This is a genomic window from Luteimonas sp. A482, assembly GCF_054072655.1.
The window spans coordinates 795,072-849,706 of record NZ_JBSVRO010000001.1 but is presented as its reverse complement, the minus strand read 5'-3'; the positions used below and the strand labels follow the sequence as shown (position 1 = coordinate 849,706).

Here is a 54,635-nt window from a genome sequence, read left to right as displayed (position 1 = left end):
CCATCGCGCTCGATGGTCGCCATGGGTGAACCCAGCTCGATCGCCGAAGCGTTGCCCACGCCGTGGAAGCGCAGCGCCCAGCTCATCCGGGCGCGCCCCTGCGGCGCGGGTCAACGCGTGGCGCGCCGCGCAAGCAACGCCCGTCCATGCTCAATTGCCCCGCGCCCAGCGCGCGTCATAGGTCTCGCGCAGCCGCGCGAAGCCGGCATCCACCGCGGCGCTGTTGCCCGCGCCGGCGATCTTGTGCAGCGAGCGCAGCAGCCGCTGCAGGTTGCGCTCGCGCCAGGCGGTGGCCGGGATAAGCATGCGGCTGCGGTCGAGGTCGATCAGCCAGCCCTTGCCGCGCGCATCGAACAGCACGTTGTGGGCGTTGAGGTCGGCATGGTCCAGGCCTTCGCGATGGAATCGCGCGATCAGCACCCCGGTCTCCTCCCAGGGCGCACCGGCGGCGGATTCCCGCACCAGGTCTGCCAGCGAACGCACGTCCATCAGCCGTTCGATGATGATCCAGGCACGATAGCTGAAGCGGCCGCGCAGGTAGCAGGCCGCGACCGGCTCGGGTACCGGGCACTTGCGCCGCCGAAGTTCGCGCAGCAGGCGGTATTCGACGAAGCTGCGGGTCGCGTTGGCGTCGCGCCAGACGTAGCGGTCGCGGCTGATGTTCGCCGCCATGCCACCACGCAGGTACTGGCGCAGCACGCAGGGGCCGTGGCTGGCCTCGATGAACCAGGCGCCGCCGCGACCGCTGCCCGTCACCGCCTGCGCGCGCGCGCCCCACTCCTGGGCATCGAACCAGCGCGGGTCGACTTGCCGCAACTGCGCGGCGTCGAACAGAATCGCGCCATACTCCCCGCTGCCGCGAGGGTCGCGGAAGGGCGTCAGGCTCTCAGTGGCATCGAACGCGACCATCCAGCGAGTCTAACAAGCCGTGCCCCATCTCCACCCTGCTCCGCGCTCGATCTGCCTGCTGCGCCTGTCCGCGCTCGGCGACGTCACCCACGTGCTGCCGCTGGTGCGGACCCTGCGCGAGGCCTGGCCGGGTGTCGAACTGACCTGGATCATCGGCCGCGGCGAGCACCGGCTGCTGGAAGGCGTGCCCGGCGTGGAGTTCATCGTCTACGACAAGAAGACCGGATTGGCCGGCATGCGCGCGCTGCGGCGCGAGCTGCAGGGCCGGCGATTCGACGCGCTGCTGCAGATGCAGGTGGCTGCGCGCGCGAACCTGCTGTCGGCCTTCATCCCGGCCACGTGCCGGATCGGCTACGACCGTGCGCGCTCCAAGGACCTGCATGGGCTGTTCATCAACCAGCGCATCCCCGACCGGCCCGGCATCCACGTGCTCGACGCCATCGGCAGCTTCTGCGAGCCGCTGGGCCTGCGCCAGGACGACGTGCGCTGGACGATGCCGGTTCCCGACGAAGCCCGCGACTGGGCCCGCGCGCAGTGGCCCGACGACGGCACCCCGACCCTGCTGATCTCACCCTGCTCCAGCCACGTGCGCCGCAACTGGTTCGCCGACCGCCATGCCGCCGTTGCCGACCACGCGGCCGCCCAAGGCTGGCGCATCGTCCTGTGCGGCGGCCGCAGCCAGCTCGAGCGCGACACCAGCGACGCGATCCTCGCCGCGATGGCCGCGCCCGCCCTCGACCTGGTCGGCAAGGACACGCTCAAACAACTGCCAGCCCTGCTCGAACGCGCCGACCTGGTGATGACCCCCGATTCGGGCCCCATGCACATCGCCAACGCCATGGGCACCAAGGTCCTGGGCCTGCACGCGGCCAGCAATCCCGCGCGCAGCGGGCCGTATTCGGACCTGCGCTACTGCGTCGACCGCTACGACGCCGCCGCCCGTCGCTATCTGGGCAAACCGGCGGCCGCACTCAAATGGGGCACCAAGATCGAGTTCGACGCGGTGATGGACCTGGTGACGGTGGACGACGCCATCGCCGCGTTCGAGCGCTATCGCGCCGACCGCAGCTGACCGTTCGCCTCAGGCGCCAGTCCCGCTGCCGTAGTCCTGGTACGACTTCTCCTCGACGTAGGCCGAGCCCAGGCCGAGGTTGATGTCCTTCTTGACCCGCGCGCGGACGTCGTTCTCGAAGTAGACGCTGCGCGCCAGGCGGATGAATTCCTCGTCGAAGGCCTGCGCCTTTTCCTTCAGGCGGATGTCGTCCTCGATCACCCACAGCCGCTCGTTCACGGCCTTGAGCTCGGCGCGCAGGCGCGCGATGTCGTTGCCGGCGACCGGGTGCGCCATCCAGGTGTTTTCCAGCGCCGTCAGCTCGTTGCGGACATTGGCCAACTTGGCCTCGTCGGTCATGCGCTCGGACTTGATCTGCAGGATCGAGATCTTGTCCAGCAGCTCGCCGAACGACACGGGCACGGAAATCTCGGACATGGACGCGGTTCCTGCGGAAAAGTCGGGCCGGGAAGTCTAGCGCGCGCCTTGTCCACGGGCAGCCCGCCCCGTATGATTGCGCCCCCGGCGTTCAGCGCCGGGACCGCGCAACACCCGCATCCAGGGGAGGTGGCAGAGCGGTTGAATGTACCTGACTCGAAATCAGGCAGGCGTTTATAGCGCCTCGGGGGTTCGAATCCCCCCCTCCCCGCCAGATCCGCCGAAGCCCCCGCAAGGGGGCTTTTGCGTATCCGGGCGAGACGTTCCGGGAGCCGAAGACGTATTGCCGACGCCCGGTGGCGAGTCGCAACGGCACAACCCGCCCGCCGCCACGCAGCAGACTGCCGGCCAGCGTCAGCTTCTGCGCGAAAAAGTGCGCCGCCCGTCTCAGTTCCCGCAGGCACGACTCCTGCTTGCCGTCCCGGTGCCGTCAACAGAAGCGACGGACCGACAGGCGACCGCAGCCATGAACCTCTCCGACCTTCCCTTCCGCAAGCTGAGCGAGCAAGCCGGCATCGTGCTGCTGCGCGCCGCGCTGGTGCTTGCGGTGGCATTCGCCCTGGTCAACTCGCTGCAGGGTTGAGACGGCCGCCGCTCCAGCGGCCGGTCCCAGGCTGTCGGCTACGGCTGCGAAAGCAGCTCCTGCGCCGCGTGCACCAGGTAGATGTAGCTGGCGCCCAGGTTGATCACGTATTCGTTCTGGCCCCAGAAGAACGGCCAGTCCTCCTTGTTCTCGGGGAAATCGGGCTTGAGCACGAGCACGCCCGGCACGATGCCGCCGGCGATGAAGCTGAAGTCCGCGCGGTTCATGCCGTAGGCCACCTGCTTGGACTTCGCGCCGACTGCGGAAACGAACGAGATGTTCGAGTCCGGATGCGTGCCGTACAGGTAGTTCAGGCCCTGCAGGGTCGGCTCGATGTCGAACAGGTCGGGGAAGGCCTTGTGCAGCCGGTAGTTGGTGCTGGCCATGCCGATGACGGCGCCGTTGCCGGCCCAACCGCCGCGGGTGATCAGGACCCCGTAGGGGTTCTCGGCCACCATCTCCGAACGCTCCACCTTGAAGGCTTCCGCGCGGGCGCGCAGCTTGGCCGCGAATGCCGCGTCCATCTTCGGCAGCGCGGCAATGGCAAGGCCGGCATTGAAGCCGAAGCGCGTGTCGATCGCCGGCCACAGCGCCTCGATGCGCGCGCCGTACTTCGCGTCGGCTGTGCTCAGCAACAGCTGCACCGCCGCGCGCAGTTCCTCGTCCTCCGGATCGCCGCCGGTGGTGTTGCCGACGCGGAACAGGTTGGGCTCGCGCGCGTGCTCGAAGTCCCACACCTTCTGCGCGGTGGCCAGGCACTCGTCGGCCAGTGCGTCGTTGTAGCCGCGCAGCGCGCGGCTGGCGGCGGCCAGCGCCGCGGCCGAGCCGTAGTTGAGCGCGGTGGTGTTGGTGGTGAAAGCCAGGCGGTCGTCGTTGGGCGAATCGGGATCGTTGGGATCGTCGACCCTGCCGTCGGTCTTGCTGGCCGCGTCGCCCAGGTGGGTGTACTGGCCGAGGTCGGGCTCGACGATGCCGGGGATCGCATGGCCGAACACGCGGTGCTGGGCGATCAGCGCCAGGGTGCCATGCTCGATCTGCTGCAGCATGTCGGGCACGCCGTCGGGGCGATGAATCTCGACATGCTGCTTCTTCTGGTCGATCGAGGTCTCGTCCCGCTCGGGGCGGAACTGCTCCCAGGTGTCGACCAGCGACATCACCGTGGCGTAGTGGGTCTGGGTGCGGATGTCGTAGTCACCCGCATCGAACCAGCCGCCGTAGTTCAGGCCCGGGATGTGCTCGCCCGGCTGGAACGGCGAATCCAGGTCTGGTCCCTGCCCGAACAGGTCGAAATGCTCCTTGTTCGGCGGCACCTGGCGCGCGTCGTCCATGTGCGAGCGGCCGTGCCAGACGCGGTAGGCCTCGTTGACGAACATGTGGTCCATCTGCACCGGGAAGAACACGTCGAGCGTGGGATGCCAGGCATTGGCGTAGGCGTCGGCTGCGATGCGGAAGGCGCTGGTGCGCTGGCCGGCCGCCTCGATCACGTAGATGCCCGGCTCGCGCACGTCGGAGAAGTCGAAGGTGTAATAGTCGTAGCGCAGGTACGGGCCCCAGCGCTCGGCATCGGCGGCGTGCGCTTCATGCTCGCGGCCATCGGCGTCGATGCGCAGCAGGCGCGCGGCGCCAGGCGCGGCGGCGCGGCGATCGGTCTCGAGCACGGCGACCTTGCGCTGCGCGGGGTGGTAGCCCACCTGCGAGTGGCCGATCACGGTCTGCCGCGTCCAGCCCGGGACGGTATTGCCCTCGAGCGTCCACTCCAGCACCACGCCGGTCTTCCCTGCCGGCAGCAGTCCGCGCACCACGTACCAGCCGTTCTGGGCCTGGTTGCGGCCGTCGAAGATGCCCAGGTCACCGCTGTTGGAGTTGATCGTGACGCGGCGCTGCGGATCCTCCGGCGCCAGGGTCAGGCTGCGCCCGGATGCCATCGGCAGCCGCACCGGCTTGCCGTCGCCTCCGCGCGTGGTCGGGCCGGCCGGATACAGCGGCAACTGGCCGCTGCCGGCCTCGGTCAGCCAGGTCTTGCCCCAGTAGGCCGAGGGCAGGAACTCGAGGTTGAAACCGGCCTTGCCTTCCAGCGCGCGCGGCAGCGGCTTGTCGAACACTACCTGCAGCTTCACGCCCTCGCCCGCGGGCGAGACGCGGATGTCGTATTCGAAGCCGTGCTCGGCATAGCCCAGCCGGGTGGTGACGGTGCTTGTGCGCGCGTCGACCTTGCGATCGACCAGCAGCGCCACCGCATCCCACTGCTCGGGCGTGGGGCTCAGGCGTACGTCGCCGTTGGTCGCGGTGCGCACGCCGTGATGGATCAGCTCGACGCCCGCGTGCTTGGAGTCGCTGAACAGCCCGTCGTAGTAGTTGTTGAAGGCCAGCACGTCGAGGCCCGGCTTGCTGAAGTACTCGAGCTCGTTGAGAACAGGCGGCGCAGCGAACGCCGATCCGGACGCCGCGAGGGTGAGGGTGACGGCGAGCAGACGACGGCGAACTGGATGCGGCATGGTGGACGACTTCCCCTGGAGACGAGTGTTAACGCTAACATTCGGGCTGGAGATTGCTTGCGGCGGTGCAACAATGCTGTGGCGTGGAGTCCGTGTTGCAGTTGTGCAGAGGGCAGCCAACGCGCTTTTGCGGCTCCTCGCCAATTCGGGGGGTCAGCCGGATTGCTGGCGACTGGACCAGGCCTGCGGCCGGGAGTCGTCCCGGGGCGGGGGTTGCTCCCCGGCTCGGTCAGCCATCCATGGCTGACTCGCCGCCGCAGCGCATCCATGCGCTGCTTTCCGCAACCCCCGCCCCGGAACGACCGTCGCCAGTCACTGGCGTGGCCTCGAAGGAGTGCCCACCGAAACATCGCAGCGCCCGTCGCAGTGAGCCGTGTCCTGGCGACCGGGGGTCGCGGAAAGCAAAACATGGATGTTTTGCGCGCGAGTCAGGACAGGATGTCCTGACCGAGCGAAAAGCGACCCCCGGTCGACAGGGCGCGGCGTCCAATCGAGGCCGCGCGGACTTCGCAACGGTGCCCACCCTTCTTTCGATCGGGAGAAGAACTTTTTTTCTCCCGCTGCGCGCGAGGCCGCGCAGTCATCCGCGCGGATGATGTTTGGCGTGCAGTTGCTTGAGCTTCTCGCGCGCCACCAGCGTGTAGATCTGGGTGGTCGACAGCGAACTGTGGCCCAGCAGCATCTGCAGTGCGCGCAGGTCGGCGCCGTGGTTGAGCAGGTGGGTGGCGAAGCTGTGGCGCAGGCCGTGCGGGCTGATCTTCGACGGATCCATGCCGGCGACCGCGGCCGACTTCTTCACCGTCGCCCAGAACTGCTGCCGGCTGGGTGGTTCACCTGAGGCCGCGAGGAACAGCGACGCCAGCACGCGCCTTCCGGCCAGCGCCGGCCGCGCCTCGGCGAGGTAGCGCTCCAGCCAGTGCTGCGCTTCTTCGCCCAGCGGCACCAGCCGTTCCCGCCCGCCCTTGCCGGTGACCCGCAGCACGCCCTGGCGCAGATTGACCGCGGTCGCCGGCAGGTTGACCAGTTCGCTCACGCGCAGGCCGCAGGCGTACATCAGTTCGAGCATGGCCCGATCGCGCAGGCCGGCGGGCGTCGACACGTCGGGCGCGGCGAGCAGCGCCTCGATTTCGCCTTCACCCACGGCCTTGGGCAGCAGGCGCGGCAGGCGCGGCGAGTCGATCAGCGCAACCGGATCGTCGTCGCGCACGCCGCGCCTGCGCAGATGGACGAAGAACGCGCGCAGCGCTGTCAGCAGGCGCGCGTTGCTGCGAGCGGAATAGCCGTCGCGCGTGCGTGCGGCGAGATAGTCGAACAGCGCGCCCCGGTCGACCATGGCCAGGCCACCCGCGCGACCGTCCAGCCAGCGGGCGAGCCCTTCGAGATCGCGCCGGTAGCTGTCCAGCGTTTGCCGGGCCACGCCGCTCTCGGCCCACAGCGCGTCGAGGAAGGCACTGACCGCATCGCCATCGGCATCGCGCAGCGGCGGCAGCTGCTGCGCGCGCTGGCGGCGTTCGGCGGGCGTGGTACTGGGCATCGGTGCAGCTTAGCCGACGCTCCGAACGCTATCCTGTGCCGATGCACGCCCACGACGCAGATACCAGCACGCAGCGCCCTTCCGCCTTCGTCGGCCGCCGGCTGCTGGCACTGCTGTACGACCTGTTTCCGGCGCTCGCCCTGTGGTTCCTGGTGGCGGTGCCGTTCGTGCTGCTGGATGTGGCGGTGACTGGCGATGTCCGCCACAACATCGGGTCGCTCAGCGTATTGCAGTGGCTGCTGTGGGCGGTGTGCTGGATGGTGACCGGCCTCTACGCGACGCTGAGCTGGCATCGCGGCGGGCAGACGCTGGGCATGCGGCCGTGGCGGCTGCGGGTCGTGTCCCTGCAGGGCGGCCCGCCGTCGCGGGGCGCCGTCTGGCGGCGCTATGCAGTCGGCACCCTGTCGCTGCTGGCGGGCGGACTCGGGCTCTGGTGGGCGTGGCTGGATCGCGACCGGCTTGCCTGGCACGACCGGGCCAGCGGAACGCGCGTGGTGCGGGTGCCGAAGCGGGAGCGGTGATTCGTGGCTTGCGGGCAGGTGCGCGTCGATGGCGCGTTCTTCGCCGCTCTACGTTCCCTCAGGCCGATCGCATTGCGGATCTGTAGGAGCGGCTTCAGCCGCGATGGGCAACGACGTCCGGCCCGGCGCAGCGCGCCGGGCGTTCGGAGCGGGCGCGTGAACCACTTCGAGCCTGCGGCGCGCAGATGTTGTTTTACGTCCGGGCCCGCGCAGCGCGCGGGGCGTTCGGAGCGGGTGCGTGAACCACTTCGAGCTTGAGGCGCGCAGATGTGGTTTTACGTCCGGCCCCGCGCAGCGCGCGGGGCGTTCGGAGCGGGCGCGTGAACCACTTCGAGTCTGCGGCGAGCAGATGTTGTTCTACATCCGGCCCCGCGCAGCGCGCGGGGCGTTCGGAGCGGGCGCGAGGCAATGCCTCGCCAGCGCCCGCTCCTCACCCACTCCGACGTCGGAACAGTAGCCAGGAGACGGTGAGCATGAGCAGCGGGGGCACCGAATAGGCGATGCGATAGTCGAACTGGTAGACCGCGGCGAGTTTCACCACCTGGGTCTGCAGCAGCCAGAAGCCCAGCGCAAAGACCACGCCGATGAACAGGCGCCGGCCGAGGCCGCCGCTGCGCAGGCTGCCGAACGCGAAGGGGATGGCCGCCAGGCACAGGGCCAGCACATTGAGCGGATAGAACCAGTGCCCCCAGTAGTATTCCTCGAACTCGCTGGCGTCGAGCTGGTTGCGCTTGCGGTACTCGATGCCCTGGCTGAGCTCGGCCGAAGTCATGTAACGCGGTCGCCAGATGTTGCCGGCGTTTGCGGCCAGGGCGGCGGAATCCAGGTTCGACTCCCAGCGCTCCTCGGTCGACTCGGTCTGGCTGACCGCACGCTCCTCGAACCAGGTGCGCGTGACGTCATGCAGCAGCCAGCCGCTGCTGCGGTGCTCGGCGACGCGTGCGTGGGCGATGGAGGTCAGGCGCCCGTTTTCGTCGAACTCGAACAGGCGCACGTCGTCGAGCTCGAGCCAGTGCTCGCCGCCCTCCTCACGCTCGCGGCCGGCCTGGGCGTTGAGGAAGGTGTCGCCTTCGCGCGCCCACAGGCCCGAGTACTGGGCCACGATCATGTCGTTGGAGCGCGCGGCGGACTTCATCATGTCGGCGCTGCGCTGCGCCCAGGGGCCGACCGTCTCGGCATTGACCATCATCAGGCCGGTCAGCAGCAGCAGCGGCAGCGCCACCGACAGGCTCAGCCGCTGGCGTGAGATGCCCAGCGCCCGCAGTGCGGTCAGCTCGGAGCTGGCCGCCAGTTGGCCCAGGCCCATCAGCGAGCCGATGACCGCAGCGGTGGGGAACATCATGTAGGCGCGCCGCGGCGCGGTGTGCGCGACGTAGTTGACCGCCTTGATGAAGTCGTAGCTGCCCTGGCCGACGCTGCGCAGTTCATCCACCATCGCCAGCACCAGGTCCAGGCCGGTGAGGACCGCCCAGGTCAGCAGCACCGTGCCGATGACCACGCGCGCGACCAGCAGGTCGTGGCGCCTGGGGAACGCCATCATTCCCTCCTCCCCGGCAGGCGCGGGCGCACACGCGTGACGCGGCCATCGGTGAAGTACATCCACAGGCCCAGGGCAAGCAGCGGAAGCACCAGCCACCACAGGCCCAGCGGCGCGGGCAGCTTGCCCGACGCCAGCGCATTGGTCCCGAGCAGCATCAGGTTGAGCCCGAACACGTAGGCCAGCAGGCCGACCAGGATCCGCCCCCAGCGCGCCTGCCGCGGCGGGCTGCGTGCGAGCGGCACCGCCATCAGTGCGAATGCCAGCGCCAGCAGCGGCGGCGCCAGCCGGAAATGCAGCTGCGCACGCGCCTCCGGGCGCCCGTCGGGCAGCAATGCCAGGGTCGACATCATTTCCGGATCGTTGGCGATGTCGGTGCTGTCCGCATCGGGCAGGCGCACCTCGTTGGAGCCATAGCGCATCAGCCGGTAGTCCTTGCCCCCATCCATCGGGCCCTCGACGCGGAACCCCTCGTCCAGCCGCAGGTAGCGGGTCGTTCCGTCCACGGCCAGCGCGCCGGTGCGCGCCGAGGTGACGTCCATCCGGCCCTCCTCCTGGCGGTAGATGAACACGCGTCCCAGCTGCGTGCCGTCGTTCGACATCGCGTTGGCATACACCACCCCGCCGCCGCCCGGCAGCTCGACGAAGCGCCCGGCCTCCAGTCCGGACACGAGCAGCGTGCGCTGCCCGGCTTCGATCATCTGCTGCGAATAGCTGCGCGCCCACGGTCCCAGCCACAGCGAGCAGGCGCCAACCACCAGCACGAACGGCACCACCAGCATCAGCAGCGGACGCAGCAGCCGTCGCGGGCCGACGCCGATCGAGGCCAGCACCGGCGCCTCGCTGTCGCGGTAGAGCCGGCCCACGGCCAGCAGCAGCCCCAGCATCAGCCCCAGCGGCAGGATCAGCGGCAGGTAGTTGAGCAACTGCAGGCCCAGCTGGGCCAGCATGATGCCGGCCGGCACCTTGCCGCCGACGATATCCTTGAGCACGTCGGCAAACACACCGCCCAGGCTCACCACCATCAGCACCACCAGCGCCGCGAACGTGGTCTGCGCGAATTCGCGGAACAGGTAGCTGTCGAGCTTCGGCATCGGATGGGGGGTTCGATTAGACTAGGGCATTGCCTGCGGCCCGCAAATGCGGCCCTGATCGCCGCGGCTCCGGCGTCCAGGCGCTGCGTGGCCGGCGATTGTACGAAATAGCCTCTGGAATCTGATTGATGACCCTCGAATTCACCCTGAACCGCTCGACTGCGGGCGCCACCGGCACCGATTGCGTCGTGGTAGGCGCCTTCTCCGACGGCTCGCTGAGCCCCGCCGCCCAGGCCCTCGACGGCGAAGGCCGGCTGGCCGCGCTGGTCACGCGCGGCGACATTTCCGGCGCTACCGGCCGCAGCCTGACCGTGCATGACCTGCCTGGCGTGTCCGCGCCGCGCGTTCTGGTGATCGGGCTGGGCGAAAAGGCCAAGTTCGGCGTGGCCCAGTACCTCAAGGCGGTCGCCGACGCGGTGCGCGCCCTGCGCACCGGCCCGGTGAAGTCGGCGCTGTTCACCCTGTCCGAGCTCGAGGTCAAGGACCGCGACGCGGCCTGGAACATCCGCCAGGCGGTCATCGCCGCAGACCATGCCGCCTACCGCTACACCAGCACCCTCGGTGCGAAGAACAAGAAGCGCAGCGAAACCGGCCTGGCCGCCTTCGCGGTGCAGGGTGAGGACGAGACTGCGCTGGCGCAGGGCAAGGCGATCGCGGCCGGCGTGAAGTTCGCCCGCGAGCTCGGCAACCTGCCGCCCAACATCTGCAACCCAGCCTATGTCGCCCAGCAGGCGCAGGAATTCGCGGCGCGCTTCGACAAGGCCGAGGCCGAGATCCTCGACGAGGCGCAGATGGAGCAGCTGGGCATGGGCGCCCTGCTCGCGGTCGCGCGCGGTTCGGCCAACCGCCCGCACCTGGTGGTGCTGAAGTGGAACAACGGCGGCGACGCCAGGCCCTACGTGCTGGTCGGCAAGGGCATCACCTTCGATACCGGCGGCGTCAACCTCAAGACGCAGGGCGGCATCGAGGAAATGAAGTTCGACATGTGCGGCGCGGCCGGCGTGCTCGGCACCTTCGTCGCCGCGGTCGGCATGCAGCTGCCGATCAACCTGGTGGTGATCGTGCCGGCGGTCGAGAACGCGATCGACGGCAACAGCTACCGCCCGTCCGACGTGATCACCAGCATGGCCGGCAAGACCATCGAGGTCGGCAACACCGACGCCGAGGGTCGCCTGATCCTGTGCGATGCGCTGACCTACGCCGAGCGCTTCAAGCCCGAGGCACTGGTCGACGTGGCCACCCTCACCGGCGCCTGCATGGTCGCGCTGGGCCGCTACGCCTCGGGCCTGATGAGCAAGCACGACGACCTGTCGTCCGAACTTCTGGCCGCGGGCGAGGACGTGTTCGACCGCGCCTGGCGCCTGCCGCTGTGGGACGAATACCAGACCCTGCTCGAATCCAACTTCGCCGACGTCTACAACATCGGCGGCCGCTGGGGCGGCGCGATCACGGCGGGCTGCTTCCTGTCGCGGTTCACCGAAGGCCAGCGCTGGGCGCACCTGGACATCGCCGGCAGCGCCAGCGGCGACGGCAAGATGGGCATGGCGACCGGACGCCCGGTGGGCCTGCTCAGCCAGTGGCTGCTGGATCGCGCCGGCGGCGCGACCGCGGGCTGAGGACCGGGAACCGGCAATGGTGAAAAGCGTTGCACTGCGGCCGTCACCTGCGGGCCACGGGATCGCGGTACGTCGCCGCTCGCGGTTGCCTGCTCCGCATCCCCGACCCTGATGCCCCGCGCCGACTTCTACCTGGTCGCAAAGCCGCGCTTCCGCGAGCAGCCGCTGCGGCTGGTCTGCGAGCTGGTGCGCAAGGCGTATGGCGCCGATCTGTGGACGCTGGTGCTCGCACGCGACACCGCCCAGGCCGAGGCGCTCGACGACCTGCTCTGGGACATGGGCGAGGATGACTACATCCCGCACCAGATCGCCGGCCGCGACGACGAGGACGAGGTGACGCCGGTGCTGATCGCCGACCCGCAGACCGATGCGCCGATGCGCGCACTGGTGATCAACCTGCGCGACGCGCCGGTCACCGGCGACTTCCAGCGCGTGCTCGAGGTGGTGCCCGCGGACGAATCCGCGCGCGGCCCGCTGCGCGAGCGCTGGAAGCACTACAAGGCACAGGGCTTCGAGCTCAACAAGTACGACATGTGAACCCGTAGCCGGACCATCGCCACACCATTCCCCACTCTGTCATTCCGATCGCAGTGAGGAATCCGCTTCTGGTCGACGCGTCTGCCCCGTGGAGCAGATTCCTCACTCCTTTCGGAATGACAAGCCGCATCCCATGACCGACCAACTCGCCCCCAGCTACGACCCCGGCAACTTCGAATCGCGGCTCTACGCCAAATGGGAGTCGTCCGGCGTCTTCGCGCCGCGTGGCGATGGCCCCGCCTACACCATCCTGCTGCCGCCGCCGAACGTCACCGGCACCCTGCACATGGGCCATGCCTTCCAGCACACCCTGCAGGATGCGCTGATCCGCTACCACCGCATGCTCGGCCACCGCACGCTCTGGCAGATGGGCACCGACCATGCCGGGATCGCCACCGAGATGGTGGTCGGCCGCAACCTCGCCATTGCCGGCGAAGGGCAGACCCGCGATTCGCTCGGGCGCGACGGCTTCATCGCCAAAGTGTGGGAGTGGAAGCAGCAGTCCGGCGACACCATCGAGCGCCAGATGCGACGCATGGGCACGTCCGGCGACTGGTCGCGCAAGGTCTTCACCATGGACGAGGGCCCGTCGCAGGCGGTGATCGAAGCCTTCGTGCGGCTGCACGAAAAGGGCCTGATCTATCGCGGCAAGCGCCTGGTCAACTGGGATCCGGTGCTCAACACCGCGATCTCCGACCTGGAAGTGGAGAACCGCGAAGTGCCCGGCCACATGTGGCACTTCAAGTACCCGCTGGCCGGCGGCGAGACCTACGAATACGTCGAGCGCGACGCCGACGGCAACGTCACCCTGCGCGAGACCCGCAACTACATCGCCATCGCCACCACCCGCCCGGAGACCATGCTCGGCGACGGTGCGGTGGCGGTGCATCCTTCGGACGCGCGCTACGCGCCGATCGTGGGCAAGCTGTGCGAGATCCCGGTCGGGCCGAAGCAGCACCGGCGGCTGATCCCGATCATCACCGACGACTACCCGGACCCGGCGTTCGGCTCGGGCGCGGTCAAGATCACCGGCGCCCACGACTTCAACGACTACGGTGTCGCCCAGCGCAACAACCTGCCGCTGTACGCGCTGATGGACGGCTCGGCGCGCATGCGCAGCGACGGGCTGTCGTACGCCGAAAGCGCGGACATTGCCGGACGCATCGCGCGCGGCCAGCACAACCCCGACGACGTCGGCGCGATCAACCTGGTGCCCGAGGAACTGCGTGGCCTGGACCGCTACGAGGCGCGCCAGCGCGTGGTCGAGGCGATCACCGGCGAAGGCCTGGCGGTCGTCGACGTCGAGGGCCAGCCGCTGGTCGATGCCAAGCCGATCATGCAGCCGTTCGGCGACCGCAGCGGCCAGGTGATCGAGCCGTTCCTGACCGACCAGTGGTTCGTGGCCATGGACCAGATGGGCCGCCGCGGCATGGAGCTGGTAGAGAACGGCAGCGTCAAATTCGTGCCGCCGAACTGGATCAACACCTACCGCCACTGGATGGAGAACATCCAGGACTGGACCATCAGCCGCCAGCTCTGGTGGGGCCACCGCATTCCGGCCTGGTTCGACGAGGCCGGCAACGTGTACGTGGGCCGCGACGAGGCCGAGGCGCGCGCTCGCGCAGACCTCGGCGACGACGTCGCGTTGCGCCAGGACAGCGACGTGCTGGAGACCTGGTTCTCCTCGGCGCTGTGGCCGTTCAGCACCCTGGGCTGGCCGGACCAGGACGCGATGCGCGAGCGCGGGTTCGAGGATTTCCTGCCGACCAGCGTGCTGGTCACCGGCTTCGACATCATCTTCTTCTGGGTCGCGCGCATGGTCATGATGACCGACGCGCTGACCGGCAAGGTCGCCTTCGACGATGTCTACATCACCGGCCTGGTCCGCGACCGGGAAGGCCAGAAGATGTCGAAGTCCAAGGGCAACGTGCTCGACCCGCTCGACATCATCGACGGCATCAGCGCAGATGCGCTGGTCGCCAAGCGCACCACCGGGCTGATGAAGCCCGGCGACGCGCCGAAGATCGAGAAGGCCACGCGCAAGGAATACCCGGACGGCATCGCCGCACACGGCGCCGACCCGCTGCGTTTCACCATGGCCGCGCTCGCCGGCCCGGGCCGCGACATCAAGTTCGACCTCGGTCGCGCCGATGGCTACCGCAACTTCTGCAACAAGCTGTGGAACGCGACGCGCTTCGTGCTGATGAACACGCAATCCCTTCACCCGCCTGCGGGGGAAGGTGCCCGAAGGGCGGATGGGGGCAACCCGACCCAGCCTAATACCGACGCGGAGAAGTGGATCCTGTCGCGCCTGGCCAGTGCCACCGCGCAGGCGCATGAACACTTCGCCAGCTACCGCTTCGACCTGCTCGCACAGACGCTGTACGAGTTCGCATGGAACGAATACTGCGACTGGTTCGTGGAACTGGCCAAGCCTGCCCTGCAGGGCAGCGACGCGGCAGCCGCGGAAAGCACCCGCCATACCCTGCTGGTCGTGCTGGAAGCGCTGCTGCGCCTGCTGCATCCGCTCATTCCCTTCGTCACCGAAGAGCTGTGGCGCCAGGTTGCGCCGCGCCTGGGCATCGAAGGCGACACCATCTCGCTGCAGGCCTATCCGCAGGCCGCCGATTTCCAGGGTGATTTCGCGCGCGCCGAAGCAGACGTCGAATGGCTCAAACTGATGGTCACGGCCCTGCGCCGCATCCGCAGCGAGCTGGGCGTGTCGCCCTCGCGGCAGGTGCCACTGCTGGTGCAGGCGGGCACCGACGACGATGCCGCGCGCCTGCGGCGCTTCGATGCGCAGCTGCGCTTCCTCAACCGGCTCGAGCGCATCGAGGCGGTCGAGGGCGACCCGCCGCCGGCCGCGGCCGGCCTGGTCGGAGAGCTGCGGCTGTTCGTACCGCTGGAGGGCCTGGTCGACCTTGATGCCGAGCGCACGCGCCTGGACAAGGAGATCACGCGCGTATCCGCCGAGAAGGACAAGAGCGCGGCCAAGCTCGAGAAGTTCAGCGACAAGGTGCCACCCGCGGTGGTCGAACAGGAGCGCCAGCGCCTGGCCGACTGGACCGCGCAGCACGAGGCACTGGGCGCCCAGCGCGCGCGGCTGTCGTAGGAGCGGCTTCAGCCGCGACCGGACGTTCGACACGGCCGGGCAAGCGATCGCGGCTGAAGCCGCTGCTACAGGGGCGGCATCCTGCTGATGTCGTCGGAGACGAGTTCGCGCGCCATCACGATCGCATCCTCGCGACCGTCGTGCGTCGGGTAGTAGCGCGGGCGGCGGCCAATCTCGTTGAATCCTTCGTCGTGGTAGAGCGCGATCGCGTTCGGATTGGACGGGCGCACCTCCAGGAACACGCGCTGCGCGCCCTGTCCCTGCGCCGCCCGCACCAGCGCGCGCAGCAGGCGGCGACCGTGGCCACGGCCCTGGTCATCGGGATCGATGCAGACGTTGAGCACGTGCGCCTCGCCTGCGGCCACGCTCAGCACGCCGTAACCGATGATGCGTTGGTCCTCGACCAGCACCCAGGCCGGGTACGCGGCGCGCAGGCAGTCGCGGAAGATGCCGACGGTCCACGGGAAGGGATAGGCGCGCACCTCGATGCGCATCACCTTGTCGAGGTCGCCATCGCGCATCGGCCGCAGCGCGGCGCGCGCCTGCCCTGCGTCGACGGCGACCGCGCTCATCGCGAGTGCCTGGCCCGCAGTGCGCGCAGCCGCGGCCACAGCGCGCGACGCGAGGCCGCGTCATGCAGCCGGCCGGATGGCAGCAGGTCGCGGCACAGCGCCAGCGCAGCGGCATCGTCCGCACGGCGTCCGGCCGCGCGCAGCAGCGCGCGCAGCAGCGGCGCGCCCGCCGTGGCATCGACCGCTGCAATATCCACAGCAGCATCAGGTCTCGGCGCCGGCCGCGCGTCCCGCTCTTCCATCGGCGATGCGGGCGCACCCTGGACCGCGTAGAGCCGGTAGCCCATCGCTTCCAGTGCGTCGCGCTGGAACGGATCCCAGTTCACGCCACCTCCGCGCGTCCGCCCCCGCGGCGCCGCCAGAGCCAGAGCGCCGGTCCGGACAGCGCGTACAGCGTGGCCGCGATAAGCAGGGTCTTGGGCGGGTCCACCCACAGCGCGATCAGCACGCCCACCGCGATCAGCAGCGCCACGAACGGCACGCGTTCGGCCTTCGGTCCACTGCCGCTGCCTTTGAAGCTGCTGTAGCGCAGCCGGCTGACCATCAGCAGGGCCGACACCACCGTCACCGCCAACGCCACATAGCGCAGCTCTTCGCCGACAAAGCCGAGTTCGTGGCAGGTCCACACGAAGCTCGCCATCAGCCCTGCGGCGGCAGGGCTGGCCAGGCCGATGAACCAGCGCTTGTCGACGGTGCCGACCTGGCTGTTGAACCGCGCCAGCCGCAGCGCCGCGCAGGCGGCGTAGAGAAAGGCGCCCAGCCAGCCGATCTTGCCCAGCGTGGGCCCGTCGAGCTTCATCGACACCAGCGCCCAGTGGTACATCACCAGTGCCGGCGCCATGCCGAAGCTGATCAGGTCGGCCAGCGAGTCGTACTGCACGCCGAACTCGCTCTGGGTGTTGGTCAGCCGCGCCACGCGCCCGTCGATGCCGTCGAGGATCGCGGCCACGAAGATCGCGATGCAGGCAGCGCCATAGCGCCCCTGCGAGGCGGCGATGATCGCGAAGAAGCCGGCAAACAGGCCCCCGGTGGTGAACAGGTTGGGTAGCAGGTAGATGCCGCGGCCGCGTGGCGGCGCTGGGGTCGGATGCTCCATCCGGGCAGTGTAGCGCCTGCCGGCGCGGCGCTGTCCTGGGCGCGACGCTGCCGTTGGCTGCCGTGGCCCGCGCCCGGTTCACGTTTCCACAGCGCCCTGCTTGCGCAAGGGGCCGCGCAGTGCTGGAATCGCCGTGGAAACCAACGTCTCCCGCAGGAGCTAGTCGATGCCCCGCCTTCCGATCCTGATCTTCGCCGCCGCCGGCCTGCTTGCCGCAGCCACCGTGCACGCTGGCGAGGTGTACCAGTGGAAGGATGCCAACGGCATCACCCACTACTCGCAGACCCCGCCGCCGAAGGGCAGCTACCAGCAGCGTGCGATCAGCGGCGAGCGCGCCGGCAGCGTGCAGCCAGTCGCCGCCCAGGCCGCCGCCGAAGACCCCAGGTGCGCCACTGCGCAGGCCAACGTGGCCGCGCTGGCCAGCGGTCGTCCGGTGCACGAGGCCGGCGAGGAAGGCCAGCCGGGTCGCGCATTGAACGACGCCGAGCGCGCCAGCCAGACCGAACTGGCGAACGCGGCGGTCAAGGCCTACTGCAGCGGCACCAGCGTTCCGGCCAGCTGAGCCATGCGGCCGGCCTGGGCCATTGCAGCAGGCATCCTCGGCGCCGGTGCGCTCGCCTGGTGGCTGGCGCGCGAGCAGCCGCCCGCGCTGGCGTCCGTCGAGGGCGGGACTCCGGCCGGCAACGAAGCCGCACGGACCGCCGGCCCGCCACCCGGCCCCTCCCTGTATCGCTGGCGCGACGCCGCCGGCATCGTCCAGATCACCGACATCCCACCGCAGGGACGCGACTACACCGTGGTCGATGTCGCTGCGCTCGAACGCCGCAACATCATCGATCCGGATCCCTCGATCGAAGCCGCTCCCTGAGCACCGCGGCCGGCTTGCCGCGGGACGCATGGCAGAATGCGCATCCCGCCGCCCTGAGCTTGCCGATGCGCCTGTCGCAGTTCCACCTCCGTACCGAAAAGGAAACGCCCGCCGACGCCGAGATCGTCAGCCATCAGCTGATGCTCCGCACCGGCATGGTGCGCCGGCTCGCCGCGGGCCTCTACACCTGGTCGCCGCTGGGCCTGCGCGTGCTGCGCAAGGTCGAGGCGATCGTGCGCGAGGAGATGGACCGCGCCGGCGCAATCGAGATGGCGATGCCATCGGTGCAGCCGAAGGAACTGTGGGAGGAAACCGGACGCTGGGAAAAGTTCGGGCCGCAGCTGCTCAAGATCCGCGACCGCAAGGAGCAGGACTACTGCTTCACGCCCACGGCCGAAGAGGCGGTGACCGATTTCTTCCGCCATGAGTTCGCCAGCTACAAGCAGCTGCCAGTCAACTTCTACCAGGTCAGCACCAAGTTCCGCGACGAGATCCGTCCGCGCTTCGGGGTGATGCGCGCGCGCGAGTTCCTGATGAAGGACGCCTACTCCTTCCACGTCACCGACGAGGACCTGGACCGCGAATATCGCAACATGTACGACACGTACACGCGCATCTTCACCCGCCTGGGGCTGAAGTTCCGCGCGGTGGCCGCCGACACCGGCGCGATCGGCGGCAGCGCCTCGCACGAGTTCCACGTGCTGGCCGATTCTGGCGAGGACGCGCTGGCGTTTTCGCAAGACTCCGACTACGCCGCCAACGTCGAGTTGGCCGAAGCGGTCTCGCCAGGCGCGCGCGCCACCGCATCGGAAGACCTGCGCAAGGTCGACACGCCGGTGCAGAAAACCTGCGAGGACGTCGCAGCCCTGCTCGGCGTCGCGCTGCAGCGCACGGTGAAATCGGTGGCGCTGTGGGGCAAGGACGGTTTCGTGCTGGCGCTGGTGCGCGGCGACCACCTGGTCAACGAGATCAAGCTGGCCAAGTTGCCGGGCATGGCCGATTACCGGCTGGCCACGGAAGCGGAGATCCGCGAGCACCTCCGCGCCGATCCCGGCTTCCTGGGCCCGATCGGCGCGAAGAAGCCGATCCGCGTCATCGCCGATCGCAGCGTAGCGGCCATGGCGGACTTCGTCGTCGGCGCCAACGAAAGCGGCTTCCACATCGCTGGTGTGAACTGGGGCCGCGACCTGCCCGAAGCCGACGAGGTGGCCGACATCCGCAACGTCGTCGCCGGCGATGCCTCGCCCGACGGCCGCGGCACGCTCGCGCTGGCGCGCGGCATCGAGGTCGGCCACGTGTTCGCACTGGGCCGCAATTATTCCGAGGCCATGCGCTGCACCGTGCTCGACGAGGCCGGCAAGGCCGTGCACCCGGCGATGGGCTGCTACGGGATCGGCGTGTCGCGCATCGTCGCCGCCGCGATCGAGCAGAACCACGACGCGGCCGGCATCGTCTGGCCGGCACCGATGGCGCCATGGCAGGCGGTGGTGTGCGTGATCAATCCCAAGCACAACGCCGAAGTGGCGGCTGCGGCCGAGGCGCTGTACCGCGAGCTCGTCGAGGCCGGCATCGACACCGCGCTTGACGATCGCGGACTGCGCCCGGGATCGATGTTCGCCGACATCGAGCTGATCGGCATCCCGCACCGGATCGTGGTGTCCGAGCGCGGCCTGGCGGCGGGCACTTTCGAATACCGCGCGCGCGGCGAATCCGAATCGGTGAATCTCGATCGCGAGGCACTGCTGTCGCGCCTTCCGGCCCGCTGAAAACCGGGCCGGATATCCGGCCGCAATATCGCAGGGATAATCTCCTTCACGCAGTTGCGCGAAGGTATTGTTTTGATTGCGCGGCACATTCCACTACCATGGCCGCGCGCCACGGACCGGCCATTCCCCTTTCCCTTTACGGAGTATCTGAATGGCAATCGATCTGAATACACTTTCGCCCCAGCAACTCGATGCGCTTATCAGCGCCGCCCGGCAGCGCAAGACCGCGCTGAAAAAGCGCACGCCCATCACCGCGATCCGCAGCCGGATCGTCGAATTCGCTGCCGCGGAAGGGTATTCCATCGATGAGCTGTTCGGCGGGCGCGCCACCACCGGCACGCCCGCTCGCACCGCGAAGCAGGCGCCTGCGAAGAAGGCCACGCGCAAGGGGCGCAAGCTCGGGAAGGTCGCGCCCAAGTACCGCAACCCGGCCAGTCCGGAAGAAACCTGGACCGGCCGCGGCAAGCACCCGCGCTGGATGGCGGCGCTGGTCAAGAAGGGCAAGAAGCCGGAAGATTTCCTGATCAAGAAGTAAGGCAATGGCAAGGAGGAGGCCCGGAACATCGGACTCCTCTGCACCCCTCGTTGTTGGGGTGCAGCGCGAAACCCGGTCAATCTGCAGCGTTGATTGACCGGGTCGCGGTTTCAGATCGTGCTGCGCGATATTCGTAACAGCCTGGTCGTCATTTCGCGCGGGGCTGAAGCCGCGCCTGTTCAGAGGTCGCGTCGCGCCGTCAGCAGCAGGTTGCCGAACAGCAGGCCGGCCACCAGCGCCAGCAGGACGTTGATCACGGCGATGGCCGCACCCTGCCCGGCCGAGACATCCTGCTGTTGTACCGCCACCAGCAGGCTGCGCAGGCTGGTGCTGCCGGGCACCAGCATGATGATGCCGGGCACCCGGATCAGCGCGCCGGGCCGGTTCCTCCAGCGCGCGTAGCCGTTGCCGGCCACGGTGATCACCAGCGCCGACAGGAATACCCCGACCGGACTGCCCAGCCATTGCCCGCCCAGGCGCGAGATCTGGTAGCCCACGATCGCCGCGGCCATCACCAGCAGGTAGTCGCGGCGCGCTGCGCGGAACAGCGCCGCGAAGGCCCACGCCGCCGTGACCACCGCAACCCACTCCACCCACGCCGGCTGCGGCCGCCACGCCCGCACCTGCGGCTCCAGTCCGACCAGTTGCACCAGGGTCAGCGCGATCATCGTGCCGACGGTGAGTTTGAGCAGGGTCGTCATCGCGCCGAAGAAGCGCGCCGTGCCCGACATCAGGTGCTGGCTGGTGAGTTCGCTGAAGGCGTTGGTCAGGGCCATTCCCGGCATCAGCACGATCATCGATGCGATCACCACGGTATTGAGGTTGAGCGGCGCAACGAAGACGGCCACCAGCGCCGCGAGCCCGCCGGCGACGATGCCGGCGATGGCATCGTCGGCCTCCCGCATCTGCGGACTGTTGCGGCTGGCCACGAGCAGCAGGCCGATCAGGGTCCCGATCACGCCTGCCGTGGCGATGTCCAGCCAGGGCAGCCGCAGCAGACCCGCCAGGCTCGCCGCCGCGAGCCCGAAGCCAAAGATCTGGCGCAGGTTCGCGCGCCAGTCCGCGGCACGGTCCAGCGCGCGCAGCGCGGCGTGGCCCTGGGCGATGTCGAGCCGCCCGGCCATCACCTCCTCGGCGATGCGGTCGGCCTCGCACAGCCTGGACAGGTTGGTCTCCCCTGGCGGCAGGCGGATCACGCGCGTGGTATCGCTCTCGCCGGGCGGACGCTGCGGGTCGCTGAAGCTCAGGATCAGCCCGGTCGGGTTGCTCCACGGTTCGCAATCCAGCCCGAGCCGGCGCGCGACCGACACGATCGCGCCTTCCAGCCGCTGCGCCGTGGTGCCGTAGCGATGCAGGTGCCCGGCCAGCTCGGCGATGAACGCGATGCGGATGGCGTAGGCGGCGGTGGCGGGAAGCTTGGCAACTGGCATTGCAACAGGATCGCATGGCGCGGCCGGGGCGTCCCGCTGCAGCGGCCTCACGCTGCCGTTGCACGGGCTTGCCTGTATCCTCGCCTCCGATGAGTGCCCCGGACCATATGCCGCCGACCGCGGGCCCTGCGCCCGGCGACGACGCGCTGCTGCGCCTGGACGGAAGCTGGACGCTCGACTACGCCGGCGACATAGGCCAGGCGTTGCGCACCGCGCCCGACTCGATCACCGCGATCGACGCGACCGGCATCGACCGGCTCGACTCGCTGGGCGTGCTGCAGCTGTTGCGCTACGCCAAGCGGCGCGAGCTGGACTACGGGGACTTCCGCTTCCGCGAGGACCATCGCGCGCTGGTTTCCGCGATCGAGGACATCCACGACGACCGCCCCAAGCCCAGGCGCGAGTACGGGTTCGCCGCGGCGCTGGCGCGGTTGGGCCATGCCGTCCACGACAATGCCAGGGAGTTCGTCGCCCTGGTGAGCTTCCTCGGCGAAACCCTGCTCAAGCTCGGGCGCACCCTGGTCGATTGGCGCAGGTTCCGCCTCACCTCGACCGTGCACCACATGGAGCAGGTCGGCCTGGACGCGGTGCCGCTGGTGGCGCTGCTGTCGTTCCTGGTCGGTGCGGTGATTGCCTTTCTCGGCGCGCAGATCCTGGTCGATTTTGGCGCGACGATCTTCGTCGTCGAACTGGTGTCGATCGCCTTCCTGCGCGAGTTCGGCGTGCTGCTGACCGCGATCCTGCTCGCCGGCCGTACCGCCAGCGCGTTCACCGCGCAGATCGGCGCGATGGTGAGCCGCGAGGAGGTCGATGCCATCCGCACGCTTGGCCTGGACCCGGTCGAGCTGCTGGTGATCCCGCGGCTGATCGCGCTGCTGGTGATGCTGCCGCTGCTGACCTTCATCGGCATGGTCGCGGGCCTGCTCGGTGGCCTGTCGGTCGGCGCCTTCAGCCTCGACATCCCGCCGCAGGCCTACCTGGCACGCATGCACCAGGAAATGGAGATCCGCCACTTCCTGATCGGCATGTCCAAGGCGCCGCTGTTCGCGATGGTGATCGGCCTGATCGGCTGCCTGGAAGGCATGCAGGTCAAGGGCACCGCGCAATCGGTCGGCGAACGCACCACGTCGTCGGTGGTGCAGACGATCTCGCTAGTGATCGTGTTCGACGCGTTCGCGGCGATCTGGTTCATGTACATGGATTGGTGACGGTGATTAGTGACTGGTGATCCGAACAGGCAGGAACAAGCGGGCCACGCGGCGACGGGGTTGCCCGCGGCCGCGCACGAATCCCGGTCCGGGAACGACGCCGCCACGGATGCGGCGCCCGTGATCCGCGTGCGCGGCATGCTCAACCGCTTCGGTGCGCAGACGGTGCACGAGGACCTCGACCTGGACGTGCGGCCCGGCGAGATCCTCGGCGTGGTCGGCGGTTCGGGCAGCGGCAAGTCGGTGCTGATGCGCTCGCTGATCGGCTTGCGCAAGCCGGACGCGGGCGAGATCGCGGTGCTTGGCGTCGACCCGCGCTCGGACGACCCGGCAGACCGCCTGCACATCGAGCGCAGCACCGGCGTGCTGTTCCAGGACGGCGCGCTGTTCTCGTCGCTGACCGTCGGCGAGAACGTGCAGGTGCCGCTCAAGGAGCACCATCGGGACCTTCCCGAATCGCTGCGCTACGAGCTGGCCCTGCTCAAGGTGCGCCTGGCCGGGCTGCCTGCCGACGCGCTGAACAAGCTGCCCTCGCAGCTGTCGGGCGGCATGCGCAAGCGCGCCGCGCTGGCCCGTGCGCTGGCGCTGGACCCGCCGCTGCTGTTCCTGGACGAGCCGACCGCCGGCCTCGACCCGATCGGCGCCGCCGCCTTCGACCGCCTGATCCGCACCCTCCAGCAGGCGCTGGGGCTGACCGTCTTCCTGATCACACACGATCTCGACACGCTGTATGCGATCTGTGATCGTGTTGCCGTGCTGGCCGATCGCAAGGTCGTCGCGGTGGCGCCGCTGGACGAGATCGAGCGGACCGACCATCCGTGGATACACGACTATTTCCATGGCCCGCGCGGGCGCGCAGCCCGCCGAGCGTCGGCCATCGCTGAGGACACCTGATGGAAACCAAGGCCAACTACGTGCTGATCGGCGCGTTCACCATCGCGGTGACGCTGTTCCTGCTGCTGTTCGCGCTGTGGGCAGCCAAGTATTCCTCCGACCGCAGCTGGAACGAATACCTGGTGGTGTTCCGCGAGCCGGTGACCGGCCTGACCGAGGGCAGCAGCGTGCAGTACAACGGCATCGCGATCGGCACCGTCGATGACCTGATGCTGGCGCCGAACGATCCGCGCCAGGTCATCGCGCGGCTGAAGGTACAGGCCAACGCCCCGGTCAGGTCCGATACCCGCGCCAGGCTGTCGATGACCAGCCTGACCGGGCCGCCCATCATCCAGCTCACCGGAGGCAGCCCCCAGGCCGCACCGCTCGTCGCCGGCCCCGATGGCGCGCCGCCGGTGATCGAGACCGAGGCCTCGGCGCTGCAGAACATCGCCGACACCGCCAACCGGCTGGTCGAACGGCTCGACAAAATGCTCAGCGAGGAGAACGTGCAGCGCGTCACCGCCACGCTCGACAACATCCAGAGCATGACCGGCGCCATCGCCGGGCAGCGCCAGGACATGCGCGAGATCCTGATCAACGCCCGCACCGCCAGCGAGCAGCTCACGGTCACGATGTCCACCGCCAACCGCACCCTGGACACGTTCGACCGCGAACTCGCCCAGAAGCTGCCGGCACTGGTGGCAAGGATCGACACCACCCTGGCCAAGCTCGACTCGGCCGCCGGTGGCGCGGACGCGATCCTCAACGAGAACCGCGCGGCGATCAACAGTTTCGCCAATGACGGGCTGTCGCAGCTCGGCCCCACCCTGGGCGAACTGCGTGGCCTGGTGCGCGACCTGCGCCGCATCAGCGACCGCCTCGACGCCAATCCCGCCCAATACCTGTTTGGCCGCGACGCGCCGAAGGAGTTCGAACCGTGATGAAGCCGGCAATCGGGAAGACCAGCCTGCGGCTGTTGGAAAGTACCCGCGAATCCGCTTCGGCAGCAACATGCGCGACGCACCATGCAGCCCCGCGCTGGCGCATTCCACTCATCGCCACGCTTGCGCTGGCCCTGGCGGGCTGCTCGCTGCTGGGCGGCGGCAACGGGCGCGAGCGCGCCACGATCTACGCGCCGGATCCGCGCGTGACCCTGGACGCGACCGCGCCCACGGTGTCCTGGCAGCTCTCGCTCGCCACGCCAATGGCGGCGCGCATGATCGACAGCTCGCGCATCGCCGTGCGGCCGGCACCTGGCGAGCTGCAGGTGTACCGCGGCGCCAGCTGGGCCAAGACGCCGACCGACATGCTGCAGGACGCACTGCTGCGCGCACTGGAGGATTCGGGGCGGATCCCGGCGGTGGCCCGCCAGGGGTCGGGCATCTCGGCCGACTACAAGCTGGTCATCGACCTGCGCCGCTTCGAGGCGGACTACGCCGGCAACGCGGTTCCCTCCGCGGCAATCGAGTTCAACGCCAAGCTGATCCATTCGCACGACCAGACCATCGTCGGCTCGCGCACCTTTGCCCACGTCGAGTCCGCCGCAAGCACCGATATCGGCGTGGTCGTGCAGGCCTTCTCGCGTGGGCTGGAGGTCGTGACCGGTGAACTGGCGCACTGGATCCTGGTCACGGGCGACGCCCACCACCGCCAGGAATAATCCGGCCGACCAGCCTGGTCGATCACTGCGTTTGTCACGCGCCGCGGCTGGCGCCGCCTGTGTCGGCGACCGCATCTGTTGTCGTCCACTGCGCCGGTCAGCCCTGCCCCTGCGCGTGCCCCCGTTGCCTGCCGACTCATGCCTGTCGACTCATGCCTGTCATCCCGAACGCAGTGAGGGATCTCGCCCCCGCAGATCCCTCACTGCGTTCGGGATGACAGCGGAACTGCGTTCGGGATGACAGCGGACGGTCCGGCGCCGCTCTGCCGGAGGCCGCCCGCGTCAGCCGCGCTGGATGCGCCGGAACGTCAGGTTGATCCTCGGCCCGACCGGTTGTGCCGTCCGCGGGAGTGCATGCCGCCACTGCGCCTGCGTCTGGCCGCGCATCAGCAGCAGGCTGCCGCCGGGCAGCTCGAGCGTGCGCTTGCGCGATGGATCGTGCCGGTGCCTGAGCACGAACCTGCGCGTCGCCCCCAGGCTCACCGAAGCGATCACCGGACACTCGCCCAGCTCCGGCTCGTCGTCACTGTGCCAGCCCATGCTGTCGCGCCCGTCGCGATACAGGTTGGCCAGCACGCTGTTGAAGTGCACGCCGGTTTCAAGGGCCAGGCGCTCGCGCAGCGGAACCAGGATCGACGGCCACGGATGCGGTTCGTGGCGGACGCCGGAGTAACGGTAGGCGGCCTGCGGATCGCCGATCCAGCAGCTGCGCCGCGGCGAATCGATCTCCCGCCCGAACATCCGCACCCGATGAACCTGCCAGGGCAGTTCGTGCAGCAGCCTGTCCGCGAGCGCGGCGGCCTGCCCGGATTCCAGCCAGTCGACGGCCAACACCAGGTCCGGATCGTTTGTGGGTTCTTTTCCCATTCGAGGGGAACCGGGCCAGAGTGCGAAGGGCAGGCCCGGGTTTTGCGGCTTCCGCCGCCTCCATGGCTCCGAAGCCGCCAGCCACCGAAGCGTCGCAGCAAGAGCAGCGGACGTGGCCCGTCAGCGGACCTCGGCGATCTCCACCCCGTCCAGGCCCTGCGACAGGGTGCGCGCATCGCCACCCTGGGCGAGCTTGATCCGCAGCCGCACCTCGTTCTGCGAGTCGGCGAATCGCAGCGCGTCCTCGTAGGAGATCTCGCCGGCCTGGTAGAGCTCGAACAGGGCCTGGTCGAAGGTCTTCATGCCGAGGTTGGTCGACTCCTTCATGATCTCCTTGAGCTTGTGGATCTCGCCGTCGCGGATGTAGTCCTGCACCAGCGGCGTGCCGAGCATGATCTCCATCGCCACGCGCCGGGCCTTGCCGTCCGGGGTCGGGATCAGCTGCTGCGCGACCACGCCCTTGAGGTTGAGCGACAGATCCATCAGCAGCTGGCTGCGCCGGTCCTCGGGGAAGAAGTTGATGATGCGGTCCATCGCCTGGTTGGCGTTGTTGGCATGCAGGGTGCACAGCACCAGGTGGCCGGTCTCGGCAAAGGCGATGGCGTGGTCCATGCCCTCGCGTGTGCGCACCTCGCCGATCATGATCACGTCCGGCGCCTGGCGCAGGGTGTTCTTCAGCGCGTTCTCCCAGCTGTCGGTGTCGATGCCGACCTCACGCTGGGTGATGATGCAGCCCTCGTGCTTGTGCACGAACTCGATCGGGTCCTCGATCGTGATGATGTGGCCGGTCGAGTTCTGGTTGCGGTAGCCGATCATCGCCGCCAGCGAGGTCGATTTACCCGTGCCGGTGGCGCCGACGAAGATGATGATGCCGCGCTTGGTCATCGCCAGCGTCTTGATGATCGGCGGCAGGTTCAGCTCTTCGATGCTGGGGATCTTGGTCTCGATCCGGCGCAGCACCATGCCCACCTGGTTGCGCTGGTAGAAGCACGAGACGCGGAAGCGGCCCACGCCGGACACGCCGATCGCGAAGTTGCACTCGTGCGTCTTCTCGAACTCCTCGCGCTGCGGCGGCGACATCACGTTGAGCACCAGGTCGCGCGACTGCTGCGGCGTGAGCGGGTTCTGCGTGATCGGCGAGATCTTGCCGTGCACCTTCATCGACGGCGGCATGCCCGCGGTGATGAACAGGTCCGACGCCTTCTGGTGCGCCATCAGCTTGAGGAACGAGGTGAAATCGATGCTGCTCATGGGTGGCTCCTGCGGCGCGGGGAATGGGGAATGCGGACGGGGAATCATGGAAACGACATCTTTCCGATCTCCATCCTGCCTCCCGTCTCCCGGCTCCTAAGTTGTCGATTCCCGCGTCTTTCCGGTCATTCGAAAAGACGCTTTTCCTTCGCGTATTCCTTGGCCTGCTGGCGCGTGACCATGCCGCGCTTGACCAGGTCCTGCAGGTGCTGGTCGAGCGTCATCATGCCGTGCTGCTGGCCGGTCTGGATCGACGAGTACATCTGCGCGACCTTGTCCTCGCGGATCAGGTTGCGGATGGCCGGGGTGCCGACCATGATTTCCCAGGCCGCGGTGCGGCCGCCGCCGACCTTCTTCAGCAGCGCCTGCGAGATCACCGCGCGCAGCGATTCGGACAGCATCGAGCGCACCATCGGCTTCTCGCCGGCGGGGAACACGTCGATGATGCGGTCGATGGTCTTGGCCGCCGAACTGGTGTGCAGGGTACCGAACACCAGGTGGCCGGTCTCGGCCGCGGTCAGCGCCAGCCGGATGGTTTCCAGGTCGCGCAGCTCGCCGACCAGCACGATGTCCGGATCCTCGCGCAGCGCCGAACGCAGCGCCTCGCTGAAGCCGTGGGTGTCGCGGTGCACCTCGCGCTGGTTGATCAGGCACTTCTGCGAGGTGTGCACGAACTCGATCGGGTCCTCGATGGTGAGGATGTGCCCGTACTCGTTCTTGTTGATGTGGTCGATCATCGCCGCCAGCGTGGTCGACTTGCCCGAACCGGTCGGGCCGGTGACCAGGATCAGGCCCTGCGGCTGATCGATCAGCTCGCGGAAGATCGGCGGGCAGGCCAGGTCCTCGAGGGTCAGCACTTCGGAGGGAATGGTGCGGAATACCGCGCCGGCGCCGCGGTTCTGGTTGAACGCGTTGACGCGGAAGCGCGCCAGGCCCGGGATCTCGAACGAGAAGTCGGTCTCGAGGAATTCCTCGAAGTCGCGGCGCTGCTTGTCCGACATGATGTCGTAGACCAGCGCGTGCACCTGCTTGTGCTCCAGCGCCGGGATGTTGATCCGGCGCACGTCACCATCGACCCGGATCATCGGCGGCAGGCCCGCGGACAGATGAAGGTCGGACGCTTTGTTCTTGACCGAGAACGCCAATAGCTCGGCAATATCCATGCAAGCTCCCCTGCGGCTGCGGTATGTCGTGATGCGGCCGCCACGACTGCTGTCGACAGCCTATCCCCGGCAGGCAGTATAGCCATGTACGCGGTTCACAATTCTGGCCGATTACGCCCGCTTGCGTGCCCAGCCCCAGACGGGCGGCGGGCCTCGATCGGGCCGGGGCAAGGAGCCGTGCACCTGCCTTTGGCCCGGCTCCGCGTCCACGGTGGCCCCGAGCCACGCGGCGCGCACACGGGAGGCCCGCCGCGGCGGCAGCCCCCGGCCCCTCCGTGGGGTCTGACCCGTTCGGCCCCTCCCCTTGCCCGTCCGCGACATGCCAGGGGCGCGTCTTCGCGCTAGGGTTGTCGTCCCCGATGTCGCGCCAGCGCCCATGACCACGCCCAACCCGTCCGCACCCTCCCCGTCGCCGATCGCCTTCATCGGCGGCGGCAACATGGCCCGCAGCCTGATTGGCGGGCTGGTCGCCTCCGGCGTCGACCGCACCCGCATCCGCGTGGCCGAGCCGCACGCGCGCACCCGCGCCGGGCTGGCCGAGGATTTCGGCGTTGCCTGCTTTGCCAGCGCCGAGGAGGCGGCCCCGGGCGCGGGCACCTGGGTGTTCGCGGTCAAGCCGCAGGTGATGCGCCAGGTCTGCGAACCGCTGACGGCGGCCGCGCAGGCGGGGCGTCCGCTGGTGGTGTCGATCGCGGCCGGCGTCACCGCCTCGCAGCTGGAGCGGTGGCTGGGCGGCGGCGTGCCGGTGGTACGCGCGATGCCCAACACCCCGGCCCTGCTCGGCGCCGGGGTGACCGGCCTGTTCGCCAATGCCCAGGTCGACGCGGCCGGTCGCGAGCGTGCCGCAAGCCTGCTGGCCAGCGCCGGGCAAACGGTCTGGATCGAGGACGAAGCGCTGATGGACGCGGTCACCGCCACCTCGGGCAGTGGCCCGGCCTACGTATTCCTGCTGGCCGAGGCGATGGAAGATGCCGCCGTCGCGCAGGGCCTGCCGCCGGACGCGGCGCGCACCCTGGCGCAGCAGACCATCCTGGGCGCGGCACGCATGCTCACCGAGTCGGGCGAGCCACCCGCCGAGCTGCGACGTCGCGTCACCTCGCCCAACGGCACCACGCAGGCGGCGATCGAGACGTTCGAAGCCGGGGGCTTGCGCAAACTGGTCGCGCGCGCGATCGATGCGGCGACGCGACGCGGCGCCGAACTGTCCGCCGACAATGACTGAGCGCACGCAGCTGCCGCGATTGGCGTCGGGCCTGCTGGCGTTGTGCCTGCTGGCGGCCTGCGGCGACAGTCCCGGCGACCAGGCCGATCGCGCGGCGCAGGCCACGGCCTCGCGCCAGCCCGCCGAACTGGCGCTGGGCGACCTGCGGATCAGCGCGAGCGTCGCGCCAACCGCCTCGCTGAGCGCCATCATCGCCGACCGCTATGGCGTGACGCCGGACCAGGGCGTGCAACTGCTGCTGGTCGGCCTGCGGCAGGGGCCGGCGCACGACGAGGTGCCGCTGCAGGCGCAGGTCACCGTCCGCGTTCGCGACCTGCGGGGCGTCTGGCAGGACGTGGCCATGCGCGAGGTGCGCAGCGAGGGCTTCATCGATTACGTCGGCAGCGTGCGCGTGGCGCCGCCCGACACGCTGGCCTTCGAGGTCACCGTGCGCCGTGCCGGCACCGAGACCCCGGAGATCCTGCGCTTCAGCCGCGACGTCGCGCCCCTGTAGGAGCGGCTTCAGCCGCGACCGGAGGTAGATCCACCGCCACCATCCTGCAGCACCCCGATCCCTACCCCCGCCGCTGCGCCCACCGCCGGATGATCCCCGCGATCTCCCGTACCCCGTCCGTCAGCGCCGCCGGTCCGGGCTGCAGGATCAGCGGCGAGCGGATCTCGTGCAGTTCGCCGTCGCGCACCGCCGGAATCGCATCCCAGCCCGGGCGCGCGGCCACCTTCTCGGGACGGAACTTCTTGCCGCACCACGAGCCCAGGATGATGTCCGGCGCGCGTTCGACCACCGGGTCGCCACTGGCGAGGATGCGTGCCTTCGCCAGCGGCTGCGCCGACAGCTCGGGAAACACGTCGTCGCCGCCGGCGATGCGGACCAGCTCGGCCACCCAGCGGATGCCGGTGATGATCGGCTCGTCCCATTCCTCGAAATAGACCTTCGGGCGCAGCGGCAAGGCGCCGGCGTCGCGTTCGATGTCATCCAGGCCGCGTGCGAGCTGGTCTGCGTACGCGTCGGCACGCGCGCCGGCGCCGACCAGCGCGCCCAGCCGGCGCACGTAGTCGAGGATGCCCTCGACGCTGCGATGGTTGCTGATCCACACCTCCACCCCGCGCCGCACCAGCTCGGCGGCGATGTCGGCCTGGATGTCGGAAAAGCCGACCACGAAGTCAGGCTGCAGCGCCAGGATCGCGTCGATCCTGGCGCTGGTGAAGGCACTGACCTTGGGCTTTTCCTTGCGTGCCCGCGGCGGCCGTACGGTAAAGCCACTGATGCCGACGATGCGGTCCTGCTCACCCAGCGCGTACAGCACCTCGGTGGGTTCTTCGGTGAGGCAGACGATGCGGCGGGGGCCGTATCGCGGGGAGCCCACATTCACGGATACAGCATCCGCTTGCTGCATTGCCCGGTCAGGTCGAATTCGTAGAGCCAGCGCTCGTGCAGCCGGAACTGCGCGCCATACCAGAACTCGATGCGGTCGGGATGCACGCGCAGGCCGGTCCAGCGCGGCGGGCGCGGAACCTCGCGATCGGCGAACTCGACCTCCAGTTCGGCCACGCGCTGGTCGAAGGCCTCGCGCGATTCGAGCGTGTCGGACTGTTTCGACGCCCAGGCGCCCAGCTGGCTCACGCGCGGACGCGAAGCGAAATAGGCATCGGCCTCGGCTTCCTCGACGATCTCGACCTGGCCTTCGATCCGCACCTGCACCCCGTTGCGCACGCGCGGCCAGTGGAACAGCAGCGCGGCCTGCGGATTGGCCTGCAGCTCGCGGCCCTTGCGCCCGTCCAGATGTGTGTAGAACACGAAGCCGCGCGCATCATGCGCCTTGAGCAGTACGGTGCGCGCGGACGGTGCGCCCTCGCGCGAGGCGGTGGCCAGCGTCATCGCGGTGCGATCGGGCTCCCCGCTCGCCAGCGCCTCGGCGAACAGGGCATCGAAGGTGGCCAGTGCCTCGGCCTGCAGGTCTGCGCGGTTCATTGGGCTATTGTGGCGCGATGGTCCCCACTGCGCACTCCGCTCCGCAGCATGGCTTCGCGGACGATCTGGTCGCGTCGCTGCTCGACGACATGGCCGCCGGCACGAAGGTGTACGGCATCTCCGGCCTGCAGGGCAGCGGCAAGTCCACCGTCGCCGCCCAGCTGGTCGATGCGGCCTCGGCGCGCGGACTGTGCGCGGTGGCGGTGTCGGTGGACGACTTTTATCTCGACCGGCCAGAGCGGCAGCGGCTCGCGCGCGAGGTGCATCCGCTGCTCGCCACTCGCGGCCCGCCCGGCACGCACGACCTGCCGCTCGCCTGCACGACGCTGGATGCGCTGCGCAGCGGCGGGCATGCACGGCTGCCCGCATTCGACAAGCTGGGCGACCGCCGCATGCCGCCGCAGCGCTGGCGCGAAGTGCGCAGCATCGACCTCGTCGTCTTCGAAGGCTGGTTCCTCGGCACGCCACCGGAAACGGACGAGGCGTTGCGCACGCCAGTCAATGCGCTCGAACGCGACGAGGACGTTGGCGGCACCTGGCGCCGGCACTGCAACGACGCACTTGCCCGCGACTACCCGCCGCTCTGGCGGCGGATCGACCGGCTGCTGTTCCTGCAGCCGCCGGGCTTCGAAGTCGTTCCCGACTGGCGCTGGCAGCAGGAGCAGTCGCTGCAGGCGCAGGATCCGCTGCGCGCGGGCATGACGCGGGCGCAGCTCGAGCGCTTCGTGCAGCACTACGAACGGGTCAGTCGCCAGGCGCTGCGCACGCTGCCACGGATCGCCGGCCGCGTGCTCACGCTGGATGCAGGGCGCCGGCCGACACCGGCCTCGACGTGGGCCAGTGCGTGACACCGCCCCGATCTGCGTCCGGCCCGGAACAACGCCCATTCCCCGCCTGCGTGGCAGGCCGCTCCACCCGTCGACCGATCCTGCGGGCGTCGGCCATTGGATCCGCCCGGGCGGCGACAGACATCGCGCCTAGGCCGTGGCCGCGCACCTGAGGTAGGGCGAGGCTGCGATGTGGGGGCGATAGCGCTCGGGCAGCGTGGGCCCGCCCGGGTAGTCATGGTCATACCCCTCGATCGCCAGCACGCCAGGCTACTCGCCGGCGTTGAGCGTCAGCAGCAGGGGAGGATTCCCATGCCCATGCGCGGACTCCGTCTGGGGCCGTTTCCCCGGCCGGAATGCGCGGCCGGAAGGCCGCGCCCGCAGGGTCCAACGCAGCCTGCGACCGGTCCGGTCAGTCGACCACGAAGGTTACACGCATGTTCACCCGCCACTCGATCACCTCACCGCTGCGATCGGTGACGACCTTGGTTTCGCTGATCCAGGCACCCTGGATGTTCTTGACGGATTCGGCTGTCTTCCTCAACCCGGATTTCACCGCGTCCTCGACGCTGGTCTTCGATGACGAATTGATCTCGATGACTTTCGCAACGGCCATGGCGTGTGCCTCTGGAATGGCGACGGAATCGTCGCGGTTGCAACAGACTGCGCCGGCGCACGTTAACGCAGCGGCCAGAGCGTGTGTCCTGCTAGGATCCGGGCGATGAATCCCGCGCCAAACCTCGTGCTCGTCGGCCCAATGGGCGCGGGCAAGTCCTCGATCGGCAAGCGCCTGGCCAGCCGCTTCGGCCTGGTCTTCGTCGACGTCGACCGCGAAATCGAGACGCGCACCGGCGCCACCATTCCCACCATCTTCGAATGCGAGGGCGAGCCCGGCTTCCGCGCGCGCGAATCCGCGACGCTGGCCGACCTGCTGCAGCGCGAGGGCCTGGTGATCGCCACCGGCGGCGGCGCGGTGCTCGATGCCGGTTCGCGCCAGCGGATGCGCTCGCGCAGCTTCGTCGTGTACCTGCAGGTCAGCCTCGCGCGCCAGGTCGAGCGCCTTGCGCGCGATCGCAGCCGGCCGCTGATCGCCGGCGACGACCGCGAGCAGGTGCTGCAGCGCCTGTCCGAGTTGCGCGAACCGCTGTATCTCGAAGTGGCCGACCTGTGCTTCGACACGGACCAGCGCTTCCCACCGCAGGCCACCGCGCAGCTGGCGCGGCTGCTGCAGGCACAGTGGAACCGCATCCCGCAATCCGGCATCCAGGAAACCACCACCGCATGAACCAGCACCGTCGCGAGGTCGCCGTCGGCGGCGACCGTCCGTATGCAATCACCATTGGCCAGGGCCTGCTTGGCGAGGGCGGCCTGCTCACCGGCACGCTGCGCGGGCGCGACGCGTTCGTGATCAGCGACGACTCCGTTGCACCGCTGTACCTGCAGCGCGTGCTGGATACGCTGCGCGGCACGCACGCCGACCTGCGCCTGGCGCACTGGACGATGCCCGCCGGCGAGGCGTCCAAGACGCTGGCGCACTTCGGCGAGGCCATCGACGCGATCGCGCGTGCAGGCGCGCGCCGCGACGCCACGATATACGCGCTCGGCGGCGGCGTGGTCGGCGACCTGGCCGGCTTCGCCGCGGCCGCGTGGATGCGCGGCGTGGACTGCGTGCAACTGCCGACCACGCTGCTGTCCATGGTCGACTCCTCGGTCGGCGGCAAGACCGCGGTGGACCTGCCGCAGGGCAAGAACCTGGTCGGCGCCTTCCATCCGCCACGCGCGGTGCTGGCAGACACCGCCACGCTGCGCACGTTGCCGCCGCGCGAACTGCGCGCGGGTTTGGCGGAGGTAGTGAAGTACGGCGCGATCGTCGATGCGCACTTCCTCGACTGGCTCGACGCCCATGCCGATGCGCTGCTGGCGATGGACGAGGACGCACTGGCCCAAGCCATCGCGCGCAGCTGCGCGCACAAGGCCGCGATCGTCGAGCGCGATCCCTTCGAGCACGGCGAGCGCGCGCTGCTCAACTTCGGCCACACCTTCGGCCACGCGCTGGAGACCGAACAGGGCTACGGCGGCCTGATCCACGGCGAGGCGGTGGCGGTGGGCATGGTCCAGGCCGCGCGCCTGTCCGAACGACTGGGGCTGGCCGCGGCGGCGGATACCGGCCGCCTGCGCGACCTGCTGCTGCGCTTCGGCCTGCCGGTGGACCCGCCGCCCGGCCTGGATCCGGATGCGCTGATCGCCCATATGCGTCTGGACAAGAAGACCCAGGCCGGCGGCCTGCGCTTCATCGTCTGGGAAGGCGCCGGCCGCGCCCGAGTGCAGGCAGACGTGCCGGAAGACACTGTGCGGGACGTGCTGCAGGCCTGCAAAGCGGTCTTTTAAGGAGGCCATGGCGCAAGTCCTTTCCCGGCCTTCGAGTGGACGCCGCGCCGTGTCGGCCGGGGATCGCTTTCCGCTCGGTCAGGGCTTCCTGCCCTGACTCGCGCGCAAAACATCCATGTTTTGCTTGTCGCGATCCCCGGCCGCCAGGACGCGGCTCACTGCGACTGGTGCTGCGATGCTTCGTTTCGAAGCTATGCCAGTGACTGGGCGATGGTCGTTCCGGGGCGGGGGTTGCGGAAAGCAGCGCATGGATGCGCTGCGGCGGCGAGTCAGCCATGGATGGCTGACCGAGCCGAGGAGCAACCCCCGGCCCGGAACGACCCAGCCGGAGCCCTGAATCTGATCGCCATGACGGAGCCCAGCCGTGCCGCGACGTACAATGGCCGGCCCATGCGCCTGCTCCTGCAACAACGCCCCGATGGCCGCGAAGCCCCGCGCTTCGTGCAGCTGACCCTGCAGCAGGACCTGCTGGGCGCGTGGACTCTGCTGCGCGAAACCGGCCAGACCGGCGGCCGCAGCACCCTGCGCCGCGAGCAGCACATGGACCACGCCAGCGCACTGACCGCGCTCGAGCAGGCGCGCGACGCGCAGCTCAAGCGCGGCTTCCAGCTGATGTACGCCGAAGGCGCGGGCGCGCCGAGGTGACAACCTCGCCCTGCGGCCGCGCTGCCCTCGACCTTCTGCACTTGTCCGGCCCGATGACCGGATACGGAGCCCCATGACCAGTCCCCTCAAGAACGACCGTTTCCTCCGCGCGCTGCGCCGCGAGCCCGTGGACCACACGCCGGTCTGGCTGATGCGCCAGGCCGGCCGCTACCTCCCCGAATACCGCGAAACCCGCCGCCAGGCCGGCAGCTTCCTGGCGATGGCCAAGAACCCGGACACCGCCTGCGAAGTGACGCTGCAGCCGCTGCGCCGCTTTCCGCTGGACGCGGCGATCCTGTTTTCGGACATCCTCACCATCCCTGACGCGATGGGCCTGGGCCTGTATTTCGTCGACGGCGAAGGACCGAAGTTCGAGCGGCCCGTGCGCAGCGCTGCCGACGTCGCGCGGCTCGGCGTGCCCGACATGGAGACCGAACTGCGCTACGTGATGGACGCGGTGCGGGTAATCCGGCGCGAGCTCGACGGCTCGGTGCCGCTGATCGGCTTCTCCGGCAGCCCCTGGACCCTGGCCTGCTACATGGTCCAGGGAGCCGGCAGCAAGGACTTCGCACGGATCAAGGCGATGGCGCTGAACGAGCCGCAGGCGCTGCACGCGCTGCTCTCTGTCAACACCGATGCCGTCATCGCCTACCTGGCCGCGCAGCGCGCGGCCGGCGCGCAGGCGCTGCAGGTGTTCGACACATGGGGCGGCGTGCTGTCGCCGGCGATGTACCGCGAGTTCTCGTTGCCCTACCTGGAGCGCATCGCGCGCGAGCTGGAGCGTGGCGAAGGCGATGCGCGCACGCCGCTGATCCTGTTCGGCAAGGGCACCGCCCCCTATCTCGAGGAACTGGCCGCCACCGGCGCCGACGGCGTCGGCGTGGACTGGCTGGTGGAACTGGGCGAGGCCGCGCGCCGCACCGGAGGCAAGGTCGCACTGCAGGGCAACCTCGATCCGACCACCCTGTACGGCTCGCCCGAGGCGGTCCGCCGCGAGGTGCGTCGCGCGCTCGACAGCTACCGCGACGGCAACGGCGGCTCGCGCGACGGCCATGTGTTCAACCTCGGCCACGGCATGTCGCCGGACATGGACCCCGACCACGTCGCAGCGCTGGTTGACGAGGTCCACGCCTACAGCGCGCGCTGATCCGCTCCGGCGCACGTTTCGAGCCGGCTTGAGCGGCGCGTGACCGTAGGTTCCGCCGTCACCGCCCCGGGTCGGGCGGCGGCGCCTCATCGCGCACGCGCAGGAAGCGCGCGAAGCGCGGCACGCCATTGCCGGTATGGCCGTTGTAGCGATACGTCACCAGGCTGCCGACCGGCGGCGGCGCGGCGCGTTGCGCATCGTCAAGTCCGCTGCCCAGGCGGAAGCGCACGCCATCCGCACGCTCGACCAGCAGCGCGCCGGTCATGCCCGCATATTTGCCGCGGCCGGGCGTATGCCCGACCACGCGCGCCTCGGCGTCGGCATGGGGCTTGAGCTTGCGCAGCCCATCGCTGCGCCCGGCGCGGTAGCGCGCATCACGGTGGTGCAGCATCAGGCCCTCGCCGCCGGCCGCGGCCACGGCCCGGAGCCGCGCCTGCAGGGCCGCCGCATCGGCGAAGCGCTGCTGCGGCACCGGCTGCAGCCAGGCGACGCCCGCGCCGGCGAGCAGGGCGCGCAGTTGCACCAGTCGCTCACCGAAGCCTCCGGCGTGCCCGGGCAGGTCGAACACCATGAAGCGCACCTGCCGCCACGCCGCCTCGTCCCGACGCTGCGCGCGCACGATGCCGCTCACTTCGTCGAAGCGGCCGCGACCGATCCAGAGTTCGCCATCCAACGGCACCGGCGGCCAACCCGCGACGAACCAGCCCGGTGCGTCGATGCGGCTGCCGCCGCGGGTCCACAGCGCGCGTCCGTCCCAGCGCCCGCGCACGCCGTCGAGCTTCTCGCTGACCCAGTAGTCGGCGACGACGACGCCCGGCTCGTAGTCCATGGCCAGCATGAGCGTTGGCGGCTGCGCGCCGCAGGGCGCGGCGGGCGCGAGCAGCAGGAAGCACAAGAGCACGAGACATGCACGCATGGCGTGATTCCACAGCGGATGACGAGCGCCATCGTCCCGTCCCGCAGGGGCCTCGCCTATCGGGCCCGGGTCGGCGCGGCGGGTCGGAAAACACCGCGTGCCGGGGTCCGCATTGCCCGCCTGCCTGCTAGTCGGCCGCCCCGGCGGGAAGGACCGCGGCCAGCGCCTGTGCCAGCATCGCCCCGGTGACCGGCTTGCGCAGGAAGCCGTCGAATCCGGCCTCGGCCGTGGCCGCCTCGGCTTCGGCATCGGTGCGGGCGGTGACCGCGAGCAGTGGCTGGGCGAATCCTTTCTGGCGCAGCAACCGCGCCAGGCTCAGGCCGTCGAGGCCGGGCAGGTCGAGGTCGAGCAGGGCCGCGTCGAAGACCTGCGCGGCGATCTCCGACAGCGCCGCCAGCCCGTGCGCGACATGGGTCACGTGGTGGCCCTGCGCCTGCAGCAACCCGGCCACGACCTGGGCGATGGTGGCGTCGTCCTCGACCAGCAGCAGCGAGAGCGCGCGGCCCGGTGCGGCAGCGGGCGCCGGTGCGGCGGTGGCCGGCGGCTCGGCGTCGGGCAGCGGCAGGTCGAGGATGAAGGCGGTGCCCTGTCCCGGCGCGCTTTCGATCCCGATGCGGCCGCCCATGGCCGCGGCCAGTTCCTGCGAGATCGCCAGCCCCAGGCCACTGCCGCCGTAGCGTGCGCTGGTACGCGCGCCTTCGGCCTGTTCGAAGCGGCGGAACAGCCGCTGCTTCTGCTCCTCGTTGAGTCCCGGCCCGGTATCGCGAACGATCAGGCGCACGCCCGACGGCTGCAGCGCCGCCACCTGCAGTCCGACGCTGCCGCGCTCGGTGAACTTGACCGCGTTGCCAAGCAGGTTGAGCAGGATCTGGCGCACGCGCCCGGCATCGCCCAGCACCCAGCGCGGCACGTCGGCGGCGATGTCCTCGTGGAATTCCAGCCCGCGCTGCTGCGCCTGCGGCGCACAGAACGCGACGGTCTCGCGCACCAGCGCGTGCAGGTCGAACGGCTGCTGGTCGAGCTGCAGGCGGTCGGCCTCGATGCGGGCCAGGTCGAGCGCGTCGTTGACCAGGCGCAGCAGGTGCTCGCCGGCGCGCCGGATCGACTCGACGTGGCCGCGCTGGCGCGCGTCCAGCTCGGTCGCCGCCAGCAGCTCGCTCATGCCCAGCACGCCGGTCATCGGCGTGCGCACCTCGTGGCCCAGGGTGGCGAGGAAGCGGGTCTTGGCCAGCGAGGCCTGTTCGGCCAGCTCGCGCTTGTGTTCGGCCAGCTGCCACGCGTGGCGGCGCTTGAGCCGCGCGCGGTACTGGCTGGCCAGCAGCGCCAGCAGCGCCAGCGCGCCCAGCACCCAGACCGCGGTCGCGGTGCCGGTGCGCCACCAAGGCTCCTGGACCACGAAATCCAGGCGCTGCACCGGGGTCCATTCGTCGTCGGCGGTGCGCGCCTGCACTTCCAGCACGTAGTCGCCGTGGCGCAGGCTCGGGAACATGCGCTCGCCCGAAGCGCCGACCTCGACCCAGTCGGGGTCGTAGCCCTCCAGCCGGAAGCGGTAGCGATGCGCATGCGCGTCGGTGAACGAGAGCAGGCGGGCGGTCACGCGCAGGTCGCGGTCATCGTGGCGCAGCACGATCGGCGCGCCGGCCGGCAGCTCCAGCAGTTCCTCGCCGCGGCGCGCAAGCACCGATTCGATCGCCAGCGTCGGCGCGCGGTCGCTGACCTGCACGTGCTGCGGGTGGAACAGCAGCAGCCCGTCCGCGGTCCCCACCGCGATATAGCCGCGCGCCGAGGCTTCGAACGGATAATCGCTGAACTGCTGGCTCGGCAGGCCGTCGAGCACGCTGTACACGCGCAGCCGCTCGCGCTGCGGGTCGTAGCGCACCAGGCCACGTGGCGTGCTCATCCAGACCACGCCCAGCCCATCCACGGCCAGGCCGCCCGCCGCCACCGCGGGCAGGCCGTGGCGCGCATCCACGGTGCGCTCGGCGATCAGCTCCGCGCCGGTCCAGCGGTAGGACACCAGGATGCCGCTGCCGCCCACCCAGACCGTGTCGTCCGGTGCGAAGCCGAAGGCAAACACCTGCCACGGCGGCCCGCCCGGGACCGGCTCGAAGCGGCGCGCGCCGGCATTCCACATCAGCAGGCCCTGGGCAGTCGCCAGCCACAGCGCGCCATCCGGGCCGCGCGACATCTGCTGCAGCGCATTGCGGGCCGGGAAGCCCTCCGGCCCGCCCGCCGCCATCACCTCGCGCAGGCTGCCGTCCGGCGAACGCAGCTGCAGCGAGTCGGCTGCGCCCAGCCAGATCGCGCCGTCCGGCTCTTCGGCGATCTGCGTGATCACGCCCGCCGGTGCGGGATCGACCGCGTCGGCCTGGTGCCAGCGGCGCAGGGTGCCGTTCGCCGGGTCGTAGCGCGTCACCGATCCGTGGCAGCCGATCCAGACGCTGCGGTCGCGCACCTCGCGCACCACGTAGGGCAGCATGTCGCCGCAGACGCCGTCGATGCGGTGCTGGACTTGGACGGTCTGCGGATCCAGCCAGTCGAGCACGCCGCCGGTGCCGACCAGCCACAGGCCGCCGTCGATGGCCGGCGTAACGCTGTAGACAAAGGCATTGCCGGACGAGTCCGGGTCGTCGAGCTGGCGCCGCAGCACGGTGAAATTGCGCCAGTTGGCCGGCAGGTGCCAGAGCCCGGTTTCGGAGCTGGCCAGCCACAGCCCGCCCTCGCGATCCTCCAGCGCGGCCGACCAGGCCGGACGCACCAGGCCGCGACTGGTGCTGCTGTACAGCGGCACGTCCTCCACGCGACCGTTGCGCTCCACCGCCAGGCCGCTGCGGGTATCGAGCCAGTGCGCGCCCTGTGCGTCCTGGACCAGCATGCTCAGCACCGGCAGGCCGAGCACCGGGTCGAGCCACGGCGCGGGCTCGATGTGCCCGCTCTCGTCGCGATACACCCAGGCGCTGCTCGATGTGCCGATCCACAGGTCGCCGGCCTGGTCGAGCACCAGCGCGTTCACCGCGGGGCTGGGGCGCACGTCCTGCAGCAGGCGGTCGAAACCGTCGCCGGTCCAGCGCGCGAGGCCCTGGTAGGTGCCCACCCACAGCCGCCCGCGGCGATCCACGCGCAGCCAGGTGACCGCGGGCGAAGGTAGGCTGCGCGGGTTGCCGACCTCGGGCATGAAGCGCCGGATCGTGCCGTCGGCGTCGATGCGGTGCAGGCCGCCGTCGGCGGTGCCGAACCAGATCGCGCCATCGGGCGTCTGCGCCACCGACCACACGTCGTTGCTGCCGATCTGCGCGTGGGTGCCACGGTCGAAGTGGACGAAGCCACGGCGCTGCGCGTCGAGCATCGCCAGGCCGCCGTTCTGGGTGCCGACCCAGACCCGGTCGCTCTCGTCCACGAACACGGTCCAGACGTGGTTGTCGTTCAGCCCGTCGCCAACGCGCCAGACCCGGTAGCCGACGCCGTCGTAGCGGGCCAGGCCATCGCGGGTGCCGATCCACAGGTAGCCCTGGCGGTCCTCGGCCAGGGCGTTGATCCGGTTCGAGGGCAGGCCGTCGTAGACGCTGAGCTGGCGCGGCATCGGCAGCTGCGGCGGCGCGGCAGGCGGCGCGGCCCCGGCCTGCGCGCACGCGGCCAGCAGCCACCACCACAACGCTGTCAACGCGATCGCCCGCACCCGGCCTCCCCGCTCGCCGTGCCTGTCCCTGGCGCACCCGGGGCACGCGGCCACGCATCGTCGCAATGCATCGTTGCCGGCGCAAGCCCGGACCGGCCCGGCCCGGCGCCGCAGCCTAGAATGCGGGCAACGCAACCCGTCCCGCCGCCGAGCCGCCAATGCCGCGCATCCTCATCCGCCTGAGCACGAGCGCCTGCCTGATGCTGGCCCTGGCCGGCATCGCGCGCGCGGAGCCGGTGGCCTATGCGCTCGATCCGGTGCATACGCGCATCCTGGTCGCGGTCGACCACGCCGGGTTCTCCACCGCGCTGGGCACGATCTCGGGCAGCACCGGCACCCTCCACTTCACGCCCGGCGACTGGTCCGGTGCACGCGTGGAGGTGCAGATCCCGCTGCAGCGCCTGGACTTCGGCGACGAGGCCTGGAACCGCGCCACGCTCGCGCGCAACCTGCTCGACGCGGAAGACCATCCGGTCGCGACGTTCAGCTCCACCCGCGTGGAGCCGCTGGACGAGCGCCGGGCCATCGTCCACGGCCTGCTCGAGCTGCGCGGGATGAGCCGCGAGGTGGCGCTGCAGGTCGAACTCAACGGCGCCCGGCGCCATCCGCTGCCGCCATTCCGGCGCACCGTCGGCTTCTCGGCGACCGCGACCCTGGCGCGCTCGGATTTCGGCATCACCGCCTGGCGCTCGATGATCGGCGACACCGTGCAACTCAGGATCGAAGCCGAGGCCACGCGCACGCGCGTCGCTGCCGAAGATGGCACCGATGCCGACGACGCGCAGGCGCCCGACGCCCCGGCGCCCGAGGACGATGCCGACGACGATGCCGAGCCAACGCCCATTCCCGAACCGGAACCCGAACCATGAGCCTGCGCAACTCCCGCGAACACTGGGGCCACGTCAGCCAGACCTTCCACTGGCTGATCGTGCTGCTGATCCTGGTGCTTGCCATCGTCGGCCTGACCATGGGCGAGCTGCCGCGCACACCGAAATACTTCTGGGTCTACACCGCGCACAAGTCGCTGGGCATCACCGTGCTGGCGCTGATGCTGGCGCGGCTGGGCTGGCGGCTGTATGCCGGTGCGCCGGCGCCGGTGGCGGGCACGCCCGGCTGGCAGTCGACGACCGCCAACATCACCCACTGGCTGCTGTATGCGCTGGTGCTGGCGATGCCGCTGTCGGGCTGGCTCTATGATTCGGCCAGCGGCCTGCGCCCGTTCCGCTACTTCGGGCAGTTCGACATGCCCAAGCTGGTGGGTCCGAACGAATGGCTGGCCGATCTGGCGCGCGAGGCGCACGGGCTGCTGTTCTGGGTGCTGGCCATGCTGGTGGCCGTGCATGCAGGCGCCGCCTTCTACCATCACATCTTCCAGCGCGACGACACCCTGCGGCGCATGCTGCCCCGCCGCGGCGCGCGCCCTGCCCCCCTCGGGAACACCGACCATGTCCAATAGTCTCACCACACCCGCCGCCGTCGCCGCCATGCTGGTGGCGATGCTGGCCACGCCCGCGCACGCCGCCGACTACGTGCAGGCGCCCGGATCCTCGCTCGCCTTCGCCACGAAGTACGACGGCGAGGTGTTCACCGGCCGCTTCGGCGGCTTCGACACGAAGCTCAGCTTCGATCCGCAGCAGCTCGATGCAGCGCGGCTCGACGTCACCATCGAGCTGGCGGGCACGCAGACCGGCAACGCCGACCGCGATTCGACCCTGTCGAGCGGCGATTTCTTCAACGTGGCGAAGTTCGCCAGGGCGCGTTACGTGGCGGACAGCTTCCGCGCACTCGGCGATGACCGCTATGCAGCCGACGGCACGCTCAGCCTGCGCGGCGTGAGCCGGCCAGTGACGCTCGAGTTCACCTGGACGCCGGGCAGTCCCGCCCTGCTCGCGGGCCGCGCGACGGTGCGGCGGCTGGAGTTCGGCGTGGGCGGCGGCGACTGGGCCGATACCGGCGCGATCCCGGACGAAGTGGCGATCAGCACGCGGGTGTTCCTCACGCAGGCGCCCTGATCAGGGCGCGCCCGGCCCCTGCGGCAGCACAAAACAGCCCCGCGCGCCGTCTTCGGCGGCGAGGCAGCCGCGCAGTCCGCCATCCCCGGCGTGGATCTCCAGGTCGAACACCTGCCCGGTACGCATCAGCAGCAGCGCATGCCAGATGCCGTCGCGCGGCTGCCACGGCGGCGGCGGCGGTGCGTCCGGTACCTGCAGCGGCAGGGCCGCACCTTCGGCCAGGATGCGGCGCAGGTTGGCCAGGTCCAGTTCGCGGGGGGCGCTGGTCACCGCGCGCAGCAGGATGATCCGCTCCACCTGCGCTGGATCAACCAAAACGCCCAGCGCCATGCCCTGCCAGCGCTGCGGATCGCCACCCGCGGCGGGCTTGCCCAGGTGCACGTCCGTGCCCGTCGCGCTTGCCATCATCATCATCCCCGCCGCCAGGACCGAGGCCTTCACCTGGCCGCGGCCTGCAGCTGCGCCGGATCGAACGGCCAGTCCAGCTCCGCGCCGGTGGCCGTATCGAGCAGCACCGGCACGCGCATGCCGTAGCGCGCCTCGAGGTCGGCATCGTCGTCGATGAAGACGCTGCGCGGCTCGGCGAAGCGGACCCGCGCCAGCAGTTCGATGGCCTGGTCGCACAGGTGGCAGTCGTCGCGCTGGTAGAGGATGTAGCGGCACATGCGGTGGCGGGCCGGATCCGGACGGGAAACGCAGCGTAGCGGCTGCCGCGGCGCGACGCACCGTACCGCCTGTGTTACGGACGCAACCAATACAATGGCTGCGCAGAATCAGGAATACGCCATGTCCGTCAGCACCTTCGACCTCTACAAGATCGGCATCGGACCGAGTTCATCGCACACGGTGGGCCCGATGCGGGCGGCGGCGCGCTTCGTCGAGCGCTGGCTGGTGGAACCGGGGCGCCTGCACGAAGTGGCGCAGGTACGCGCCGAGGTGTTCGGCTCGCTGGCACTGACCGGCCGCGGCCACGGCACCGACAAGGCCTTGTTGATGGGCCTGGAAGGACAGCTGCCCAACCTGATCGATCCGGACATCATCCCCGGCGCGCTGGCGCGCATCCGCGGGGAGAAGCGCATCGTCCTGGGCGGCCTGCACCCGGTCGCGTTCGACGAAAAGCGCGACCTGGTCATGAACAAGCGCCAGAAGCTGCCGCACCACACCAATGGCATGCGCTTCACCGCCTTCGACGCGGCTGGGGAGGTACTGGCCACGCGCGATTACTACTCGGTCGGCGGCGGCTTCGTGGTCAACCAGGACGAGGCGGCCAAGGACCGCATCGTCGCTGACACCACGCCGCTGCCATATCCCTTCCACAGCGGGGACGAACTGCTGGCGCAGACGCAACTGCACGGCCTCACGATCGCCCAGCTGATGCTGGAAAACGAGAAGAGCTGGCGCAGCGAGGCCGAGATTGCCGACGGCCTGCGCGAACTGTGGGCGGCGATGCAGGCCTGCGTGGCGCGCGGCATGCGCGAGGAAGGCACCCTGCCCGGCGGCCTGCACGTGCCGCGCCGGGCGCCAGCGATGTACAAGGAACAGCTCGCACGCCCGGAAGCGGCGATGCGCGATCCGCTGACCGTGCTCGACTGGGTCAACCTCTACGCGCTCGCGGTCAACGAGGAAAACGCCGCCGGCGGTCGCGTGGTCACCGCGCCGACCAATGGCGCCGCCGGGATCATCCCGGCGGTCCTGCACTACTACGACCGCTTCTGCCCCAGCGCCAGCGAACAGGGCGTGTTCGACTTCATGCTCACCGCCGCGGCGGTGGGCATCCTCTACAAGGAAAACGCCAGCATCTCTGGCGCCGAAGTCGGCTGCCAGGGCGAAGTGGGCGTGGCCTGCTCGATGGCCGCCGCCGGCCTCACCGCCGCGCTGGGCGGCACGCCCGGGCAGGTCGAGAACGCGGCCGAGATCGGCATGGAGCACAACCTCGGCCTGACCTGCGACCCGATCGGCGGGCTGGTGCAGATTCCCTGCATCGAGCGCAACGCGATGGGTTCGGTCAAGGCGATCAACGCAAGCCGCATGGCCCTGCGCGGCGACGGCAAGCACAAGGTGAGCCTGGACAAGGTGATCCGCACCATGCGCCAGACCGGCCGCGACATGCAGGACAAGTACAAGGAAACCAGCCGCGGCGGGCTGGCGGTGAACATCATCGAGTGTTGAGCTCCACCCTCAGGCGTTCGCAATCCGCAGCACGTCGTCCAGCAGCGCCGCCGCCGTCACCTTCGCGCCCGCGCCCGGCCCCTGGATCACCAGCGGCTGTTCGCTGTAGCGGTCGCTGAAGATCGCGGCACGGTTGTCGGTGCCGTTGCCGATGGCCAGGGGATGCGACAGCGGCAGCGCACGCAGCCCAACGCTGGCGCCGCGCTCGGCGTCGAAGCGGCCGACGAAGCACAGCCGCGCATCGTTCCGGTAGGCGTTGAGGAAGCGTTCGCGCAGCGGCGCGTCGAGTGCGGACAGCTGCACGTCGACCGCATCGGCAGCGACGTCGCGCAGCGCGTCGGGCACCAGCGACGACACCCGGATCTCGCGCGCCTCCAGCGGCAGGCCCGCCGCGCGCGCCAGGATCAGCAGCTTGCGGCGCACGTCCTCGCCCGACAGGTCCTGGCGCGGGTCCGGTTCGGTGTAGCCGGCATCGCGCGCCTCGCGGACCAGGTCCGAGAACGGACGCGTGTCGTCGTAACGCGACAGCAGCCAGGCCAGCGAACCCGAAAGCACGCCCTCCACGGCATGGATGCGGTCGCCGCCCGCGACCAGTTCGCGAAGCAGCCGCAGCAGCGGCAAGCCTGCACCCACCGTGGCCGAATCCCCGTAGCGGGCGCCTTCGCGCTGCGCATCGACGATCGCCTGCGCGCGTGCCAGGTCGCCGCCGTTGCCAAGCTTGTTGGCGGTGACGACGTGGATGCCGCGCAGCAGCCATTCCGGATGCCAGCCGGCGACGGTGTCGCTGGCGGTGGCGTCGATGACGATGTCGCCGCGCACCAGCGACTCGCCCTCGGCCCATGGCGGCACCGCAACCGTGGCCCGCGGCGCGGACCGCGCCTGCGCAATGGCCTCGTCCAGCGAATCGCCGGCCCTGACCTGCACGCGCGAGTTGCTCAGCCAGGCGAACGCCGGCAGCGCGATGCCGCGTTCGACCAGCTGGCGATAGCGCGCAACCACGGCGCTGCCGACCACGCCGGTGCCCAGCAGCGCAACGCGGCCACTGCGCGCGGGCGCGGCGGGACGGATCGGCGTCACTGTACTCATGCGTCCACCTGCTGCAGGCCCGCGTCGCAAACGGCTGCGGCGGCGCCAAGCGCACGCTCGAGCGCTGCGGCCAGGTCCGCCTGCAGGTCCTCGCAGGCCTCGATGCCGACCGACAGCCGCAGCAGTCCGTCGGGAATCCCGGCGGCTGCACGCGCCTCGGCCGTCATCGCCGCATGCGTCATCGAGGCCGGGTGCGCCACCAGGCTTTCCACGCCGCCCAGCGATTCGGCCAGGGTGAAGTGCTGCAGGCCGTCGACGAAGGCGCGCACTGCCTCGACGCCGCCCTCGAGCTCCAGCGACAGCATCGCGCCGAAGCCGCTCTGCTGGCGCGACGCCAGCGCGTGCCCCGGGTGCGACGCCAGGCCCGGAAAGTGCACCCTGGTCACCGCCGGGTGCGCTTCCAGCTGCTGGGCGATGGCTTGCGCGTTCTCCTGGTGCACGCGCAGGCGCGCGTCCAGGGTGCGCAGGCCGCGCAGGGTGAGAAAGCTGTCGAACGGCGAGCCGGTGATGCCCAGCGCATTCGCCCACCAGGCGAACTGCTCGTGCAGCTCGCGCGTGCTGGCCACGACCGCCCCGCCGACCACGTCGCTGTGGCCGTTGATGTACTTGGTGGTCGAATGCAGCACCACGTCGGCGCCAAACGCGATCGGCGTCTGCAGCGCCGGCGACAGGAAGGTGTTGTCGACCGCGGTGAGCGCGCCGGCGCGATGCGCGGCCTCGATCACGAAGCGCAGGTCGGTGACGCGCAGCAGCGGGTTGGACGGCGTCTCGATCAGCACCAGCTTCGGCGACTGCGCCAGCGCCGCGGCCAGCGAACGCGGGTCGGTGAGGTCGGCGGTGATCAGTTCGAAATGGCCCTTGTTTGCCAGCGCGTTGAACAGGCGCCAGCTGCCGCCGTAGGCATCGTGCGGCACCACCAGTTTGTCGCCGGGGGAGAGCAGCGCGTTGAGCACCAGGGTGATCGCGCCCATGCCGGTCGCGGTGACCACGCCACCGGCGCCGCCCTCGAGCTCGGCCAGCGCCTCGCCGAGCAGGTCGCGGGTCGGGTTGCCGCTGCGGGTGTAGTCGTACTCGCGCTTGTTGCCGAAGCCGTCGAAGCTGAAGTTGCTCGACAGCACGATCGGCGGCGTCACCGCGCCGTAGGCGGTGTCGCGGTCGATGCCCGCGCGCACCGCGCTGGTGGCGGGGCGACAGGCCCCGTGGCTGGCAACGGGCGTGGAACTGGCGGTCATGCGGGTTCTCCAGGGTTGCGCAGCGCGCCGGCGAGGATGCCGTCGATGCGGTCGGTTTCCTTCAGGAATGCGTCGTGGCCGTAAGCCGAGCGCAGCACGCGCAGCTGGCCGTTGGTGCCGAGCCCTTCCACCAGCGCCACCGAGTCCGACAACGGCACCAGGCGGTCGCCCTCGACCGCGACCACCAGCGTCGGCACGCGCACCTGCGCGGGGTCGATGCGGTGCAGGTCGATCGATTCGGACAGGCGCAGCCAGGCGTTGACCGGCGTGCGCGAGACGAAGCGCGCGCCGGCGGCGTCGAGGTAGTCCTCGGCGGCCACGCGCACGCGCCCGTTGATCACTTCCGGCGGCGCATCGAAGCGCTCTTCGAACTCTTCCGGCGTGCGGTAGCTGAGCATCGCGAACTGGCGCGCCAGCGACAGCCCTTGCACGTCGGCGCACTGCAGCTGGCCGAGCGCGACCGCCTTGCGCTGCAGCGCGCGCCAGGCAGCGGCGTAGGGATGTGCACGATGCGCGCCGCTCACGGCGACCAGGGTTGCGACGCGGGCCGGATGGCGGATCGCGACCTGCAGCCCGACCAGGGCGCCGTAGGAATAGCCCACGAAACCACGCAGCGCATCGATGCCCAGCGCATCGAGCAGCGCGGCCACGGCATCGGCCTGGTCAGCGGTGTCGAGCGGCGCATCGATGCGGCCATCGGCGCCGAGGTAATCGAAACCCAGGATGCGCCAGCGCGCGGGATCCAGCGTGCGTCCTGGCCCGACCAGGTCGTTCGCCCAGCCGGCCTCGGGGAATTCCGCGTTTGCCGCGATGTGGCGGTGGGCGGAAATGCCGCCGGCCACCAGCACCACCGGCGCACCGGCCGGACCGGCGATCTCCCAGGCGACGCGGACCTGGCGCGATCCCGCATGGCGCAACGGCAGCGCCAGGTCCAGCACGCCGCGACGCGGCCCCGCCGGATCGGCAACGGGCGCGCGCGCATCCACCGTCGCCACGGCGGGCGGCGGACAGGAGCTGGCAGTGGCGTGGACAAGACCCATGGCGCAATCCGTTGGAAAGGACGCCCAACGAGGCTTGCAGGGATCGGAAGAGTGCCGGCAGGACCGGCCAGATGCGCATCCACCGCGAGCGGTGCTGCACAACCATCTTCCGGTAGACACTCAGGTCCCCGCAGGACTTGGCACCGCGACAGAGTCGACCTTGCGGTCGTCTCCATCAGGTTGCCCCGGCTTCTTCGGGCCTGTCCCTCAGCCGGTCTCGATGGATGTCGCGCAGGTTGCCAGCGCCCGGCCGGCTTGTCAATCGCTTCATGCAGATGAAGCGATACGATGTTTGGCGACCGCTTGCGGCGATAATCCGCCGATGCGCCTTGCCCTTCCCTTCATGGCGGCCCTGCTGCTGGCCGCCTGCGCGACTCCGCACGCCCCGGTGATGCCGGCCGGTCCTTCCGCTGCGCCGCCCGCGGATGTCGCCACCGTGCCCGAGCGCTACATCACGCTCGACAATCCCGACGACGAGCTCGACTCGCTGGCCACCTGGCCGACCGAGGACGGTGGCACCTGGCTGATCGCCACGGCCAAGAACACCCACGAGCTGGTGGTCTTCGACGCGGACAGCGGCGAGCAGCTGCGCAGCGTCGGCCACCGCGGCACCGCCGACGGCGCGTTCCTGCGCCCCAACGGCGTGTTCGTGCACGGCGACATGCTGTTCGTCTCCGAGCGCGACAACCGTCGCGTGCAGATGCTCTCGCTGCCGGAATTCCGCCCGCTGGGCAGCTTCGGCGAAGGCCAGCTGCGCAGCCCCTACGGTCTGTGGGCGTATGAAACCAAACCGGGCGAGCTGCATGTCTACGTGACCGACAGCTTCATGGAGGGCGCCGATTTCAAGACCGTGCCGCCGCTGCCGCAGCTCGCCCAGCGCGTCCGCCGCTTCCGCGTCGGCTTCGATGGCGGTGGGCGGCCGGTACCCGAATACATCGACTCTTTCGGCGACACCGGCCAGGACAGCGCGCTGCGCATGGTCGAGTCGCTGCTGGGGGACCCGGCGCACGGGCGCCTGCTGGTCGCGGACGAGGACACGCGCACCGGCACCGCCCTGCGCGAGTACACGCTCGACGGCCGCTTCACCGGCGGCGGCGTGCGCCCGGGCGCTTTCCAGGCCGAGCCCGAGGGCATTGCGCTGTGGGCCTGTACCGCCGACACCGGCTACTGGATCGTTTCCGACCAGCTGCGTCCGTTGACCGTGTTCCGCGTGTTCGACCGGGCCAGCCTGGCCCCGCGCGGCGCCTTCAGCGGGCAGGTCACCGCCTGGACCGACGGCGTCGCCCTGCATGCCGCGCCGACCGCGCGCTTCCCGGCCGGCGTCCTGTTCGCGGTCCACAGCGATCGCGCGGTCGCCGCCTTCGACCTGCGCGATGTCGCCCGCGCACTTGGCCTGGACCCGGCCTGCGCGCAATGAACCGGCGCCTGCTGACGGCCGGCATCGCGGCGCTCGCGCTGGCCGCCACGACCACGCAGGCCTCGACGGCCTACCGCTGGACCGACGCACAGGGCCGCGCCCACTACGCCGACCGCGTGGACGAGGCCGCCCCGGCCCACGGCGTGGAGCGCATCGCCGCCCAGGCCGAGGCCGCGGCGGTTGCGCGCCTGCGGGTGGAGCCGGCCGATGGCGGCGCCTTGGCCTGGGTCGACAATCTGCTGGCCGGGCCGATCGAGGTGATGCTGCATGCCGATGGCGGGGCCGCCTCCACCAGCGATCCCGCGCTGCCCGCGCGCGGCACGGTGCAGCCGCATTCGGCCGCGCTGCTGGCGCGCATCGGCCATGGCAACCCGCGGCTGCGTGTAATCGCCGTGCCGGGTTCTCCCAACGCTCGGCCGCGCGATGTCGAGTACGCCTGGCCGCTGCCCTCCGCGCCCTTGCGCATCCAACAGGCCTGGGGCGGCGGCTTCAGCCATGACGACGCGGAAAACCGCCATGCCGTGGATTTCGCCGCGCCGGTGGGCACGCCCGTGGTGGCCGCACGCGACGGCGTGGTGATGCAGGCCGAGGCCGGCTTTGACGAGGCCGCACCCGGCGAGGACGAGGCCACCCTGCTGGCGCGCGCCAACTTCATCCGCGTGCTGCACGACGACGGCACGATGGCGCTGTACGCCCACCTGCAGGCCGGCGGCGTGCTGGTCCGCGTCGGCCAGCTCGTGCGCCGCGGGCAGGCCATCGGCCGCTCCGGCAACACCGGCCACAGCACCGCCCCGCACCTGCACTTCGTGGTCCAGGCCAACCGCGGCATGCGCTTGGCTTCGGTGCCGTTCCGGATGTTCGGGCCGGAGGGAATCCTGCGTTTCGGCGAGGCCTCCGCCGCGGAGTGAGCGCGCCGAGCCTGCGATTGGCCACCCCCGCCCACCGGACCCCGTATAATTTCCGGCTTTCCGCACACTCCCGGCGCCACCGCGGCGGGTATCGCCATGCCCGACGTTTCCAAAGAAGCCGCGCGCCGGCGCACCTTCGCCATCATCTCGCACCCCGACGCGGGCAAGACCACGCTGACCGAAAAGCTGCTGCTGTTCGGCGGCGCGATCCAGATGGCTGGCTCTGTCAAATCGCGCAAGACCTCGCGCCATGCGACTTCCGACTGGATGGCGCTCGAGAAGGAGCGCGGCATCTCGGTCACGTCCTCGGTGATGCAGTTCCCCTACGAGGGCCGCATCATCAACCTGCTCGACACCCCCGGCCACGCCGACTTCGGCGAGGACACCTACCGGGTACTCACCGCGGTCGACAGCGCCCTGATGGTGATCGACGTGGCCAAGGGCGTGGAGGAGCGCACGATCAAGCTGATGGAGGTGTGCCGCATGCGCGACACGCCGATCATGACCTTCATCAACAAGCTCGACCGCGAGGGCAAGGACCCGATCGACCTGCTGGACGAGGTCGAATCGGTGCTCGGCATCCAGTGCGCACCGGTGACCTGGCCGATCGGCATGGGCCAGCGCCTGAAGGGCGTGGTGCACCTGCTCACCGGCGAAGTGCACCTGTACGAACAGGGTCGCAACTTCACCCGCCAGGATTCGACCATCTTCCCCTCGCTCGATGCGCCCGAGCTGGCCGGCAGGATCGGGGAAGGCGTGCTGGCGCAGCTGCGCGAGGAACTGGAACTGGTGCAGGGTGCCAGCCATGCCTTCGACAAGCAGGCCTATCTGGAGGGCAAGCAGACGCCTGTGTTCTTCGGCTCGGGCGTCAACAACTTCGGCGTGCAGCCGCTGCTGGACTTCTTCGTCGAGCACGCCCCGTCGCCGCGTCCGCGCGCGACCACCGGGCGCGAGGTGGCGCCGCAGGAAGACAAGCTCACCGGCTTCGTGTTCAAGATCCAGGCCAACATGGACCCGCTGCACCGCGACCGCGTCGCCTTCATGCGCGTGTGCTCGGGCAGGTTTGTCGCAGGCATGAAAGCCTTCCATGTGCGCACCGGCAAGGAACACAAGCTGGCCAACGCCCTGACCTTCATGGCCAGCGACCGCGAAATCGCGGCGGAGGCCTGGCCCGGCGACGTCATCGGCATCCACAACCATGGCACGGTCTCGATCGGCGACACCTTCACCGAGGGCGAGTCGTTGAGCTTCACCGGCATCCCCAACTTCGCGCCGGAGCTGTTCCGCCGCGCGCGCCTGCGCGATCCGCTCAAGCTCAAGCAGCTGCAGAAAGGCCTGGCGCAGCTGTCGGAGGAAGGCGCCACGCAGTTCTTCCGCCCGCTGATGAGCAACGACCTGATCCTGGGCGCGGTCGGCGTGCTGCAGTTCGAAGTGGTCGCCTACCGGCTCAAGGACGAGTACGGCGTGGATGCGATCTTCGAGCAGGTGCAGGTCGCGACGGCGCGCTGGATCAAGTGCGACGACGATCGCAAGCTCGAGGAGTTCCGCGACAAGCACGCGATGAACCTCTCGATCGACGCCGCCGGCGAACTGGTCTACCTCGCCCCGACCCGGGTCAACCTGCAACTGGCCCAGGAACGTTCGCCCGCGGTGCGCTTCATGGCCACGCGCGAGCATGCGCACGCAGTGGCGGCGGACTGAGCTGCGCCGCCCGACAGGGCGCCTCCACCGGCAATGCGGTAACGTATCTGCGTGAGTACCCCCCATAGCGAATTCCGGGAAGCACGCCACGACGTGCGCGTTCGCCGGCGCGCCGCGCGCCTGGCGCGTATTCGCGACGAGATCGCCAGCGCCCTGACCCACGGCTTCGGTGCGGCCGCGGCACTGGCCGGCGGCGCAGTGCTGATCACGCTGGCTGCCATCCATGGCGATGGCTGGCAGCTCGGCGCTGCGATCGTGTTCGGCGTGAGCCTGCTGCTGCTCTACGTGGCGTCCACGCTCTACCACTCGACCCGGCACCCGGTCGCCAAAGGCAGGCTCAAGGTCTTCGACCACTGCGCGATCTATCTGCTGATCGCCGGCACCTACACCCCGTTCACCCTGATCGGGTTGCGCGGCCCCTGGGGCTGGGGCCTGTTCGCGACGATCTGGACCCTTGCCCTGGCCGGCGTGGTGTTCAAGCTGTTCTACACCGGCCGCTTCAAAAAGCTGTCCACCCTGATCTATGTCGCGATGGGCTGGCTGGTGCTGGTCGCGATCAAGCCGGTGATGGCCAACCTCGACGGCTGGACCTTCGGCTGGCTGATCGCCGGCGGCGTGTTCTATACGCTCGGCACATTCTTCTACCACCGCGAAAAGATTCCCTACGCGCACGCGATCTGGCACCTGTTCTGCATCGCCGGCAGCGTCTGCCATTACGTGGCGGTGCTGGCGCAGGTTGTGCCACAGGCCTGAATACGCCGGCTTCGCGAAGCTGAACATTTAAACCACTTTCGCGCCGGTGTGACGCGACACGCGCAAGTCTTGGCGCATGCCGAGTACCCCTGAACACGCCCACCCGCCCAGTGCGCCCCGCCGTCGCCGGCCTACACGACGCACGCTCGCCGTCGTCGGCGTCGTAGCCGCTGCGATCGTGCTGCTGGTGCTGCTGTGGGACTGGAACTGGTTCAAGGGGCCGGTCGAACGCCTGGTGGAAGCGCGCACCGGCCGCGAGTTCGACATCGCCGGCGACCTCGACGTCGATCTTGGCCGCGTCACCACCGTCACCGCCGACAGCCTGAGGCTGGGCAACGCCGAATGGTCGGAACACGCGGACATGGCCACGGCCGATCGCCTCGCACTGCAGTTCGAGTTCTGGCCGCTCCTGGTCGGCAAGGTCCGCCTGCCCGAGGTGCGCCTGGTGACGCCGGACGTGCATCTGGAGACAGGCCCCGACGGCAGCCCGGGCAACTGGGATTTCGGCTTCGACGACGACGGGGGCGAGCCGCTGCAGCTGCGCCGGCTGTGGGTTGAGGACGGTCGCCTGCGCTTCGACGACGCGCGCAGCCGCACCGCCATCGATATCCAGCTGGCCAGCAGCGAGGGAGAAGACGGGGCCGCACCCTCCGTCGCGCTGGAGGGACAGGGCGAATGGAGCGGCAACGAGTTCAGCCTCGAGGGCACGGCCGAATCGCCGCTCGAGTTGCAGGACACCGAACGCCCATTCCGACTCGACCTTCGCGCGCGCGCCGGCGCGACCCGCGCGCACGCCCGCGGCAGCCTG

At 69.9% G+C, this 54,635-nt stretch carries 53 protein-coding genes, 1 tRNA gene and 1 riboswitch (2 of these 55 cut by a window edge); of the genes, 30 read left to right on the top strand and 24 right to left on the bottom strand.

Annotated elements, in window-relative coordinates:
* Positions 1-86: the 5' portion of an MBL fold metallo-hydrolase gene (locus ACW5DW_RS03750; RefSeq protein ID WP_457017430.1), read on the bottom strand. Its footprint begins 673 nt before the window's first position; the window shows 86 of its 759 coding nt (coding positions 1-86); the start codon lies at positions 84-86; its stop codon lies off the left edge, out of view.
* Between the two features lie 64 nt (positions 87-150).
* On the bottom strand, positions 151-909 hold the full coding sequence (locus ACW5DW_RS03745; protein WP_457017429.1) for a 3-deoxy-D-manno-octulosonic acid kinase: 759 nt from the start codon (positions 907-909) through the stop codon (positions 151-153).
* A gap of 19 nt (positions 910-928) precedes the next feature.
* Between ACW5DW_RS03745 and ACW5DW_RS03740 the strand changes: the two genes are divergently transcribed.
* Positions 929-1,981 (top strand): glycosyltransferase family 9 protein, encoded by a 1,053-nt coding sequence (locus ACW5DW_RS03740; RefSeq protein WP_457017428.1) that lies wholly within the window; start codon positions 929-931, stop codon positions 1,979-1,981.
* Positions 1,982-1,990: 9 nt separating this feature from the next.
* Here ACW5DW_RS03740 and ACW5DW_RS03735 read toward each other — a convergent pair whose 3' ends face one another.
* A complete protein-coding gene (locus tag ACW5DW_RS03735; protein ID WP_457017427.1) occupies positions 1,991-2,398 on the bottom strand; it encodes a DUF6165 family protein in 408 nt (135 codons plus the stop codon).
* Positions 2,399-2,521: 123 nt separating this feature from the next.
* On the opposite strand from ACW5DW_RS03735, the gene ACW5DW_RS03730 reads away from it, so the two are divergent.
* A tRNA-Ser gene (locus ACW5DW_RS03730) sits at positions 2,522-2,612 on the top strand.
* Positions 2,613-3,019: 407 nt separating this feature from the next.
* On the opposite strand, the gene ACW5DW_RS03725 is transcribed toward ACW5DW_RS03730, so the two are convergent.
* Entirely contained in the window at positions 3,020-5,476 is a 2,457-nt protein-coding gene (locus ACW5DW_RS03725; protein WP_457017426.1) for a glycoside hydrolase family 9 protein, read from the bottom strand.
* Positions 5,477-6,056: 580 nt separating this feature from the next.
* A complete protein-coding gene (xerD, locus tag ACW5DW_RS03720) occupies positions 6,057-7,010 on the bottom strand; it encodes a site-specific tyrosine recombinase XerD (RefSeq protein WP_457017425.1) in 954 nt (317 codons plus the stop codon).
* A 41-nt stretch (positions 7,011-7,051) separates the two neighbouring features.
* Between xerD and ACW5DW_RS03715 the strand changes: the two genes are divergently transcribed.
* The gene (locus ACW5DW_RS03715; RefSeq protein ID WP_457017424.1) at positions 7,052-7,531 is read left to right on the top strand and encodes an RDD family protein; all 480 of its coding nucleotides are present in this window, start codon (positions 7,052-7,054) and stop codon (positions 7,529-7,531) included.
* A 430-nt stretch (positions 7,532-7,961) separates the two neighbouring features.
* Here the strand turns inward: ACW5DW_RS03715 and lptG are convergent, their stop codons facing one another.
* Positions 7,962-9,134 (bottom strand): LPS export ABC transporter permease LptG, encoded by a 1,173-nt coding sequence (lptG, locus tag ACW5DW_RS03710; RefSeq protein ID WP_457017423.1) that lies wholly within the window; start codon positions 9,132-9,134, stop codon positions 7,962-7,964.
* Complete coding sequence (gene lptF / locus ACW5DW_RS03705) at positions 9,068-10,162, bottom strand: LPS export ABC transporter permease LptF (protein WP_457017422.1); 1,095 nt, start codon at positions 10,160-10,162, stop codon at positions 9,068-9,070. Before lptF ends, lptG begins: the two co-directional genes overlap by 67 nt.
* A gap of 128 nt (positions 10,163-10,290) precedes the next feature.
* Here lptF and ACW5DW_RS03700 point away from each other — a divergent pair, with 128 nt between their 5' ends.
* From ACW5DW_RS03700 to ACW5DW_RS03690, 3 genes are all read left to right on the top strand, one after another.
* On the top strand, positions 10,291-11,778 hold the full coding sequence (locus ACW5DW_RS03700; protein ID WP_457017421.1) for a leucyl aminopeptidase: 1,488 nt from the start codon (positions 10,291-10,293) through the stop codon (positions 11,776-11,778).
* A gap of 111 nt (positions 11,779-11,889) precedes the next feature.
* Positions 11,890-12,315, top strand: coding sequence for a DNA polymerase III subunit chi (locus ACW5DW_RS03695; RefSeq protein ID WP_457017420.1), 426 nt, complete (start codon positions 11,890-11,892; stop codon positions 12,313-12,315).
* 133 nt (positions 12,316-12,448) lie between these two features.
* The gene (locus tag ACW5DW_RS03690) at positions 12,449-15,427 is read left to right on the top strand and encodes a valine--tRNA ligase (protein ID WP_457017419.1); all 2,979 of its coding nucleotides are present in this window, start codon (positions 12,449-12,451) and stop codon (positions 15,425-15,427) included.
* A 65-nt stretch (positions 15,428-15,492) separates the two neighbouring features.
* Here the strand turns inward: ACW5DW_RS03690 and rimI are convergent, their stop codons facing one another.
* The 3 genes from rimI to pssA are packed head-to-tail and all read right to left on the bottom strand — an operon-like array spanning position 15,493 to position 17,095.
* Complete coding sequence (gene rimI, locus ACW5DW_RS03685; protein ID WP_457017418.1) at positions 15,493-15,999, bottom strand: ribosomal protein S18-alanine N-acetyltransferase; 507 nt, start codon at positions 15,997-15,999, stop codon at positions 15,493-15,495.
* A complete protein-coding gene (locus ACW5DW_RS03680; protein ID WP_457017417.1) occupies positions 15,996-16,325 on the bottom strand; it encodes a hypothetical protein in 330 nt (109 codons plus the stop codon). Before ACW5DW_RS03680 ends, rimI begins: the two co-directional genes overlap by 4 nt.
* Positions 16,322-17,095 carry a CDP-diacylglycerol--serine O-phosphatidyltransferase gene (gene pssA / locus ACW5DW_RS03675; RefSeq protein WP_457017416.1) on the bottom strand — a complete coding sequence of 258 codons (774 nt, stop codon included), beginning with the start codon at positions 17,093-17,095 and terminating at the stop codon, positions 16,322-16,324. Before pssA ends, ACW5DW_RS03680 begins: the two co-directional genes overlap by 4 nt.
* Before the next feature lie 166 nt (positions 17,096-17,261).
* Here pssA and ACW5DW_RS03670 point away from each other — a divergent pair, with 166 nt between their 5' ends.
* The 4 genes from ACW5DW_RS03670 (at position 17,262) to ACW5DW_RS03655 (ending at position 20,264) form a co-directional block, all read left to right on the top strand.
* Complete coding sequence (locus ACW5DW_RS03670; RefSeq protein WP_457017415.1) at positions 17,262-17,657, top strand: DUF4124 domain-containing protein; 396 nt, start codon at positions 17,262-17,264, stop codon at positions 17,655-17,657.
* Between the two features lie 3 nt (positions 17,658-17,660).
* Positions 17,661-17,963 carry a DUF4124 domain-containing protein gene (locus ACW5DW_RS03665; protein WP_457017414.1) on the top strand — a complete coding sequence of 101 codons (303 nt, stop codon included), beginning with the start codon at positions 17,661-17,663 and terminating at the stop codon, positions 17,961-17,963.
* A 65-nt stretch (positions 17,964-18,028) separates the two neighbouring features.
* Positions 18,029-19,729, top strand: a complete 1,701-nt coding sequence (locus tag ACW5DW_RS03660) for a proline--tRNA ligase (RefSeq protein ID WP_457017413.1) — start codon at positions 18,029-18,031, stop codon at positions 19,727-19,729.
* Positions 19,730-19,880: 151 nt separating this feature from the next.
* Complete coding sequence (locus ACW5DW_RS03655) at positions 19,881-20,264, top strand: H-NS histone family protein (RefSeq protein ID WP_457017412.1); 384 nt, start codon at positions 19,881-19,883, stop codon at positions 20,262-20,264.
* A 179-nt stretch (positions 20,265-20,443) separates the two neighbouring features.
* Here ACW5DW_RS03655 and ACW5DW_RS03650 read toward each other — a convergent pair whose 3' ends face one another.
* Positions 20,444-21,694 (bottom strand): threonine/serine ThrE exporter family protein, encoded by a 1,251-nt coding sequence (locus ACW5DW_RS03650; RefSeq protein WP_457017411.1) that lies wholly within the window; start codon positions 21,692-21,694, stop codon positions 20,444-20,446.
* Between the two features lie 107 nt (positions 21,695-21,801).
* Between ACW5DW_RS03650 and ACW5DW_RS03645 the strand changes: the two genes are divergently transcribed.
* The 4 genes from ACW5DW_RS03645 to ACW5DW_RS03630 all read left to right on the top strand — a co-directional run bounded on the left by ACW5DW_RS03645 (position 21,802) and on the right by ACW5DW_RS03630 (position 25,438).
* The gene (locus ACW5DW_RS03645) at positions 21,802-22,902 is read left to right on the top strand and encodes an MlaE family ABC transporter permease (protein ID WP_457018394.1); all 1,101 of its coding nucleotides are present in this window, start codon (positions 21,802-21,804) and stop codon (positions 22,900-22,902) included.
* A 138-nt stretch (positions 22,903-23,040) separates the two neighbouring features.
* The gene (locus ACW5DW_RS03640) at positions 23,041-23,796 is read left to right on the top strand and encodes an ABC transporter ATP-binding protein (RefSeq protein ID WP_457018393.1); all 756 of its coding nucleotides are present in this window, start codon (positions 23,041-23,043) and stop codon (positions 23,794-23,796) included.
* Positions 23,796-24,719 carry an MlaD family protein gene (locus tag ACW5DW_RS03635; RefSeq protein ID WP_457017410.1) on the top strand — a complete coding sequence of 308 codons (924 nt, stop codon included), beginning with the start codon at positions 23,796-23,798 and terminating at the stop codon, positions 24,717-24,719. Before ACW5DW_RS03640 ends, ACW5DW_RS03635 begins: the two co-directional genes overlap by 1 nt.
* The gene (locus ACW5DW_RS03630; protein WP_457017409.1) at positions 24,719-25,438 is read left to right on the top strand and encodes an ABC-type transport auxiliary lipoprotein family protein; all 720 of its coding nucleotides are present in this window, start codon (positions 24,719-24,721) and stop codon (positions 25,436-25,438) included. Before ACW5DW_RS03635 ends, ACW5DW_RS03630 begins: the two co-directional genes overlap by 1 nt.
* Positions 25,439-25,720: 282 nt before the next feature.
* On the opposite strand, the gene ACW5DW_RS03625 is transcribed toward ACW5DW_RS03630, so the two are convergent.
* From ACW5DW_RS03625 to ACW5DW_RS03615, 3 genes are all read right to left on the bottom strand, one after another.
* The gene (locus tag ACW5DW_RS03625) at positions 25,721-26,305 is read right to left on the bottom strand and encodes an alpha-ketoglutarate-dependent dioxygenase AlkB family protein (protein WP_457017408.1); all 585 of its coding nucleotides are present in this window, start codon (positions 26,303-26,305) and stop codon (positions 25,721-25,723) included.
* A gap of 120 nt (positions 26,306-26,425) precedes the next feature.
* A complete protein-coding gene (locus tag ACW5DW_RS03620) occupies positions 26,426-27,556 on the bottom strand; it encodes a PilT/PilU family type 4a pilus ATPase (RefSeq protein ID WP_457017407.1) in 1,131 nt (376 codons plus the stop codon).
* Positions 27,557-27,681: 125 nt separating this feature from the next.
* Positions 27,682-28,719 carry a type IV pilus twitching motility protein PilT gene (locus tag ACW5DW_RS03615; RefSeq protein ID WP_457017406.1) on the bottom strand — a complete coding sequence of 346 codons (1,038 nt, stop codon included), beginning with the start codon at positions 28,717-28,719 and terminating at the stop codon, positions 27,682-27,684.
* Positions 28,720-29,095: 376 nt separating this feature from the next.
* On the opposite strand from ACW5DW_RS03615, the gene proC reads away from it, so the two are divergent.
* Entirely contained in the window at positions 29,096-29,941 is an 846-nt protein-coding gene (proC, locus tag ACW5DW_RS03610) for a pyrroline-5-carboxylate reductase (protein ID WP_457017405.1), read from the top strand.
* Positions 29,934-30,434 carry a DUF4426 domain-containing protein gene (locus tag ACW5DW_RS03605; protein ID WP_457017404.1) on the top strand — a complete coding sequence of 167 codons (501 nt, stop codon included), beginning with the start codon at positions 29,934-29,936 and terminating at the stop codon, positions 30,432-30,434. The genes proC and ACW5DW_RS03605 overlap by 8 nt, the downstream gene beginning before the upstream one ends.
* A 61-nt stretch (positions 30,435-30,495) precedes the next feature.
* Here the strand turns inward: ACW5DW_RS03605 and ACW5DW_RS03600 are convergent, their stop codons facing one another.
* Together ACW5DW_RS03600 and pdxH are read right to left on the bottom strand one after the other, a co-directional pair.
* Positions 30,496-31,311: a cobalamin-binding protein gene (locus ACW5DW_RS03600; protein ID WP_457017403.1), complete on the bottom strand. Its 816-nt coding sequence runs from the start codon at positions 31,309-31,311 to the stop codon at positions 30,496-30,498.
* Entirely contained in the window at positions 31,308-31,910 is a 603-nt protein-coding gene (gene pdxH / locus ACW5DW_RS03595) for a pyridoxamine 5'-phosphate oxidase (RefSeq protein ID WP_457017402.1), read from the bottom strand. Before pdxH ends, ACW5DW_RS03600 begins: the two co-directional genes overlap by 4 nt.
* 17 nt (positions 31,911-31,927) lie before the next feature.
* Between pdxH and ACW5DW_RS03590 the strand changes: the two genes are divergently transcribed.
* Positions 31,928-32,758, top strand: a complete 831-nt coding sequence (locus ACW5DW_RS03590) for a kinase (protein WP_457017401.1) — start codon at positions 31,928-31,930, stop codon at positions 32,756-32,758.
* Positions 32,759-33,149: 391 nt separating this feature from the next.
* On the opposite strand, the gene ACW5DW_RS03585 is transcribed toward ACW5DW_RS03590, so the two are convergent.
* Positions 33,150-33,353, bottom strand: a complete 204-nt coding sequence (locus tag ACW5DW_RS03585) for a dodecin family protein (protein ID WP_457017400.1) — start codon at positions 33,351-33,353, stop codon at positions 33,150-33,152.
* A 105-nt stretch (positions 33,354-33,458) separates the two neighbouring features.
* Between ACW5DW_RS03585 and ACW5DW_RS03580 the strand changes: the two genes are divergently transcribed.
* From ACW5DW_RS03580 to hemE, 4 genes are all read left to right on the top strand, one after another.
* Positions 33,459-34,022: a shikimate kinase gene (locus ACW5DW_RS03580; RefSeq protein ID WP_457017399.1), complete on the top strand. Its 564-nt coding sequence runs from the start codon at positions 33,459-33,461 to the stop codon at positions 34,020-34,022.
* Positions 34,019-35,125 carry a 3-dehydroquinate synthase gene (gene aroB, locus ACW5DW_RS03575; protein WP_457017398.1) on the top strand — a complete coding sequence of 369 codons (1,107 nt, stop codon included), beginning with the start codon at positions 34,019-34,021 and terminating at the stop codon, positions 35,123-35,125. The genes ACW5DW_RS03580 and aroB overlap by 4 nt, the downstream gene beginning before the upstream one ends.
* A 390-nt stretch (positions 35,126-35,515) precedes the next feature.
* Positions 35,516-35,770, top strand: a complete 255-nt coding sequence (locus tag ACW5DW_RS03570) for a WGR domain-containing protein (protein ID WP_457017397.1) — start codon at positions 35,516-35,518, stop codon at positions 35,768-35,770.
* 73 nt (positions 35,771-35,843) lie between these two features.
* Complete coding sequence (hemE, locus tag ACW5DW_RS03565; RefSeq protein ID WP_457017396.1) at positions 35,844-36,917, top strand: uroporphyrinogen decarboxylase; 1,074 nt, start codon at positions 35,844-35,846, stop codon at positions 36,915-36,917.
* 58 nt (positions 36,918-36,975) lie between these two features.
* On the opposite strand, the gene ACW5DW_RS03560 is transcribed toward hemE, so the two are convergent.
* Entirely contained in the window at positions 36,976-37,833 is an 858-nt protein-coding gene (locus ACW5DW_RS03560; protein WP_457017395.1) for a DNA ligase, read from the bottom strand.
* A gap of 127 nt (positions 37,834-37,960) precedes the next feature.
* Complete coding sequence (locus ACW5DW_RS03555) at positions 37,961-41,413, bottom strand: two-component regulator propeller domain-containing protein (protein ID WP_457018392.1); 3,453 nt, start codon at positions 41,411-41,413, stop codon at positions 37,961-37,963.
* A 254-nt stretch (positions 41,414-41,667) separates the two neighbouring features.
* Here ACW5DW_RS03555 and ACW5DW_RS03550 point away from each other — a divergent pair, with 254 nt between their 5' ends.
* From ACW5DW_RS03550 to ACW5DW_RS03540, 3 genes are read left to right on the top strand one after another with little or no spacing between them, the layout of a single operon-like run.
* The gene (locus tag ACW5DW_RS03550) at positions 41,668-42,378 is read left to right on the top strand and encodes a YceI family protein (RefSeq protein ID WP_457017394.1); all 711 of its coding nucleotides are present in this window, start codon (positions 41,668-41,670) and stop codon (positions 42,376-42,378) included.
* On the top strand, positions 42,375-42,965 hold the full coding sequence (locus tag ACW5DW_RS03545; RefSeq protein WP_457017393.1) for a cytochrome b: 591 nt from the start codon (positions 42,375-42,377) through the stop codon (positions 42,963-42,965). The genes ACW5DW_RS03550 and ACW5DW_RS03545 overlap by 4 nt, the downstream gene beginning before the upstream one ends.
* Positions 42,955-43,521 (top strand): YceI family protein, encoded by a 567-nt coding sequence (locus ACW5DW_RS03540; protein ID WP_457017392.1) that lies wholly within the window; start codon positions 42,955-42,957, stop codon positions 43,519-43,521. Before ACW5DW_RS03545 ends, ACW5DW_RS03540 begins: the two co-directional genes overlap by 11 nt.
* Here the strand turns inward: ACW5DW_RS03540 and ACW5DW_RS03535 are convergent, their stop codons facing one another.
* Together ACW5DW_RS03535 and ACW5DW_RS03530 are read right to left on the bottom strand one after the other, a co-directional pair.
* Positions 43,522-43,926: a hypothetical protein gene (locus tag ACW5DW_RS03535; protein WP_457017391.1), complete on the bottom strand. Its 405-nt coding sequence runs from the start codon at positions 43,924-43,926 to the stop codon at positions 43,522-43,524.
* A 32-nt stretch (positions 43,927-43,958) separates the two neighbouring features.
* Entirely contained in the window at positions 43,959-44,186 is a 228-nt protein-coding gene (locus ACW5DW_RS03530; RefSeq protein ID WP_457017390.1) for a glutaredoxin family protein, read from the bottom strand.
* A 121-nt stretch (positions 44,187-44,307) separates the two neighbouring features.
* Here ACW5DW_RS03530 and ACW5DW_RS03525 point away from each other — a divergent pair, with 121 nt between their 5' ends.
* Positions 44,308-45,690: an L-serine ammonia-lyase gene (locus tag ACW5DW_RS03525; RefSeq protein WP_457017389.1), complete on the top strand. Its 1,383-nt coding sequence runs from the start codon at positions 44,308-44,310 to the stop codon at positions 45,688-45,690.
* Between the two features lie 9 nt (positions 45,691-45,699).
* On the opposite strand, the gene ACW5DW_RS03520 is transcribed toward ACW5DW_RS03525, so the two are convergent.
* The 3 genes from ACW5DW_RS03520 to metX are packed head-to-tail and all read right to left on the bottom strand — an operon-like array spanning position 45,700 to position 49,048.
* Positions 45,700-46,776 carry a homoserine dehydrogenase gene (locus ACW5DW_RS03520; RefSeq protein WP_457017388.1) on the bottom strand — a complete coding sequence of 359 codons (1,077 nt, stop codon included), beginning with the start codon at positions 46,774-46,776 and terminating at the stop codon, positions 45,700-45,702.
* Positions 46,773-48,008 carry an O-succinylhomoserine (thiol)-lyase gene (locus ACW5DW_RS03515; protein WP_457017387.1) on the bottom strand — a complete coding sequence of 412 codons (1,236 nt, stop codon included), beginning with the start codon at positions 48,006-48,008 and terminating at the stop codon, positions 46,773-46,775. Before ACW5DW_RS03515 ends, ACW5DW_RS03520 begins: the two co-directional genes overlap by 4 nt.
* Positions 48,005-49,048, bottom strand: coding sequence for a homoserine O-succinyltransferase MetX (gene metX / locus ACW5DW_RS03510; protein ID WP_457017386.1), 1,044 nt, complete (start codon positions 49,046-49,048; stop codon positions 48,005-48,007). The genes ACW5DW_RS03515 and metX overlap by 4 nt, the downstream gene beginning before the upstream one ends.
* A 99-nt stretch (positions 49,049-49,147) precedes the next feature.
* A riboswitch (SAM riboswitch) is annotated at positions 49,148-49,275 on the bottom strand.
* 95 nt (positions 49,276-49,370) lie between these two features.
* Between metX and ACW5DW_RS03505 the strand changes: the two genes are divergently transcribed.
* The 5 genes from ACW5DW_RS03505 to ACW5DW_RS03485 form a co-directional block, all read left to right on the top strand.
* Complete coding sequence (locus ACW5DW_RS03505) at positions 49,371-50,465, top strand: phytase (RefSeq protein ID WP_457017385.1); 1,095 nt, start codon at positions 49,371-49,373, stop codon at positions 50,463-50,465.
* The gene (locus ACW5DW_RS03500; RefSeq protein WP_457017384.1) at positions 50,462-51,373 is read left to right on the top strand and encodes a M23 family metallopeptidase; all 912 of its coding nucleotides are present in this window, start codon (positions 50,462-50,464) and stop codon (positions 51,371-51,373) included. Before ACW5DW_RS03505 ends, ACW5DW_RS03500 begins: the two co-directional genes overlap by 4 nt.
* A gap of 96 nt (positions 51,374-51,469) precedes the next feature.
* The gene (locus ACW5DW_RS03495; RefSeq protein WP_457017383.1) at positions 51,470-53,074 is read left to right on the top strand and encodes a peptide chain release factor 3; all 1,605 of its coding nucleotides are present in this window, start codon (positions 51,470-51,472) and stop codon (positions 53,072-53,074) included.
* Between the two features lie 120 nt (positions 53,075-53,194).
* Complete coding sequence (gene trhA, locus ACW5DW_RS03490; RefSeq protein WP_457018391.1) at positions 53,195-53,827, top strand: PAQR family membrane homeostasis protein TrhA; 633 nt, start codon at positions 53,195-53,197, stop codon at positions 53,825-53,827.
* A 76-nt stretch (positions 53,828-53,903) separates the two neighbouring features.
* Positions 53,904-54,635, top strand: the beginning of a protein-coding gene (locus ACW5DW_RS03485; protein WP_457017382.1) for an AsmA family protein. The gene runs 1,224 nt beyond the window's last position; 732 of the gene's 1,956 nt are visible here — the first part of the coding sequence; the start codon lies at positions 53,904-53,906; its stop codon lies beyond the right edge, outside the window.

Bases quoted from the DNA above. Each gene is read 5' to 3' on its own strand.
- ACW5DW_RS03645 (WP_457018394.1), top strand. From the start codon at position 21,802: ATGCCGCCGACCGCGGGCCCTGCGCCCGGCGACGACGCGCTGCTGCGC.
- ACW5DW_RS03670 (WP_457017415.1), top strand. From the start codon at position 17,262: ATGCCCCGCCTTCCGATCCTGATCTTCGCCGCCGCCGGCCTGCTTGCC.
- lptF (WP_457017422.1), bottom strand. From the start codon at position 10,162: ATGCCGAAGCTCGACAGCTACCTGTTCCGCGAATTCGCGCAGACCACG.
- ACW5DW_RS03550 (WP_457017394.1), top strand. From the start codon at position 41,668: ATGCCGCGCATCCTCATCCGCCTGAGCACGAGCGCCTGCCTGATGCTG.
- ACW5DW_RS03700 (WP_457017421.1), top strand. From the start codon at position 10,291: ATGACCCTCGAATTCACCCTGAACCGCTCGACTGCGGGCGCCACCGGC.
- ACW5DW_RS03530 (WP_457017390.1), bottom strand. From the start codon at position 44,186: ATGTGCCGCTACATCCTCTACCAGCGCGACGACTGCCACCTGTGCGAC.
- ACW5DW_RS03615 (WP_457017406.1), bottom strand. From the start codon at position 28,719: ATGGATATTGCCGAGCTATTGGCGTTCTCGGTCAAGAACAAAGCGTCC.
- metX (WP_457017386.1), bottom strand. From the start codon at position 49,048: ATGGGTCTTGTCCACGCCACTGCCAGCTCCTGTCCGCCGCCCGCCGTG.
- ACW5DW_RS03690 (WP_457017419.1), top strand. From the start codon at position 12,449: ATGACCGACCAACTCGCCCCCAGCTACGACCCCGGCAACTTCGAATCG.
- ACW5DW_RS03500 (WP_457017384.1), top strand. From the start codon at position 50,462: ATGAACCGGCGCCTGCTGACGGCCGGCATCGCGGCGCTCGCGCTGGCC.
- ACW5DW_RS03635 (WP_457017410.1), top strand. From the start codon at position 23,796: ATGGAAACCAAGGCCAACTACGTGCTGATCGGCGCGTTCACCATCGCG.
- ACW5DW_RS03540 (WP_457017392.1), top strand. From the start codon at position 42,955: ATGTCCAATAGTCTCACCACACCCGCCGCCGTCGCCGCCATGCTGGTG.
- ACW5DW_RS03665 (WP_457017414.1), top strand. From the start codon at position 17,661: ATGCGGCCGGCCTGGGCCATTGCAGCAGGCATCCTCGGCGCCGGTGCG.
- rimI (WP_457017418.1), bottom strand. From the start codon at position 15,999: ATGAGCGCGGTCGCCGTCGACGCAGGGCAGGCGCGCGCCGCGCTGCGG.
- ACW5DW_RS03545 (WP_457017393.1), top strand. From the start codon at position 42,375: ATGAGCCTGCGCAACTCCCGCGAACACTGGGGCCACGTCAGCCAGACC.
- ACW5DW_RS03560 (WP_457017395.1), bottom strand. From the start codon at position 37,833: ATGCGTGCATGTCTCGTGCTCTTGTGCTTCCTGCTGCTCGCGCCCGCC.
- ACW5DW_RS03735 (WP_457017427.1), bottom strand. From the start codon at position 2,398: ATGTCCGAGATTTCCGTGCCCGTGTCGTTCGGCGAGCTGCTGGACAAG.
- ACW5DW_RS03505 (WP_457017385.1), top strand. From the start codon at position 49,371: ATGCGCCTTGCCCTTCCCTTCATGGCGGCCCTGCTGCTGGCCGCCTGC.
- ACW5DW_RS03585 (WP_457017400.1), bottom strand. From the start codon at position 33,353: ATGGCCGTTGCGAAAGTCATCGAGATCAATTCGTCATCGAAGACCAGC.
- ACW5DW_RS03630 (WP_457017409.1), top strand. From the start codon at position 24,719: ATGAAGCCGGCAATCGGGAAGACCAGCCTGCGGCTGTTGGAAAGTACC.
- ACW5DW_RS03655 (WP_457017412.1), top strand. From the start codon at position 19,881: ATGGCAATCGATCTGAATACACTTTCGCCCCAGCAACTCGATGCGCTT.
- ACW5DW_RS03620 (WP_457017407.1), bottom strand. From the start codon at position 27,556: ATGAGCAGCATCGATTTCACCTCGTTCCTCAAGCTGATGGCGCACCAG.
- ACW5DW_RS03745 (WP_457017429.1), bottom strand. From the start codon at position 909: ATGGTCGCGTTCGATGCCACTGAGAGCCTGACGCCCTTCCGCGACCCT.
- ACW5DW_RS03555 (WP_457018392.1), bottom strand. From the start codon at position 41,413: ATGCCGCGCCAGCTCAGCGTCTACGACGGCCTGCCCTCGAACCGGATC.
- ACW5DW_RS03725 (WP_457017426.1), bottom strand. From the start codon at position 5,476: ATGCCGCATCCAGTTCGCCGTCGTCTGCTCGCCGTCACCCTCACCCTC.
- ACW5DW_RS03515 (WP_457017387.1), bottom strand. From the start codon at position 48,008: ATGACCGCCAGTTCCACGCCCGTTGCCAGCCACGGGGCCTGTCGCCCC.
- ACW5DW_RS03495 (WP_457017383.1), top strand. From the start codon at position 51,470: ATGCCCGACGTTTCCAAAGAAGCCGCGCGCCGGCGCACCTTCGCCATC.
- pssA (WP_457017416.1), bottom strand. From the start codon at position 17,095: ATGGAGCATCCGACCCCAGCGCCGCCACGCGGCCGCGGCATCTACCTG.
- ACW5DW_RS03590 (WP_457017401.1), top strand. From the start codon at position 31,928: ATGGTCCCCACTGCGCACTCCGCTCCGCAGCATGGCTTCGCGGACGAT.
- ACW5DW_RS03715 (WP_457017424.1), top strand. From the start codon at position 7,052: ATGCACGCCCACGACGCAGATACCAGCACGCAGCGCCCTTCCGCCTTC.
- ACW5DW_RS03650 (WP_457017411.1), bottom strand. From the start codon at position 21,694: ATGCCAGTTGCCAAGCTTCCCGCCACCGCCGCCTACGCCATCCGCATC.
- ACW5DW_RS03605 (WP_457017404.1), top strand. From the start codon at position 29,934: ATGACTGAGCGCACGCAGCTGCCGCGATTGGCGTCGGGCCTGCTGGCG.
- aroB (WP_457017398.1), top strand. From the start codon at position 34,019: ATGAACCAGCACCGTCGCGAGGTCGCCGTCGGCGGCGACCGTCCGTAT.
- ACW5DW_RS03640 (WP_457018393.1), top strand. From the start codon at position 23,041: ATGCTCAACCGCTTCGGTGCGCAGACGGTGCACGAGGACCTCGACCTG.
- ACW5DW_RS03535 (WP_457017391.1), bottom strand. From the start codon at position 43,926: ATGGCAAGCGCGACGGGCACGGACGTGCACCTGGGCAAGCCCGCCGCG.
- ACW5DW_RS03660 (WP_457017413.1), top strand. From the start codon at position 18,029: ATGCGCCTGTCGCAGTTCCACCTCCGTACCGAAAAGGAAACGCCCGCC.
- hemE (WP_457017396.1), top strand. From the start codon at position 35,844: ATGACCAGTCCCCTCAAGAACGACCGTTTCCTCCGCGCGCTGCGCCGC.
- pdxH (WP_457017402.1), bottom strand. From the start codon at position 31,910: ATGAACCGCGCAGACCTGCAGGCCGAGGCACTGGCCACCTTCGATGCC.
- xerD (WP_457017425.1), bottom strand. From the start codon at position 7,010: ATGCCCAGTACCACGCCCGCCGAACGCCGCCAGCGCGCGCAGCAGCTG.
- ACW5DW_RS03570 (WP_457017397.1), top strand. From the start codon at position 35,516: ATGCGCCTGCTCCTGCAACAACGCCCCGATGGCCGCGAAGCCCCGCGC.
- ACW5DW_RS03580 (WP_457017399.1), top strand. From the start codon at position 33,459: ATGAATCCCGCGCCAAACCTCGTGCTCGTCGGCCCAATGGGCGCGGGC.
- ACW5DW_RS03625 (WP_457017408.1), bottom strand. From the start codon at position 26,305: ATGGGAAAAGAACCCACAAACGATCCGGACCTGGTGTTGGCCGTCGAC.
- ACW5DW_RS03520 (WP_457017388.1), bottom strand. From the start codon at position 46,776: ATGAGTACAGTGACGCCGATCCGTCCCGCCGCGCCCGCGCGCAGTGGC.
- ACW5DW_RS03525 (WP_457017389.1), top strand. From the start codon at position 44,308: ATGTCCGTCAGCACCTTCGACCTCTACAAGATCGGCATCGGACCGAGT.
- proC (WP_457017405.1), top strand. From the start codon at position 29,096: ATGACCACGCCCAACCCGTCCGCACCCTCCCCGTCGCCGATCGCCTTC.
- ACW5DW_RS03695 (WP_457017420.1), top strand. From the start codon at position 11,890: ATGCCCCGCGCCGACTTCTACCTGGTCGCAAAGCCGCGCTTCCGCGAG.